The sequence below is a fragment of the Propionibacterium cyclohexanicum genome, from assembly GCF_900111365.1.
Taxonomy (GTDB): domain Bacteria; phylum Actinomycetota; class Actinomycetes; order Propionibacteriales; family Propionibacteriaceae; genus Propionibacterium; species Propionibacterium cyclohexanicum.
Genome location: NZ_FOGZ01000018.1, coordinates 1 through 57,671, shown reverse-complemented (window position 1 = coordinate 57,671; position 57,671 = coordinate 1). Strand labels below are relative to the sequence as shown.

At 68.0% G+C, this 57,671-nt stretch carries 45 protein-coding genes and 1 pseudogene (1 of these 46 running past the window's edge); 19 read left to right on the top strand and 27 right to left on the bottom strand.

The features are described 5' to 3' along the window. The 4 genes from argS to BMX93_RS09105 form a co-directional block, all read right to left on the bottom strand. Positions 1 to 471, bottom strand: the 5' end (the start) of a protein-coding gene (gene argS, locus BMX93_RS09120) for an arginine--tRNA ligase (protein WP_091970291.1). 1,206 nt of this gene lie to the left of the window's left edge; only the first 471 of its 1,677 coding nucleotides appear in the window; its start codon is at positions 469 to 471; its stop codon lies off the left edge, out of view. A gap of 68 nt (positions 472 to 539) precedes the next feature. Then, positions 540 to 1,322 carry a SanA/YdcF family protein gene (locus BMX93_RS09115; RefSeq protein ID WP_091970289.1) on the bottom strand — a complete coding sequence of 261 codons (783 nt, stop codon included), beginning with the start codon at positions 1,320 to 1,322 and terminating at the stop codon, positions 540 to 542. Beyond that, on the bottom strand, positions 1,319 to 3,094 hold the full coding sequence (locus BMX93_RS09110; protein WP_091970287.1) for a DEAD/DEAH box helicase: 1,776 nt from the start codon (positions 3,092 to 3,094) through the stop codon (positions 1,319 to 1,321). The genes BMX93_RS09115 and BMX93_RS09110 overlap by 4 nt, the downstream gene beginning before the upstream one ends. Next, complete coding sequence (locus BMX93_RS09105; RefSeq protein ID WP_091970285.1) at positions 3,091 to 3,534, bottom strand: hypothetical protein; 444 nt, start codon at positions 3,532 to 3,534, stop codon at positions 3,091 to 3,093. The genes BMX93_RS09110 and BMX93_RS09105 overlap by 4 nt, the downstream gene beginning before the upstream one ends. Positions 3,535 to 4,231: 697 nt before the next feature. On the opposite strand from BMX93_RS09105, the gene BMX93_RS09100 reads away from it, so the two are divergent. Beyond that, a complete protein-coding gene (locus tag BMX93_RS09100; protein ID WP_177170161.1) occupies positions 4,232 to 5,896 on the top strand; it encodes a S1C family serine protease in 1,665 nt (554 codons plus the stop codon). A 255-nt stretch (positions 5,897 to 6,151) separates the two neighbouring features. Then, entirely contained in the window at positions 6,152 to 9,547 is a 3,396-nt protein-coding gene (locus BMX93_RS09095) for a PPi-type phosphoenolpyruvate carboxykinase family protein (protein ID WP_091970315.1), read from the top strand. Positions 9,548 to 9,607: 60 nt separating this feature from the next. Here the strand turns inward: BMX93_RS09095 and BMX93_RS09090 are convergent, their stop codons facing one another. Then, positions 9,608 to 10,249, bottom strand: a complete 642-nt coding sequence (locus tag BMX93_RS09090; protein WP_091970281.1) for an aminodeoxychorismate/anthranilate synthase component II — start codon at positions 10,247 to 10,249, stop codon at positions 9,608 to 9,610. Positions 10,250 to 10,372: 123 nt separating this feature from the next. Between BMX93_RS09090 and BMX93_RS09085 the strand changes: the two genes are divergently transcribed. Further along, entirely contained in the window at positions 10,373 to 10,654 is a 282-nt protein-coding gene (locus BMX93_RS09085; RefSeq protein ID WP_091970279.1) for a cell division protein CrgA, read from the top strand. A 60-nt stretch (positions 10,655 to 10,714) separates the two neighbouring features. Here BMX93_RS09085 and BMX93_RS09080 read toward each other — a convergent pair whose 3' ends face one another. From BMX93_RS09080 to BMX93_RS09070, 3 genes are all read right to left on the bottom strand, one after another. Next, on the bottom strand, positions 10,715 to 11,953 hold the full coding sequence (locus BMX93_RS09080) for a dihydrolipoamide acetyltransferase family protein (protein WP_091970277.1): 1,239 nt from the start codon (positions 11,951 to 11,953) through the stop codon (positions 10,715 to 10,717). A gap of 66 nt (positions 11,954 to 12,019) precedes the next feature. Next, positions 12,020 to 12,994: an alpha-ketoacid dehydrogenase subunit beta gene (locus BMX93_RS09075; protein WP_091970275.1), complete on the bottom strand. Its 975-nt coding sequence runs from the start codon at positions 12,992 to 12,994 to the stop codon at positions 12,020 to 12,022. After that, complete coding sequence (locus BMX93_RS09070) at positions 12,991 to 14,103, bottom strand: thiamine pyrophosphate-dependent dehydrogenase E1 component subunit alpha (RefSeq protein ID WP_091970273.1); 1,113 nt, start codon at positions 14,101 to 14,103, stop codon at positions 12,991 to 12,993. Before BMX93_RS09070 ends, BMX93_RS09075 begins: the two co-directional genes overlap by 4 nt. Positions 14,104 to 14,368: 265 nt before the next feature. On the opposite strand from BMX93_RS09070, the gene BMX93_RS09065 reads away from it, so the two are divergent. Continuing rightward, positions 14,369 to 15,013 (top strand): SAM-dependent methyltransferase, encoded by a 645-nt coding sequence (locus tag BMX93_RS09065; RefSeq protein WP_091970271.1) that lies wholly within the window; start codon positions 14,369 to 14,371, stop codon positions 15,011 to 15,013. Between the two features lie 55 nt (positions 15,014 to 15,068). Here BMX93_RS09065 and lysS read toward each other — a convergent pair whose 3' ends face one another. Further along, positions 15,069 to 16,547 (bottom strand): lysine--tRNA ligase, encoded by a 1,479-nt coding sequence (gene lysS, locus BMX93_RS09060; protein WP_091970313.1) that lies wholly within the window; start codon positions 16,545 to 16,547, stop codon positions 15,069 to 15,071. A 265-nt stretch (positions 16,548 to 16,812) separates the two neighbouring features. On the opposite strand from lysS, the gene folP reads away from it, so the two are divergent. From folP to BMX93_RS09030, 6 genes are all read left to right on the top strand, one after another. Next, entirely contained in the window at positions 16,813 to 17,709 is an 897-nt protein-coding gene (gene folP, locus BMX93_RS09055) for a dihydropteroate synthase (protein WP_091970269.1), read from the top strand. A gap of 61 nt (positions 17,710 to 17,770) precedes the next feature. Continuing rightward, on the top strand, positions 17,771 to 18,679 hold the full coding sequence (locus BMX93_RS09050) for an alpha/beta hydrolase (protein ID WP_091970267.1): 909 nt from the start codon (positions 17,771 to 17,773) through the stop codon (positions 18,677 to 18,679). A gap of 491 nt (positions 18,680 to 19,170) precedes the next feature. After that, positions 19,171 to 19,770: a TetR/AcrR family transcriptional regulator gene (locus tag BMX93_RS09045; RefSeq protein ID WP_177170160.1), complete on the top strand. Its 600-nt coding sequence runs from the start codon at positions 19,171 to 19,173 to the stop codon at positions 19,768 to 19,770. After that, a complete protein-coding gene (locus BMX93_RS09040; protein ID WP_091970265.1) occupies positions 19,761 to 21,494 on the top strand; it encodes an ABC transporter ATP-binding protein in 1,734 nt (577 codons plus the stop codon). The genes BMX93_RS09045 and BMX93_RS09040 overlap by 10 nt, the downstream gene beginning before the upstream one ends. Continuing rightward, positions 21,491 to 23,476, top strand: coding sequence for an ABC transporter ATP-binding protein (locus BMX93_RS09035; protein WP_091970263.1), 1,986 nt, complete (start codon positions 21,491 to 21,493; stop codon positions 23,474 to 23,476). Before BMX93_RS09040 ends, BMX93_RS09035 begins: the two co-directional genes overlap by 4 nt. A 152-nt stretch (positions 23,477 to 23,628) precedes the next feature. After that, positions 23,629 to 24,075 carry a pyrimidine dimer DNA glycosylase/endonuclease V gene (locus BMX93_RS09030; RefSeq protein ID WP_091970261.1) on the top strand — a complete coding sequence of 149 codons (447 nt, stop codon included), beginning with the start codon at positions 23,629 to 23,631 and terminating at the stop codon, positions 24,073 to 24,075. On the opposite strand, the gene BMX93_RS09025 is transcribed toward BMX93_RS09030, so the two are convergent. The 10 genes and pseudogenes from BMX93_RS09025 to BMX93_RS08985 all read right to left on the bottom strand — a co-directional run bounded on the left by BMX93_RS09025 (position 24,072) and on the right by BMX93_RS08985 (position 39,251). After that, positions 24,072 to 24,845, bottom strand: a complete 774-nt coding sequence (locus BMX93_RS09025) for an SDR family oxidoreductase (protein ID WP_245725807.1) — start codon at positions 24,843 to 24,845, stop codon at positions 24,072 to 24,074. The two genes, BMX93_RS09030 and BMX93_RS09025, sit on opposite strands and share 4 nt — an antisense overlap. Before the next feature lie 86 nt (positions 24,846 to 24,931). Further along, the gene (locus tag BMX93_RS09020) at positions 24,932 to 25,981 is read right to left on the bottom strand and encodes a dihydroorotate dehydrogenase-like protein (RefSeq protein WP_245725811.1); all 1,050 of its coding nucleotides are present in this window, start codon (positions 25,979 to 25,981) and stop codon (positions 24,932 to 24,934) included. A 91-nt stretch (positions 25,982 to 26,072) separates the two neighbouring features. Beyond that, positions 26,073 to 29,663, bottom strand: coding sequence for a pyruvate:ferredoxin (flavodoxin) oxidoreductase (nifJ, locus tag BMX93_RS09015; RefSeq protein ID WP_091970306.1), 3,591 nt, complete (start codon positions 29,661 to 29,663; stop codon positions 26,073 to 26,075). A 131-nt stretch (positions 29,664 to 29,794) separates the two neighbouring features. After that, the gene (locus BMX93_RS09010) at positions 29,795 to 31,426 is read right to left on the bottom strand and encodes an NAD(P)-binding protein (RefSeq protein ID WP_091970257.1); all 1,632 of its coding nucleotides are present in this window, start codon (positions 31,424 to 31,426) and stop codon (positions 29,795 to 29,797) included. A gap of 287 nt (positions 31,427 to 31,713) precedes the next feature. Next, a complete protein-coding gene (locus tag BMX93_RS09005; RefSeq protein ID WP_091970255.1) occupies positions 31,714 to 32,034 on the bottom strand; it encodes a thiamine-binding protein in 321 nt (106 codons plus the stop codon). A gap of 174 nt (positions 32,035 to 32,208) precedes the next feature. Then, a complete protein-coding gene (gene cydC, locus BMX93_RS13110) occupies positions 32,209 to 33,867 on the bottom strand; it encodes a thiol reductant ABC exporter subunit CydC (protein WP_245725810.1) in 1,659 nt (552 codons plus the stop codon). A gap of 195 nt (positions 33,868 to 34,062) precedes the next feature. Continuing rightward, positions 34,063 to 35,619 (bottom strand): annotated as a pseudogene (gene cydD / locus BMX93_RS13325) (thiol reductant ABC exporter subunit CydD); the annotation flags it as partial. 83 nt (positions 35,620 to 35,702) lie between these two features. Then, complete coding sequence (gene cydB, locus BMX93_RS08995) at positions 35,703 to 36,842, bottom strand: cytochrome d ubiquinol oxidase subunit II (RefSeq protein WP_091970252.1); 1,140 nt, start codon at positions 36,840 to 36,842, stop codon at positions 35,703 to 35,705. Between the two features lie 14 nt (positions 36,843 to 36,856). Further along, the gene (locus tag BMX93_RS08990) at positions 36,857 to 38,356 is read right to left on the bottom strand and encodes a cytochrome ubiquinol oxidase subunit I (protein ID WP_091970250.1); all 1,500 of its coding nucleotides are present in this window, start codon (positions 38,354 to 38,356) and stop codon (positions 36,857 to 36,859) included. A 289-nt stretch (positions 38,357 to 38,645) separates the two neighbouring features. Next, positions 38,646 to 39,251, bottom strand: a complete 606-nt coding sequence (locus BMX93_RS08985; protein WP_177170159.1) for a 3'-5' exonuclease — start codon at positions 39,249 to 39,251, stop codon at positions 38,646 to 38,648. Between the two features lie 165 nt (positions 39,252 to 39,416). Between BMX93_RS08985 and BMX93_RS08980 the strand changes: the two genes are divergently transcribed. Together BMX93_RS08980 and BMX93_RS08975 are read left to right on the top strand one after the other, a co-directional pair. After that, positions 39,417 to 40,055 (top strand): nucleoside/nucleotide kinase family protein, encoded by a 639-nt coding sequence (locus tag BMX93_RS08980; protein ID WP_091970246.1) that lies wholly within the window; start codon positions 39,417 to 39,419, stop codon positions 40,053 to 40,055. 112 nt (positions 40,056 to 40,167) lie between these two features. After that, the gene (locus BMX93_RS08975) at positions 40,168 to 40,542 is read left to right on the top strand and encodes an FKBP-type peptidyl-prolyl cis-trans isomerase (RefSeq protein ID WP_091970244.1); all 375 of its coding nucleotides are present in this window, start codon (positions 40,168 to 40,170) and stop codon (positions 40,540 to 40,542) included. 88 nt (positions 40,543 to 40,630) lie between these two features. On the opposite strand, the gene BMX93_RS08970 is transcribed toward BMX93_RS08975, so the two are convergent. Together BMX93_RS08970 and BMX93_RS08965 are read right to left on the bottom strand one after the other, a co-directional pair. Next, positions 40,631 to 41,107: a VOC family protein gene (locus tag BMX93_RS08970; protein ID WP_091970242.1), complete on the bottom strand. Its 477-nt coding sequence runs from the start codon at positions 41,105 to 41,107 to the stop codon at positions 40,631 to 40,633. Next, positions 41,104 to 42,402, bottom strand: coding sequence for a WecB/TagA/CpsF family glycosyltransferase (locus tag BMX93_RS08965; protein ID WP_091970240.1), 1,299 nt, complete (start codon positions 42,400 to 42,402; stop codon positions 41,104 to 41,106). The genes BMX93_RS08970 and BMX93_RS08965 overlap by 4 nt, the downstream gene beginning before the upstream one ends. Before the next feature lie 761 nt (positions 42,403 to 43,163). Here BMX93_RS08965 and BMX93_RS08960 point away from each other — a divergent pair. Further along, positions 43,164 to 44,636, top strand: a complete 1,473-nt coding sequence (locus BMX93_RS08960) for an oligosaccharide flippase family protein (protein WP_177170158.1) — start codon at positions 43,164 to 43,166, stop codon at positions 44,634 to 44,636. A gap of 66 nt (positions 44,637 to 44,702) precedes the next feature. Here BMX93_RS08960 and BMX93_RS08955 read toward each other — a convergent pair whose 3' ends face one another. From BMX93_RS08955 to BMX93_RS12930, 3 genes are all read right to left on the bottom strand, one after another. Beyond that, on the bottom strand, positions 44,703 to 45,977 hold the full coding sequence (locus tag BMX93_RS08955; RefSeq protein ID WP_091970236.1) for an O-antigen ligase family protein: 1,275 nt from the start codon (positions 45,975 to 45,977) through the stop codon (positions 44,703 to 44,705). A gap of 74 nt (positions 45,978 to 46,051) precedes the next feature. After that, positions 46,052 to 46,696 carry a hypothetical protein gene (locus tag BMX93_RS08950; protein WP_091970234.1) on the bottom strand — a complete coding sequence of 215 codons (645 nt, stop codon included), beginning with the start codon at positions 46,694 to 46,696 and terminating at the stop codon, positions 46,052 to 46,054. Between the two features lies 1 nt (position 46,697). Further along, positions 46,698 to 47,405 (bottom strand): hypothetical protein, encoded by a 708-nt coding sequence (locus BMX93_RS12930; protein ID WP_177170156.1) that lies wholly within the window; start codon positions 47,403 to 47,405, stop codon positions 46,698 to 46,700. Positions 47,406 to 47,780: 375 nt separating this feature from the next. Here BMX93_RS12930 and BMX93_RS12925 point away from each other — a divergent pair, with 375 nt between their 5' ends. Genes BMX93_RS12925 through BMX93_RS08935 form a run of 3 tightly spaced genes read left to right on the top strand, consistent with a single transcriptional unit; the run spans position 47,781 to position 51,756 of the window. After that, complete coding sequence (locus tag BMX93_RS12925) at positions 47,781 to 49,607, top strand: glycosyltransferase family 2 protein (RefSeq protein ID WP_177170155.1); 1,827 nt, start codon at positions 47,781 to 47,783, stop codon at positions 49,605 to 49,607. Then, positions 49,604 to 50,494, top strand: a complete 891-nt coding sequence (locus BMX93_RS08940) for a DUF6492 family protein (protein WP_091970228.1) — start codon at positions 49,604 to 49,606, stop codon at positions 50,492 to 50,494. The genes BMX93_RS12925 and BMX93_RS08940 overlap by 4 nt, the downstream gene beginning before the upstream one ends. Continuing rightward, the gene (locus BMX93_RS08935; protein WP_143052866.1) at positions 50,491 to 51,756 is read left to right on the top strand and encodes a hypothetical protein; all 1,266 of its coding nucleotides are present in this window, start codon (positions 50,491 to 50,493) and stop codon (positions 51,754 to 51,756) included. The genes BMX93_RS08940 and BMX93_RS08935 overlap by 4 nt, the downstream gene beginning before the upstream one ends. Before the next feature lie 89 nt (positions 51,757 to 51,845). On the opposite strand, the gene BMX93_RS08930 is transcribed toward BMX93_RS08935, so the two are convergent. Then, positions 51,846 to 52,412, bottom strand: a complete 567-nt coding sequence (locus BMX93_RS08930) for a serine O-acetyltransferase (protein ID WP_091970304.1) — start codon at positions 52,410 to 52,412, stop codon at positions 51,846 to 51,848. Positions 52,413 to 52,590: 178 nt separating this feature from the next. Between BMX93_RS08930 and BMX93_RS08925 the strand changes: the two genes are divergently transcribed. Both BMX93_RS08925 and BMX93_RS08920 read left to right on the top strand, forming a co-directional pair. Then, positions 52,591 to 53,706: a glycosyltransferase family 4 protein gene (locus BMX93_RS08925; protein WP_177170154.1), complete on the top strand. Its 1,116-nt coding sequence runs from the start codon at positions 52,591 to 52,593 to the stop codon at positions 53,704 to 53,706. Further along, entirely contained in the window at positions 53,706 to 54,653 is a 948-nt protein-coding gene (locus BMX93_RS08920; protein ID WP_091970221.1) for an SGNH/GDSL hydrolase family protein, read from the top strand. Before BMX93_RS08925 ends, BMX93_RS08920 begins: the two co-directional genes overlap by 1 nt. Here BMX93_RS08920 and BMX93_RS08915 read toward each other — a convergent pair. Together BMX93_RS08915 and BMX93_RS08910 are read right to left on the bottom strand one after the other, a co-directional pair. After that, positions 54,642 to 55,493, bottom strand: a complete 852-nt coding sequence (locus tag BMX93_RS08915; protein ID WP_091970219.1) for a hypothetical protein — start codon at positions 55,491 to 55,493, stop codon at positions 54,642 to 54,644. The genes BMX93_RS08920 and BMX93_RS08915 overlap by 12 nt on opposite strands. Positions 55,494 to 55,506: 13 nt before the next feature. Beyond that, positions 55,507 to 57,213 carry a class I adenylate-forming enzyme family protein gene (locus BMX93_RS08910; RefSeq protein ID WP_091970216.1) on the bottom strand — a complete coding sequence of 569 codons (1,707 nt, stop codon included), beginning with the start codon at positions 57,211 to 57,213 and terminating at the stop codon, positions 55,507 to 55,509. A 161-nt stretch (positions 57,214 to 57,374) separates the two neighbouring features. Here BMX93_RS08910 and BMX93_RS08905 point away from each other — a divergent pair, with 161 nt between their 5' ends. Beyond that, positions 57,375 to 57,650 carry an acyl carrier protein gene (locus BMX93_RS08905; RefSeq protein ID WP_177170153.1) on the top strand — a complete coding sequence of 92 codons (276 nt, stop codon included), beginning with the start codon at positions 57,375 to 57,377 and terminating at the stop codon, positions 57,648 to 57,650. The last annotated feature ends 21 nt before the right edge of the window (positions 57,651 to 57,671 follow it).

Below are 57,671 nucleotides of genomic sequence, written 5' to 3'. Positions count from 1 at the left end.
CCAGTCGCCGATGTGGTTCTGGGCAATCACCCGGTGGCCCTGAGCCGACAGCACCCGATTGAAGCAGTCACCGATGATCGTTGACCGCAGGTGCCCTACGTGCATCTGCTTGGCGGCATTGGGGGCCGAGTAGTCGATGACGATCGTGCTCGGCGAGGTGGCCTGCGCGATCCCTGCGTGCGGATCGTGCAGCTGGGCGGTCACGGCAGCGGCGAGCACATCGGAACGCAGCCGGAAGTTGATGAATCCCGGCCCGGCGATCTCGGGGGTCTCGCACAGATCGGCGACATCCAGCGCCTCCACGATCGACGCCGCCACCTCCCGGGGCGGGCGACCCTGTGCCTTGGACAGTCGCAGGGCGACATTCGACTGGAAGTGGCCGAACTGGGGCTTGGTGGCCGGGCGCAGTTCCGGGTCCGCTCCGGTGACGGCCTGGATGCGTGCTGACAACTGGGAGGGCAGGGACGACATGGCGGACATTCTTCCACGGCCCGGCCGCTCGACACCGCGCCCAGGGCTGGCTGCGCGTGGCGCCGCGGTCAGCGGCCGTGCCGTGCCAGCGCCTCGCGCACCGAGGTCTCCTGGGAGCCCAGGATCGGCTGCCGGTCGGTCGCCAGGTCCCAGACGAGCTTGACGTTCGACCCGAGTTCGCGCACCTGCCCGCGCCGCCAGGTGCGCGAACTGTGCGACTGCTCGTTGCCCACTCCGACCGCGTCCATGCCGACCATCCGGCAGGTCGTCACCGCCCGGTCGATGTGGTAGCTCTGGCCGAGCACCGTCACCGATTCCACCCCGAAGATGTGCTTGGCCCGATAGCAGGAGTCGTAGGTGTCCAGCCCGGCATAGTCGGCCACGACATCGGCGGAGGGTACTCCCCGGGCCACCAGATAGCTCGCCATGGCGGCCGGTTCGGAGTACTCGATGGTGCGGTTGTCGCCGCTGACCAGGATGACGCTCACCGCACCTCGCGCGTAGAGGGCTCGCGCATCGTCCAGCCGCCCGCGCAGATAGGGCGAGGGGGTGCCGTCGGCATTGAGGCCGGCACCGAGCACAAGGGCGACATCGCGTCGAGGGGCATCCGCGCTGGTGAACACCTTGTCGTGCGCGACGGCGCGAACCCAGATCCAGGGTCCGCCGACCACCACGAGAGCCGCCACGAGCAACCCGCCCACGACAGTGGCGAGCCACCGGCGACGACGGCTAGTGCTGGCCCGGGCTGTCACGGCACCGATGGTACCGACGCCAGCTTTGCCGCCCCCGCGATCCGCGTCGGCGGCGAGGCCGCCGGCGCCCTTCCCAGACCACAGCTGCGTGCGGCTCATCTGGGCCCAGTCCCCGGATGCAGCAGCCAGCGACGCAGGGTCTCGGTGCGCTCGCGCACCTGGTCGGTGGTGCAGCCGGCCAGCGCTGGGCCGCCGCACTCGCGACGAACCGCGGCGTGTACATGGGAGTGCGGCATCCCAGCGGTGCGCGCATACTGCGAGACGAGGGAGTTGAGCTCCTTGCGGGCGGTCTCCAGGGCCCGGTGCAGACTCACCTCGGGGGAGACCTTGTCCTTGCGATCCTGGCGTTCCTGGCGGCTCAGTTGGCGGCGCTGCCGCTCGCGCAGCAGCGTGGCGACCTGTTCGGGCTCCAGCAGCCCGGGCAGACCGAGGTAGTCGGCCTCGTCGCGGCTGGTCGGCTCGGCAGGAAGCCCGTAGTCCTGGGCGTCGAAGAGCACATGGTCGAAGCTCGCCGAGGATGCGATCGCCTCGAACGAGCCGAGCAGGTCGTCACTGGCCTGCTCAGTGCGGTTCGCCTGCTCGATGAGCGCCTCTTCGGGAGCCCACAGCTCGTCCTCGGCGTGCTTGGGCTTGCCGATCACGTGGTCGCGCTCGCGTTCGAGCAGCGAGGCGTGAGACAGCAGGAGCGGCACGGTGGGAAGGAAGATGGTTGCCACCTCGCCGCGGCGTCGGGTGCGCACGAAACGCCCGACCGCCTGGGCGAAGAACAGTGCGGTGCTCGTGGCGGTGGCATAGACGCCGACCGACAGCCGCGGGACGTCGACGCCCTCGGAGACCATCCGCACTGCCACCATCCAGCGGGAGTCGCCCGCCGCGAACTCGTCGATCTTCTTGCTGGAGCCCGCATCGTCCGACAGGACGACGGTGGCTGCCTCGCCGGTGATCGAGTGCAGGATCTTCGCATAGGCACGGGCCAGCTGCCTGTCCGAGGCGATCACCAGTCCGCCGGCGTCGGGCGTGGCATTGCGCACCTGGCTGAGCCGGGTATTGGCGGCGGCGAGCACCGAGGGAATCCACGATCCCTTGGGGTCAAGCGCGGTACGCCAGGCGTTCGCCGTGAGGTCCTTGGTCATCGGCGCGGCCAGATCGGCCTCGACCTCGTCTCCGGCCCGGGTACGCCAGCGCATCTGGCCGCCATAGGTCATGAAGACCACGGGACGCACGACATGGTCGCGCAGCGCATCGGCATATCCATAGCTGTAGTCGGCGCACGAATGGAGGGCGCCGTCGTCGCCGCGCTCGTAGTGCACGAAGGGGATCGGGGTCTCGTCGCTGCGAAACGGCGTACCGGTCAGCGCGAGCCGCTTCACGGCCGGGGCGAAGGCCTCTGCAATGGCATCGCCCCAGCTCAGCGCGTCCCCAGCATGGTGGATCTCGTCGAAGATGACCAGCGTCTTGAAGTTCTCGGTGCGGGCCCGATGGTGGAAGACGCGGGCGGCGACACCGGCGTAGGTGACGACGACGCCGTCGTACTGCCGTGAGCGGCCCCCTCGCGAGGATCCCCCGAGGCCGGGGTCGAGCTGGATGCCCACCTTGGCGGCCGCTTCGGCCCACTGGGCCTTGAGATGCTCGGTGGGGCAGACCACGGTGATCCGCTGCACCCGCCTGGCGCTGAGCAATTCGGCGGCGACGCGCAGCGCGAAGGTCGTCTTGCCAGCACCGGGGGTTGCCACGGTGAGGAAGTCGGTGGATCCGGTGGCGCGGTAGAGCTCGAGCGCGGCCGACTGCCAGGCGCGCAGTCGCCCCGAGGTGCCCCATGGCGCGCGCCCCGGGAAAGCGGGCGAGATGTGTTCGAAGGCCGAACTGCTCATGCTGGCGGTAGCCGGCCCTCTCGTCCGCCCTCGACGATGTTGCGCTGACGATCGAGGAATTCGTGCAAGAGGGCATCCGCGTGGATGCGCAGCCGGGCGAGCTGGCGGCTGCGCTCCCGCCCGTGGTATCCCGTGGACACCAGATCGAGTGTGGCGTCCAGGGCATGGACGCGTCGGCGCCACGACTCCACGACCACACGGTCGTCCTCGCCGCCCACCTCGACCATGGCCAGCTGGGCCCTGAGCACGCCCAGCGTTGCTCGAATCCGCCCCTCGGGGGTGCGTGCGCGGGCTGCTTCGCTGAGCCTGTCGAACAGGTGATGGGCCTGCTCGGTGTTGTCGGGGCTCGTCAGCCGCGCGACGAGCTCGGCGGCAACTTTCGCGCCATAGGCCACCGTGAGATCCTTGAGCAGCCGCGCCAGCGGCGCCGGAATCTTCATTCTCGCTCCTCCGCTCGCCTGCTCCATGGGCCGCTTCGGCATCCGACCGCTTCGGCCCCGCCCAGATCAGCATCGTAGGCGATTGCCCGGACCGCCCGCTTGCTCCACACGACCTGGTGGATCGGCTTCTCCACACGACCTGGTGGATCGGTTGTGGACAAGGGGCAAGAATTGTGCACACAGCGGCCCGGGCTGTGCACAGCGGTGTGGAGTCGCGAAGTACTCGGATGTAATTCGCCGCGCCGCGGCGCGCCGTGGCGTTCCATGGCCTAGAACTGTGAGAACAAGATCGCCGCACCCCCGGGAGCGGCGTGGCTACAGCGACGCACCGCAGAGCAACCGCTCGGCAGGCCCGCACCACCGGCTCGGGGGCGGCGCTGCCACCACCGGAGAGGGTGGCACCTGGTGGGGTTGCCACTCTGCGCGGGCGCCAAGCCGGAATTGTCACCGCGCCTCTTCGGCTTGGGGGCCCCTGCCAAGGCAGGGGCCCTTCGCACGCCCGGGGTACTCGGCCTGCCCGTCATGGGCGCTGAGCGAAATCGGGGGCTATCCATGGGCAAATCGGCACCCCCGGGTTTGTTCGGCCACCGGTACGAGGCACGCTGGTTTCGGGACTGCAACACGCCGGCCGTTGCCCTCCAGTCATTGCTCACAGAAAGCCCACAGCAGGTGCTCAGGCACCAGACATCGCCGGGCAGTGAAGTATTGGTCACAAGGCATCACCGTGCTGGCCTCGCTTTTCGAGGCGGGCACGCATCCCGTCATGATGTGGAAGGGCAGTCAGATGGACGAGCGGCACGAGAACAACGACGCATGGTCGGGTGCGGCCGCGCCCAGTGAGCACGGTCAAGACACCCCAGCCACATCCGGCGGTTCCGGCGAGCAGGGCTATGGCGCCCCCACCGGCTGGTCGGCTCCCGAGGGTTACTGGGGTGCCTCCTCGGCGGCTCCCCAGCCGGGAGAGGCCCGGGCCTTTACCTCGCCAAGCGGCGATCGGGACTGGACCAGCCAGACCCTTCACGACGACGCCGCCCCCTCGGGCGAGCCCGGCCCCCGCTCGCAGGGCCAGTACCGGCCGGGCCCCTATCCGCAGGCTCCAGCCGGCTCCCAGTCCGACTGGGATGCCTGGTATTCCTCATTCTCTGGCGGATATCCCACCGACCCGAACGGTCCCCTCGGCCCGGCCAGCACTGGCGGGCGCCCGCCGAGGAGGGGCTGGGGCGCCCGGATCGCCGCGGTCATCGCAGGCCTGGCGTTGCTCATCGCCGCAGCGGCGTCGATCATCGTGCCGAATCTGCGCAGCAGCGGCCTCCTGCCGCTCGCCCCCTCGTCGAGCGCCTCCGGCTATCCCGGGCAGGGCGGCTCGGGTTCCTCGAGCGACGCCTCCGGCCCCAGTTCCAGCCAGATCGGCACCGGCCAGACCTCGGTGCAGACACAGACCGACGCTTCCGCCCAGCAGAGCAAGGGTGTCGTGCTCATCGATACCACCACGACCTCCGGCTCGGCGGCCGGCACCGGCATGGTGCTCAGCGCCGACGGCTATGTGCTGACGAACTACCACGTGGTGGAATCGAGCACGGCGATCAAGGCGACGCTCGCGAGCAATTCCAAGACCTACACGGCCACCGTCGTCGGCCACGATGCCACCAACGATGTGGCACTGCTCAAGCTGTCCGGGGCGAGCGGGCTCACCCCGGTCTCCCTCGACGATGACGGGGTGAAGATCGGTGACAAGGTGACCGCTGTCGGTAACTCTCAGGGCCAGGGCTTCCTCTCCGCCGCACCCGGCTCGATCACCTCCACCTCCGCAACGGTGACAGTGAGCAGCGAACTGTCGAGCACTGGCTCGGAAACCCTGAAGGACGTCTACCAGACCGATGCGCAGGCCGTTCCGGGCGACTCCGGAGGCCCCCTGTACGACAGCGAGAACGAGGTGGTGGGAATCACCACCGCCGGGGAGCAGTCGAACAGCGGCCCGCAGGGGCAGACCAGCACGGTGGCCAGTTGGGCGGTCCCGATCGCTCGCGCACTGTCGATCGTCGACCAGATCGAGTCCGGCAAGGAGTCCGCAACCGTGCGCATCGGCCCCAAGGCCTATCTGGGCGTCACCGTCCAGGCCTCCCCTGCCGGCGGGCTCGTCATCGCCCAGGTGGTCGCAGGCGGGCCGGCCGATCGAGCCGGACTGCAGGTCGGCGACTCGGTCACAGCGATCAACGGCACGCCGATCGCGAACCAGTCCGATCTCAGCGACGCGCTCGACGAGCTGGAGCCCGGTGAGAAGGCACGGCTGAGCGTGATCGACGGGAGTTCCGGAGCAGAGAACACCGTCACCCTCACCCTGGGGTCCTCGCCGATCAACTGATCTGCCTCACGGGGCATCACGATCCGCCCACCGGACCGCCCCACCTCGATCGGGCGGTCCGGAGTGCGACCGTGCCGCCCGATCTCTTCTCCACGGTCCGGTGGGACCACCTCACGGGGGCACCCGCAGCCCGCGGCGGCCGTCGTCCGAATGAGAATGTCAGCGCCCTGGCGCGTGGTCGCCGCGACTTCGGCGGGGACGATCCAAGGGGCGGGGCAGGGTCGCGGCGATCCTCGGACCGACCACAATGGAGCCATGCCATTGCATGACACAAGTCGGACAAATGCCGCCATCATCCTTCGTCTGAGCCTGCTGGGACTGCCGCTTCCGAGCGAGGCGGCGGGCAACAAGAACGTCGCTCTCGTCGCACCACTGCTGGCGCGTCAGCGGGAACAGAACCGACGGCTCCAGGAGCGGCTGTGCGCGCCCGACCTGCGCATCCAGAACTTCCTCGACGACTACCTGGCCGACACCCAGGTGCACCCGCAGCTGCCCAAGACCACCCTCGTCCTCGACGAGCCGGGCCTGGCCCGCGGCCTCTCGTTGCCTCTCGATGGTGACGAGTTCCACTCCCCGGTGGTCGACTCCTATCGCCTCGTCAACGGCGTCCTGCACAATCCGAAGAATGACCGGCGCACCACTGCCGGGGTCTTCCACATCGCCACCGGCGGCCTGCCGATCCCCCAGGAGAAGATCGAGGTCGACAAGGAAGTTTTCGCCAAGATCCTGACCCGCGCCTTCGAGGCCCCCGAGGAGGAGACCCTCCTGCCCTTCACCGCGAACCAGCCCAGCCCGGCACACACCTGGGTGTCGCTGCTCATGCGCCCGGTGGTGGTGCCTGCGGTGCCCGGACGCAGCAAGGAACGCAGCTATGAGGTGCGCTTCCTGGCACCCGCCGGCCTGGTCTCCAATCTCGACTTCGTGGAGGGCATCTTCGGCAACGGAGGGGATCCCTACCTGCCCGAGAACGACGCCTCGCTCGACCCGAGCACCTGGACGGGCCATACCGGCTGCGTCGTGCTGGCCCCCCACCTCACCACGATGACCAAGCAGAGCCTTGGCATGCCCAGTTGGGAGGACGCCACCGAACGCCAGCGCCGTGACGGGCAATGCTGGAAGAACCCCTACGAGCTGTACAACGACGGCAAGGCCTTCAAGGTCTGTGCCCGCGATGCCCGCGGGGTCATCGTCACCGTCGTCGCCGACAACTACTTCGGCTATTGCAAGAAGGAAGTCAAGACGCAGATCAGCTACTCGGCCAATCTGCTGGGCTGCGCCGAGGAGGAGCACTCCGGCGGAGCGGTCGTCTATCCGGCGTGGAACCTCAACACGGAGTTCGTGGACCGCACGCCCGAGGGCTACTCCATCGACGAGGTTCTGAAGAACAATCCCGGACGCTTCGAGGTGAAACCTCAGGGCCATGCGGTCGACCGCGAGCACCCCGACATCGTGCTCGTCCCCGAGGGTGCCCGCTACTCGATGCGTGAGCAGGAGATCAGCTGGCAGCGCGAGGGCGTCGAGCAGACCATCAAGCTGCTCACCGACAAGCAGTACCTCTCGCCCGACGGCTACCGGGTCTTCGGCAAGCACCGCGAGCTGGATGCCAGCCAGTGGCATCTGGTGGGTGTCTCGCCGGTACCGACCCAGTGCCACAAGCCCGCCACCGTCTCGGGCGGCGGCAAGAGCGAGATCAGCAAGTCGATCGCCGACGCCTTCGAGTTCGGCAACGCGTACACCGCCGATTTCGACTCCGACATGGACAAGGTCCAGGAACTGCTCGACCGCGACTACTCCCAGCGTTTCGCCGACCCCGCCGAGAACGGCGTGGACCACCGGCCGATCCTGTCCACCGAGCGTTCGCTCGGCTCGGTCATCAAGCTGCTCACCCGCTCGAGCCGGTTCACCGCCGAGCACAATGCCTTCCTCGATTCGATCCCCGCGACGGTCAAGGAACTGCTGTTCATCGTGAAGCGCTACTACGAGCCCGAGTGGGGTGAGGACTGGCGCTCGCACTTCACGGTGGGCATCATGAACGGCCGGCACGGCAACATGGTCCGGCTCGACGGGCAGAAGATCATCGTCAACATGTTGCGTGTCGGATTCCGGCCCGACGGCTCTTGGCGGCTGTTCAGCCTGCGTCCCGACTACTCCCCCGCGGTCAAGGTGCAAAGCGAGGACGACATCACCGCGAGCACCGTGAGCCCGCCGTGGGACGATCCCTCGGGCACGCCGCGCAAGTACGTGACCAATTGCGAGCACCTGCTCTTCCAGCGTCCCGACGACGCAAAGATCCGCGGCTACGACAAGCAGACGGAGCTGGACATGTCCAGCGGCACGGACACCTTCATCTCCAATTTCGAGCCGCTCACCCACGCCCAGGCGCGCGATCTGCTCACCGACGTGCAGGCGTTCAGCGAGTTCACTGCGCCGGTGCAGGAACTCATCCGCAGCGCAGCCCGGATGCCCGACGAGGAATCGCCCCGCTACTGGGTGTGCTCGGCTGACTCGCGGCATCTGCCCGACGGCACGAAGAGCAAGAACCCTCGCTATCTGCAGGTGCGTCCTACCGACGCCCATCCTGAGCTCACTGCGGTGGCCGAGGTGGCGAGCAAATTGCAGCGCAAGCTGCCGCTGGGCAAGCCGGCTCCCCAGCCGGTGGACATCGTGGCAGCCGGGCGCCGCAACAATCCGCCGGAGGGCAAGATCCCGGCGCTGTGCGCCTACAACCCCCTGCACTACATGGAGTTGCCCGAGCTGTTCATGGAGTTCATCAGCTCGATGACCGGCAAGTCGCCCAGCACCACGGGCGCCGGCTCGGAAGGCGCCCTGACCAAGGGGCCGTTCAATGCGCTGCCGGCGGCGATCGACCTCAACAATGCGCTGCTGAGCTATGTGCTCACCGGCTACGACGGCTGGCTGAGCTCAGCGGGCGTCATCGGCCCCAAGGTACGCGTGGATCACGACATCTCGATGCTGGTGCCCGAGGTGTTCAGCCATATGGGCCCCGAAGAGCGCGACGCCCGCACACTCATCCGCGAGGGCTACCTGGATCGGATCGAGGATTTCGAGTTCGACGGGCGTCCGGTGCTGGCGAGCCGGCTGGGCTACCGGATCAATGAGCGTTTCGTCACGCACTACTTCGGCCGTATCTTCTTGCACCCCGATGTGGTCTTCACCGAGGAGATGCTGCGGCCCGAGGTGCAGGACGAGCAGGTCTTCGTGGACTCGGTCGACGTCATCGTCAAGACCCATCAGCGGGTGGCCCAGATGTACTTCGACGACGGCACGATCTCGCTGGCCTGCCCCCCGCTCAAGGCGCTGCTGGAGATCATGGCCCACGGCCGGTCCGCCGAGGGCTGGACCTTGGGCAGTCCGCAGTTCCGGGAACTGTTCACCCGCGAATCGGTGCTCGCCTCGCCGTGGTACGCGGCGCGGCTGGACGCCAAGCAGGCCGAGGACATCCGCCAGGCCTCCGAGGGAGTGGAGCGGCTCAGGGAATACATCGAGCGCCCCGGTGACGCGGCGGTGTCCACTCGGCTGGCGCTGCGCGCGCGGCTCACCGAGCTGGAGGCCGAGCTGGAGGCCGACCGTTCCGAGAGCTACCGCCAGTCGCTGGTGGGCACGATCGGCCGCCAGGTGGCATTCGGCTGATGAACCAAGGGCCTGCCGAGGCGGATGCCCCGGCAGGCCCGGTGGTCGCCGCCCGCTGGATCAGCGGCCGGCGACTGCTGTCATGAGGGGGCTGAGCCCGGCGGCGCGACCGGGCGCGCCCGGATCACCGCAGTCGGCCAGCCAGTTCGCGAGCATCTGGTAGCCGCCCTGGGTCATCACCGATTCGGGGTGGAACTGGACAGCCTCCACCGGCAGGCTGCGATGGCGGACCGCCATGATGACCCCCTCGGCAGTGCGGGCCGACACCTCAAGCACCTCGGGAACGGTGTCCGGCTCCAGCACCAGGGAGTGATAGCGCGTTGCCACGAGCGGATTGGGCAGCGCGGCGAAGACACCGCGGCCGTCATGGGTCACCTCGCTGAGCTTGCCGTGGCGGATCTGCGGGGCCGGTCCGACCACTGCGCCGAAGGCCACGCCGATGGCCTGCAGACCCAGGCAGACACCGAAGACCGGCAGCTGCGGTCCGGCGGTTCGGGCAAGCTCGATGCAGGCTCCGGAGTCCTCGGGCGTGCCGGGGCCCGGCGACAGGAGCACGCCGTCGTAGCCGCTTCGCCATTCGCCGGACCGCAACCGCGGGTCGTCGTTGCGCCAGACCTCGACCTGGGCGCCGAGCTGGGCCAGGTACTGCACGAGGTTGTAGACGAACGAGTCGTAGTTGTCGACGACGAGGATCCGGCTCATGGCAGACAGGCTACCCGCGAGCGGCGCAGCCCGGACCGTCTAGTCTTGGAGGGACGGCCCCCGTCGCAGTCCAGCGCGTCAGCGGGCGCGCCCGCCACAGATCACACGAGGAGCACCAGCACCGTGCCGGAGTCAAAGGTTCGCAAGAAGGCCGCCGACAAGAAGACCGTCAAGCGCAAGGCTCACGAGAACGTCAAGCGCAAGAGGAATGTCTCCGTGCTCGCGGACCGTGGCTGGGTTCCCTATGTTTTCGTACCGCTGGGCCTGCTCGGGGTCGTCTGGCTGGTGGTCTTCTACATCGCCGGGAATGATCTTGCACTGATGTCCGCACTCGGCAACTGGAATTTCCTCATCGGGCTGGGCCTCATCGCGGCGAGCTTCTTCGTCGCGACCCTGTGGAAGTAGCCGGAGCAGGCGGCGCACCGGGAACCGCCCGATGCACCGGGCACGCCCTCGCCATATCGCTCAGTAGGCCATGGCCAGGGCCGGGTCACTCACCAGTGCAGCCAGATCCACGAGGAACCGCGAGGCCACCGCACCGTCGATGAGGCGGTGGTCGAAGGCTAGTGACATGGTGGTCACCCAGCGTGGCACGATCGTCTCGTCGTCCCCGCTCCCCACCACCCAGGGACGTCGCGCAATGGCCCCCATGGCGAGGATTGCCGACTCGGGCCCGTTGATGATCGGAGTACCCGCCTCCAGGCCCAGACCGCCCACATTGGTGATGGTGAAGGTGCCGTTGCGATAGTCGCTCGGCTGCAGGGTGCCGCTCTTGGCCACATCGACCAGCCGGGTCAGCTCCTCGGCCATGCTCACCAGATCCCGGTCCTGGGCCTGCTGGAGCACCGGCACCATGAGTCCGCGGGGGGTGTCGGCGGCGATCCCGATGTTCACATCGTGGTGGAGCACGATCCGGTCGGCGTCGGGGGCCCACGAGGCGTTGAGCATCGGATTGTGGCGCATCGCCAGGCACACCGCCTTGCACCAGATGAGCAGCGGGGTGACATGGAGGCCTTGGAACTCCCGGCGGGCGCGCAGCCTGGTGACCAGTGCCTTCGTCTCGCTGACATCGCAGGTGATGAAGGTCGTGGTGTGCACCTTCGCGCGCCGGGAGGCCACCACATTGCGGGCTGTGACGCGACGCACGGTGTCCACCGCAATGTACTCGTCGCCGCGGGGCTGCCCCGGAGCGCTGCGCCTGCTCACGTCATGGCTGCGGCGACGGCGCGGCGTGGCACCCCCCACCAGCTTCTCATCGGCGGCCCCGTAGCCGACGAGCAGCGGGCGCACGCTCTCCTGGTCGTCGCGGGCGGTGGGCTCGGGCAGTTCCGGCGACACGAGGGTCTCCCCCACCATGCCGCCGGCCAGGGCCTCGGCAAGCTCGGGGGGGATCTGGCCGGCATCATCGTCCAGCTGTCTATCCGGGACACCTGCTGCGGGGGCTGCTTGCGGCGCGACGGCGGCTTCGGTGCCGTCGTCGATGAAGACGATCGGCCTGCCCACCTGCACTGTGGTGCCCGGGGCCACGTGAATCGCGGTGACGACTCCCTCGAAGGGGGAGGGCAGCTCTACGACGGACTTCGCCGTCTCGACATCGAGCAGCGGATCGTTGACCTTGACGTGATCGCCGAGACCGACATGCCATTCGACGACATCGGCCTCGGTGAGACCCTCACCGGCATCGGGCATCAGGTATTCGGGCATCGGGGCTCCTCAAAGGACGGCAGTACGCGGGGGCAAGGGTGCAGGACCGGCATGGGCGGCTGTTGATCAGTAGGAGAAGGAGGCATCGACGGCATCGAGAACGCGCTCCACGGTAGGCAGATAGTGCATCTCGCTGCGGGCCGGCGGATAGACGGTGTCCCAGCCCGCGACGCGCAGCACGGGTGCCGCGAGCTCCGCGAAGAACTCCTCGTCGAGCCGGGCGGCCAGCTCGGCGCCAGGCCCCAGGGTGCGGTGCGCCTCGTGCACGACGATTGCCCGGTGGGTGCGGTGCACGGAGCGGCGGATGGTCGCCATGTCGAAGGGCGCCAGGCTTCGCAGATCGATGACCTCGAGCTCGCGTCCCTCTGCGGCGGCCGACTTGGCGGCGTCCAGGCAGGTCTGGACCATCGGCCCGTAGCACAGCACGGTGAGATCATCGCCCCGGCGCACCGTGCGGGCCTCCTGCATCGCCAGGTCGGGTGCGGCAAGGTCCACATCGCCCTTCGCGTAGTAGCGGCGCTTGGGCTCGAAGAAGATGACCGGGTCCAGACAGGCGATCGCCTGGCGGATCAGCCAGTAGGCATCATGGGGGGTGGCGCAGGAGACCACCTGGAGCCCCGGGGTGTGGACGAAATAGCTCTCCGGCGACTCGGAGTGGTGCTCGGCGGCTCCGATGCCACCACCGAACGGAATCCTGATCACCACTGGCAGGCTCACCCGCCCGTGGGTGCGGGAGCGATAGCGGGCGAGCTGATTGACGATCTGGTCGAAGGCGGGGAAGACGAATCCGTCGAACTGGATCTCCACCACGGGGCGATAGCCGCGCAGCGCAAGCCCGATGGCGGCCCCGACGATCCCGGCCTCAGCGAGCGGCGTGTCGATGACGCGGTCCGGCCCGAAGTCCTCGCGCAGCCCCTCGGTGATCCGGAAGACCCCGCCCAGCGCGCCGATGTCCTCGCCCATGAGCACCACCTTCGGATCGTCGTCCATGGACGCGCGCAGGCCGGCATTGAGGGCCTTGGCAAGGGTGAGGGTGGTCATGCCCGGTCTCCTTCGCTCGGGGGGGTGGCGATCCAGCCGAGGGTTTCGGCACGCTGCTCGAGCAGGTCGAGGCCGGGGTGGGCCACGACATTGTCGAAGACCTCCTCGACGGGGGTGTCAGGCAGTTCGTGGCAGGTCGTGCGGATCTGGGCGCCGAAGTCGTCGAGCTCGGCATCCATCACATCCAGCCAGCCCTGGTCGATGATCTGGCGGCGCAGGAGGAGTTTCTGCAGGCGGTCGATGGGATCCTTGGCCCGCCACTGCTCGGTGAGCTCGGCCGGGCGGTACTTCGTCGGATCGTCGCTCGTGGTGTGCGGACCCATCCGGTAGGTGAGCGCCTCGACGAGCACCGGACCCTTCCCGGACCGAGCGTGCTCGAAGGCCCAGCCGAGCACCGCCTGGCTGGCCAATGGGTCGTTGCCGTCGACCCTGATGCCAGGAATGCCGAAGCCGAATGCCCGCTGGTAGAGCGGGATGGGGGCCTGTACGGCCGTCGGCTCGCTGATTGCCCACTGGTTGTTGACGCAGCAGAAGACCACCGGTGCCCGGTAGGCCGCCGCGAAGACCAGCGCCTCACTCGTGTCGCCCTGACTGGACGCGCCGTCTCCGTAGCAGACGAACGAGACGGCGTCGTTCGCCCTGTCGTCGGGATGATGTGCCTTGTCGTAGGCGATTCCCATGGCATATCCGACGGCATGGAGGGGATGGGAACCGATGATGAGCGAGTAGGGCGCCAGCTGGAGCGTGGCGCTGTCCCAGCGTGACAGTCCCGAGCCGCGCCACAGCGCGAGGAGTTCGGGCAGGCCGACCCCTCTGGCCAGGGCCAGCAGTTGGTCGCGATAGGTGGCGAAGACCATGTCCTGCGGTGTCAAGACTGCTGCAGCGCCGGCTTGGTAGCCCTCCTGGCCCATCATCGGCGGCCACAGCCCCAGCTCGCCATGGCGCTGCAGCGCGGCTCCCTCGATGTCGAGACGGCGTCCCCGGCGCATCTGGCGCAGCATCGTGACGAGTTGCTCGTCGCTGCCCTCCCAGCGGAATTGCGGATGCTCGACGAGCCGGCCATCCGGGGTGAGCAGCTGGATGGGCTGCGTCGGATCATCGGAGTCCATGGGGATCCTTCGTACGATGAAGAGCCAAGTTACCGAATAGTAAGTTACCCGACCGTAGCCTTCACTCGCAATCAGTTCTTCCCGAACCCTGCCCGAGATCGGGCAAGCCCTCCGACCGGGCCGAAGGCCTGCGCCGGGGCCCCTCCGGGTGGGCCCCGAACCCGTCTGGTCTGCGCCCGAGCCCAGCGCGATTCGGGGCAGTCCTTGCCTGGCTGCCCCGAACGCCACACACTGGCCCCATGAGCGCGCCGAACAGGACCATCGCATGACAGCCAGTCCAGCACCCGAACAGCTCCCCGAGCCAGCACAGTTCTGGGAGCACGCCTATTCCGATTCCACGAGGGTGTGGAGCGGTCGGCCGAACGAGTCCTTGGTCTTCGCGGCCTCGCCGCTGCGCCCGGGACGGGCGCTCGACCTGGCCTGCGGCGAAGGGGCCGACGCGATCTGGCTGGCCCGGCGCGGCTGGACGGTGACCGGCGTGGACATCTCGCCTTCTGCCACGCGGCGGGCGCGCAAGGGCGCCGAGGATGCGGGATTGACACCGGCTCAGTGCCGCTTCATCACCGCTGACCTCTCCCAGTGGTCCGGCGATGGGACCTTCGACCTGGTCAGCTCCTGTTTCATGCATTCCCCGGTGGCGCTGGACCGCACCTCGATCCTGCGCCGGATGGCCCAGCTGGTGGCCCCTGCGGGTCATCTGCTCGTCATCTCGCACGGCGCGATGCCACCGTGGGCGCCGATCGTGCACGGCCATCGCCCGTTCATCCCAGAAGACCAGGTGGCCGAGCTGGCTCTCGACCCGCAGCTGTGGGCGATCACCCTCGACACCAGGCGTCCGCGTCAGGTCACGACGCCAGAGGGCCAGGACTTCATCCTCGAGGACGCGGTGACGGTCTTCCAGCGTCTGTGAACCGCCCCTGGGGCTCACCCCCGCCCTGTGCGGCGGGCCGGGGGGAGGGCGATGCTCAGCCAAGCGGGCGCAGCAGGGGGAAGAGGATCGTCTCGCGGATCCCGGCTCCGGTGAACAGCATGAGGAGCCGGTCGATGCCCAGCCCCAGTCCACCCATCGGGGGGCAGCCCTGCTCCAGTGCGGTGAGGAAGTCCTCGTCGAGCTGCATGGCCTCCGGATCGCCGGCGGCTGCGGCGAGCGACTGCTCGGTGAGGATCTCACGCTGGATCACCGGGTCGACGAGCTCGCTGAAGCCCGTACCGCGCTCCACTCCCCCGATGATGAGATCCCAGGCCTCGATACAGCCGGGCTTGCTCCGGTGGCGCCGGGCCAGCGGCTGGGCGATCTCGGGGAAGTCGCAGACGAAGGTGGGTGCCACCAGCTTCTTCTCGACGAGCGCCTCGAACAGCTCCATGACGAGCTTCTGGTCGATCCAGCCCTCGTCGTAGCCGATGTGGTGGGCGTCGGCGATCGCGCGCAGCCGGGCAAGCGGGGTGACGGGGGTGATCTCCTCGCCCAGCTCCTGGGACAGGCCGTCGTAGACCGGCAGCCAGGTCCACTCGCCGTCCAGGTCTATGCCGCCGTGCTCGGTCTCGATCTGATGGCGGCCCAGCGCGTCGGCCACCGCCATGATGATCGACTTGAGGGTATCGGCGATGGTGAACTGGTCGCCCCAGCTCTGATAGGCCTCGAGCATGGTGAACTCGGGGGAGTGCGAGGAGTCGACGCCCTCATTGCGGAAGACCCGGCCGATCTCGTAGACCCGGTCGGCCCCGCCGACCATGACGCGCTTGAGGTGCAGTTCCAGCGCGATGCGCAGGTACATGTCGATGTCGAAGGCATTGAGGTGGGTCGTGAAAGGTCGCGCTGCCGCGCCGCCGTGCTGGGATTGCAGGATGGGCGTCTCGACCTCGAGATAGCCCTGCTCGCCGAGGCTGCGACGGATGGTGGCGGTGATCTCGGCGCGCTCGCGCACGATCTCGCGAGCCTGGGGACGCACGATGAGGTCGCTGTAGCGCTGACGGACCCGCGATTCCTCGGAGAGCTCCCTGTGGAGGGTCGGCAGCGGGCGCAGCGCCTTGCTGGCCAGCCGCCACTGCTGGGCCAGCACCGACAGCTCGCCCCGCTTGGACGCGATGACACGCCCGCGCACCCACACGAAGTCGCCCAGATCGATGTCGTTCTTCCAGGCCGCCAGCGCGTCCTCGCCGATCTCGGCACGGCTCAGCATGATCTGCAATCGTTCCGCGTCGTGATCGGGGCTGAAGCCGTCCTGGAGGGTCGCAAAGCACAGCCGACCTGAGTTGCGGATGAACATCACCCGCCCGCCGATCGTCACGACATCCTGGGTCTCCTCGCCTGCTGCCAGATCTGGCCACCCGGCCCGCACCTGGGACAGCGTGTGGTCACGCCGCAGGTCGACCGGATAGGCCTGCTTGCCCTCGTCCAGATAGCGTGCCCGCTTCTCCGAACGGATTCGGAACTGCTCGGGCAGGTCCTGCTCTGCGCTGGAGGGCTGCCTGGGGGACTGCTGGGGATGGCGCTGGCTCACCCGCCGATCCTATCGTGGGCCCGCCACGGGGCAGTCCGCTGCGCTGTCGAGCCGGCAGGCCATCACCTGCTCGCCGGCCTCGGCGCACCGACGAGGGACATCCTCGCGAACCAGACCGGGCGAAACCAGGGCGGGTGCCGATCCGACGTCCCTGGTTCCCGGGCTGGCCAGGCCGATCGGTGGAGCAGAATGAGCACGGAGGTGCGAAATGATCACCGTGGACGCCACCACGCCATTGCGACTGCGCGGCACACGATTCAGCCCTGCCCGGCCAGCGGTCATGGCCATCGTCAACCGGACCCCCGACAGCTTCTACTCCCCGGCCCGCTTCGCCTGCGTGGACGAGGCCTTGTCGCGCATCGACGCGGTGGTGGCCGAGGGTGCCGACATCATCGACATCGGCGGGGTGCGGGCCGGTCAGCAGGGCCCCTCGGTGAGCACGGACGAGGAGATCGCCCGGGTCCGCCCGGTGCTCGCCCAGGCCCGGCTGCGCCATCCCCGGATGCTGTTCAGCCTCGACACCTGGCGCCACGAGGTGGCCGAGGCCTGCGAGGGCCTCATCGACCTGGTCAACGACACCTGGCAGGGCGCCGATCCCCAGCTCGTGCACACCGCAGCCCGCCAAGGCGCCGGCTATGTCGTCTCGCACACCGGCGGGCTGGCGCCGCGCACCGATCCGGTGCACGTGCACTACGGGGACGACTCCGATCAGGCGGTGCTGGCCGCCGTGCGCGAGAGTCTGCGCCACGACGCCCAGCGAGCCATGGATGCCGGGCTGGATCCCGAACAGATCCTGCTCGACCCGACCCTGGATTTCGGCAAGAACACCGAGCACTCGCTGTGCCTGGTGCGCCAGGCAGGCCAGCTCAGCACGCTCGGTTTTCCCCTCATGATGGCCATGAGCCGCAAGGATTTCATCGGCGAGACCCTCGACCTGCCCGCCTCTGAGCGTCTCGAGGGCGGCCTGGCCGCCACCGCGATCGCGGCCTGGCTGGGCACGGCCCTGTTCCGCACGCACGACGTCGTGGCCACCCGGCGGGTGGTGGACATGGTGGCGTCCATCCGTGGGGACCGCTCGCCCCTGGTGCGCCGACGGGGCGTGTAAGCCTCCCGGCTGCCACCCGCACCCTGTGCGGCCCGCTTGCGCAGGCGCTACGGTCACCGCCATGGCTTCCTTCGACCCGCTGGATCTGGCCGGTGTCAGAGAACGCGCCTGCGCCGCAAAACATGCCCTAGGGCCCGGGCCACGGCTGCCCATCGTCGCCGAGGGCCTCGTGCCCGGTGGGCGCCCGGTGCGGCTGCGGCTGCTGAGCGCCAGCTCCCACCCGCGCGGCCTGCTCGTCTACCTCCACGGCGGCGGATGGGTGATGTACTCCATCGACGAGTACGACCGGCTGGCGCGTCACCTGGCCGATGTCAGCGGCTGGGCAGTGGTCATGGTGGACTATCCCCTCGCCCCCGAGCAGCGCTACCCGGCAGCACTGGAGCGTTGCTGGGCCGCGCTGCGCTTCCTCGGTAGCCGCGAGGCGATTGCCTGGTTCGACACGAGCGGAATCACTGCTCCACCCCGCATCGTGGTGGCCGGGGACTCGGCGGGCGGGAACCTGGCGGCAGCCTGCGCGCTGCGCGCCCGCGACGCCGGCGCTCCGCCGCTGGTGGGACAGCTGCTCGTCTACCCGGTGCTCGACCACGATCTGAACCGCCCCAGCTACTTCCGGGCCACCCACCCCGAGGACATCTCCCGCGAGGAGCTGAGGGTCTGCTGGGATCTCTACTGCCCCGACCCGCGCCGGCGGCTGGAGACCGGCGCCTCACCGCTGCGCGCCGCCACCCTGGCCGGACTGCCGCCGACGCGGCTCATCACCGCCGACGGCGACGTGCTCAACGATGAGATCGCCGAGTACGGGCGTCGGCTGCGCGCGACCGGAATCGCGGTGAGCACCGCCCATGTGCACGGCCTCGGCCATGGCTGCCTCAGCGCATGGAAGGAGAGCCCCGAGGTGGAGTCAGTGGTCACCGACACCGTCGCCTGGTTGGAGCAGCTGGCACGCACTGCAGCTGACCGCCCACGATGAACCGGGCCAGCCGACCACTGCTCGGCCGGAGAAGATAACGATCCGGTGACAACGCTGGATGTCGGCACATCGGAGGTGCCAGGATGAACTCACAACCCACTCGCATGAGCGGTGATGAGCTTTCCTCCACCGGATCGTCCCGGCACAATGCGCACACATCGGGATGACCGAGAACAGCCCCGCGCGGAGGTCGTCACAGCGAGGTGACGGCCACCCGGCGCGGGGCTGTTGCATGCCGGTCGGCCCAACGGCATCTGCATGCCGGTCGGCCCAGCGGGGATCGCGAGGACCCGACCGATCCCGATGGCTTGCGGGCCCGACGAGTGGCAGGTCCGGTGGCTCGCGGGCCTCGCGAATGGCGGGCCCGATGGGCTCGCGGGCCGAGAATCCACCGGCCAGGGACTCGCGCCGCGTGAGCATGTGGTGGCACGATGGCGAATAGGCGTCGCCAACTTGAATGAGTGAGCGCTCACTCAGTACGCTTGTCACTCGTGACACGCGCAGCACCTCTGCCCGCCGATGAACGGCGGAGAACCATCATCGACGCCACCCGGCCCCTGCTGGTGGCGCACGGCGCCGGTTTCACCACCAGACAGGTGGCCGAGGCAGCCGGAATCGCCGAAGGGACCATCTTCCGCGTCTTCGACTCCAAGCAGGATCTGCTGGACGCCGTCATCGACGACGTCCTCGATCCCATGCCCATGGTGCACGCGATCCGGCAGTTCCCCCCGGACCCCGATCTGGAGTCGCGGGTCATCCGGATCCTCACCCTGCTCCATACCAACATCGCTGGAGTCGCCGCCCTCTTCGCGGCCCTCCACGCCATGCCCTCCCCCGACATCGTCCCTCACCGGCACGGTCCCAAGGGACCGATGCCCGCTCGGCTCACTGCCCTGCAGTCCGCCGTTGAGGACGCCCTGGCCCCTTGGTCCGCGCACCTGAGGACCGAGGTGCGGACCGCCGCGGCCTTCATCCGCTCGGTCGCGATGGCCACCTATCACCCCATGTTCAGCGACCACATCACCATCGAACCCGAGGGTGTCGCGACATTGCTCGTCCATGGTCTCGAGAAAGAAGAGTCATGCTGTTGAAACTCCTGGGCCGCTACATTGGGCCCTACCGATGGCACCTCGTGGCGGTGGTGCTGGTGCAGATCGTCGCCTCGCTGGCCTCGCTCGCGCTGCCCACCTACAACGCCAAGATCATCGATCAAGGTGTCGCCCAGGGCGACACGAACTACATCTGGCGCACCGGCGGGCTCATGCTCGTCATCGCGCTTGCCCAAGTGCTCGCCCAGATCGTTGCCGCCTATCTCGGCGCCCGGACGGCGATGGGCATCGGCCGCGATGTCCGCGCGTCGCTCTTCGACACCGTGCTCGGCTACTCGAGCCAGGAGGTCAACAAGTTCGGCGCCCCGAGCCTCATCACCCGCAATACCAATGACGTCCAGCAGGTGCAGCAATTGCTGCTCATGACCTGCATCTTCATCCTCGGTGCGCCCATCACCATGGCCGGTGCCATTGTCATGGCCCTGCGCGAGGACGCCGGGCTTGCCTGGCTCATCGTCGCCGCCATGGTCGCGCTGGGGCTCGGGGTCGGCTTCATCGCCACCCGGATGAGCCCGCTGTTCGCGCAGAACCAGACCCGGATCGACACGATCAATCGCGTCTTGCGCGAGCAGATCACCGGAATCCGGGTGATCCGCGCCTTCGTCCGCGAGGACAGCGAGCGCAAGCGCTTCAACATCGCCAACCTCGACCTCACCCGGCTCGGCATCAAGATCGGCACCCTCTTCGCGCTGTTGTTCCCCCTCGTCATGCTCATCATGAACGTCTCCACTGCCGGTGTGTGGTGGTTCGGAGGGCTGCGCGTCGACAACGGCAACATCCAGGTGGGCCAGCTGACCGCCTTCATGACCTACCTCACCCAGGTGCTCATGAGCGTCATGATGGCCACCATGATGGCGCTTCTCGTGCCGCGCGCCGAGATCTGCGCCGGGCGCATCATGGACGTGCTCACGACGAAGTCCACGGTGGGACCGGTCGACGACCCGGTCGGCGCCCTGCCGCCCGGCGGGCTGCTTCGCCTCGACAGCGTGGAATTCAGCTACCCCGGGGCCGAGGAACCGGTGCTGCACGACATCTCGCTGGAGCTGACCCCCGGGACGACCACGGCCGTGATCGGTGCCACCGGCTCGGGCAAGACGACTCTGGTCAACCTCATCCCGCGGCTGTTCGACGTGACCGGCGGGCGGATCACCCTCAACGGCACAGACATCCGCCAGCTCGACATGGACCTGCTGTGGAGCAAGGTCGGGCTGGTCCCCCAGAAGCCCTATCTGTTCAGCGGCACCGTCGCGTCCAATCTGCGCTACGGCAAGCCGGACGCCACCGACGAGCAGCTGTGGGAGGCCCTGCGGACCGCACAGGCCGCCGACTTCGTCGAGAAGATGGACGGCCAGCTCGAGGCGCCTATCTCCCAGGGCGGCACCAACGTCTCGGGGGGCCAGCGCCAGCGGCTGTCCATCGCGCGTGCCCTCGTGAAGAAACCCCAGGTCTACGTCTTCGACGACGCATTCAGCGCGCTCGACGTGGCCACCGATGCGCGACTGCGCAGCGCGCTGGCCAAAGAGACCGGTGACTCGGCAGTGCTCATCGTCGCCCAGCGTGTCTCGACGATCCGCAATGCCGACCAGATCATCGTGCTCGACGCCGGCCGCATCGTCGGACGCGGCACCCATTCCGAACTGCTGGAAAGTTGCGAGACCTACCGCGAAATCGTGGACTCCCAGATGACCGCACAGGAGGCGGCATGAGCACCCAGACGGGCCAGAAGGCCAAGGCGTCCAACGAGCGCCCCGAGTATTCCGCCTCGGTGACCAAGCAGCATGGCCCCGGGATGGGCAACAGTGCCACCGAGAAGGCCGTGAACTTCGGCCCCTCGCTGCGCCGGCTGCTCGCAGAGCTCGGCCCCAACAAGGTCCTGCTCGGCGTCGTCGTGGTCATGGGCGTCGCCAGCGTGGCACTGAGCGTCTACCTGCCCAGGCTGCTCGGCAAGGCTGCGAACGTGGTCTTCGCCGGGTTCATCAGCAAGCACCTGCCCGCCGGGACGACGATCGACCAGGTCATTGCCGGGCTGCGGGCCCAGGGCAAGAGCGACCAGGCGTCGATGTTGTCGGGAATGAGCCTCATCCCCGGTCAAGGCATCGATTTCTCCCGACTGGGAGGCATCCTGAGCTGGGCCGTCGGCCTGGCTGTGCTCTCCGCGCTGCTCAGCTTCCTCCAGGCATATCTGCTCAACAAGGTGGTGCAGTGGGCGATCTACCGGCTGCGCGAGAAGGTCAGCATCAAGATCGACTCCCTGCCGCTGAGCTATTTCGACAGCCAGCCGCGCGGTGAGCTTCTCAGCCGCGTCACCAACGACATCGACAACATCTCCCAGACCCTCCAGCAGACTCTCTCGCAGATGCTGAACTCGGCCCTCCAGCTGGTCGGCGTCCTCATCATGATGTTCACCGTGAGCCCGCTGCTGGGGGGCGTCACCCTGCTCATTGTGCCGTTCTCGCTGGCAGTCTCGCTCATCATCGGCAAGCAGGCCCAGAAGCGGTTCGTGGACATGTGGACGGCCACCGGCGAGCTCAATGGTCAGGTCGAAGAGGCCTTCAGCGGGCATGCCCTCGTCAAGGTGTTCGGGCGCCGGCGCGAGGTGGAGGCCGAGTTCAAGAGGACCAACGACAAGCTGCTCCGCTCCTCCTTCGGAGCTCAGGCGATCAGCGCCCTCATCATGCCGGTGAACTTCTTCATCGGGAACCTCAACTATGTGGCCGTCGCAGTCATCGGCGGGCTGCGGGTGGCCAGCGGGCAGATGCAGATCGGCGACGTCACCGCGTTCATCCAGTACTCCCGGATGTTCACCCAGCCGATCACCCAGCTGGCCTCCATGACCAATCTTCTCCAGTCCGGGGTGGCGAGTGCCGAGCGGGTCTTCGAGGTGCTCGACGCCACGGAGCAGACCCCGGAGGCCACCGGCACCCTCGATCTACCCGTCAAGGGACATGTGCGCTTCGAGAAGGTGGGCTTCAGCTACTCCCCCGACGAGCCGCTCATCGAGGACCTCTCGATCGAGGCCAGGCCCGGTCAGCAGATCGCCATCGTCGGGCCGACCGGTGCCGGGAAGACCACCCTGGTCAATCTGCTCGAACGCTTCTACGACGTCCAGGACGGCCGGATCACCGTCGACGGCGTCGACGTGGCGGGCGTCCCGCGCGGCGCGCTTCGCAGCCAGCTGGGCATGGTGCTCCAGGACACCTGGCTGTTCGGGGGAACCATCCACGACAACATCGCCTACGGCAAGGCCGACGCCACCGAGGAGGAGGTGCACGCCGCGGCGAAGGCGGCCTATGTGGATCGCTTCGTGCGCATGCTGCCCCAGGGTTACCAGACGGTGATCGACGACGAGGGCTCGAACGTCTCGGCCGGCGAAAAGCAGTTGCTCACCATCGCCAGGGCGTTCATCGCCGATCCGGCGATCCTCATCCTCGACGAGGCCACCAGCTCGGTCGACACCCGCACCGAGGTGCTCGTCCAGCAGGCGATGAACCGGCTTCGGGTGGGGCGGACGAGCTTCGTCATCGCGCACCGGCTGTCCACCATCCGCAACGCGGATCTCATCCTCGTGATGGAGCACGGCGCGATCGTCGAGCAGGGCACCCACGAGGAGCTCATCGCCGCCCGGGGCGCCTACTGGCGGCTCTACCAGGCACAGTTCAAGGCCGGCCGGGAGGAGGCGGTGGCCTGAGCTGGCGTCTTCTCGGCCCCGGACCTGGCGGGCGTCACCATGCTCGGTGACGCCCGCCAGGTCTTTCGCCCTCCGCAGAGTCCCCGACCGAAGCGAGCCGATCCCAGCATCGCGGATCGACGCCCGGGCGCGCCGATGGGCACGATGAGCTCATGAGAATGTGGTCGCTCCACCCGCAGTATCTGGATCGTCAGGGCCTGCTCGGCTGCTGGCGCGAATCCCTGCTGGCGCAGGCAGTGCTGGCCGGCCGCACGAAGGGCTACCGCGCTCACCCGCAGCTCCAGCGCTTCTCGGCCCAGGCAGAGCCGCTGGTTGCCCTCGCGGCCTATCTCGCCGGCCTGGCCGACGAGGGGGACCGCCGGGGATACCATCTCGATCGCACCCGCATCATCGAGTCACCGCCTGGCTCGGTCGGGTTCATGACCGTCACGCGCGAACAGCTGCTCTTCGAGGCAGGCCACCTGCGGGCCAAGCTCATCGAGCGCAGCCCCGGCGCGGCAGCCGCATTCGCGGGGCTCGACGAACACCAGATCGAGCCTCATCCATCGTTCCGGATCGTCGAGGGGCCGATCGCCCCCTGGGAGCGCGCCGCCGGCTAGAACGTGACGGACATCCCGCCGTCCACGTCGATGGTCTGCCCGGTGATGAACGAGCCGGCATCGGAGGCCAGTGCCACGACGACCCCAGCCAGTTCCTCGGGACGCCCCCAGCGTCCCAGCATCGTGCGCCGGACCAGCCAGTCGCGCCACTTCGGGTCCTCCACCAGCTCGCGATTGGCCGGCGTGGCGATGCATCCGGGCGCGATCGCATTGACGGTGATGCCGTGCGGTCCCAGATCGGCCGCCATCGCCCGGGTCAGCCCCTCCAGCCCAGACTTCGCGGCGCTGTAGGCAACATCACCGCGCTTTCCCAGATGCCCGACCACCGAGGAGATGTTGATGATCCGGCCCTGGCATCCGCGGGCCACCATCTGCCGGGAGACGGCGGCACTGATGCCGTAGATGCTCACCAGATCGAGCTCGACGACCACCCGAAACTCATTGGTGGCCATCTCGCCGGTGCCCCGGCGGTCCCGTGCGCCGATCGTGTTCACCAAGATGTCGGTTCGCTCGCCGACCGCGGAGAGCATCTGTTCACTGACACCCGGCTGTGCCATGTCGGCCACGAAGGGGTCGGCATCGATGCCCTCGTCCTGCAACTTCTCCACGGCCACCGCCACAGTCTCGGCGTGACGTCCGTTGAGGATGACACTCGCGCCCGCCCGGCCGAGAGCCTGCGCCACCACCAGGCCGATGCCGCGCACCGAGCCTGTCACCAGCGCCGTGCGGCCTGCCAGTGAGAAAAGATCCCGTCCGTCCCCTGTCACCACGATCGCCTGCCTCTCCCGAGATACCGCGGCCCGACGCCGCTCACCGGAGCAGCAGCGCCGGACGCCATGCCGGATCTGGCTGCTGGTCAGACCCCGTAGCGCCGCTTGGCCTTCTCCAGGGCTGACACATAGCCAGAACGCTCGTAGTCGGTCACCGATGCCGTCTTCGGCACGGCCAGCATGCCACGGGCAGCCGTCAAGGTGAGTTGCTCACGGTTGAGATAGCTGCGCAGTCCCTTGATGAGCTCGGCGGCATAGGACGCGCCGTGGCGCACCAGCGCCGAGGTGGTCATCACCACATCGGCGCCGGCCAGGATGCCCTTCACGACGTCTCGGTAGCCCTCGACACCACCCGAGGCCGCCAGCGATGCGCTCACGCGGCCGTTCAGCGCAGCGATCCAGGTGCGCGGCAGGCGTCCCTCCTCGGGATTCGACAGCTCGAAGCCCGAGACCACCTCCTGCCGGTTGATGTCGATGTCGGGCTGCAGGAAGCGATTGAACAGCACGAGGCCGTCGGCCCCGGCAAGGTCGAGGCGAGTGGCGAACGCGCCGAAGTTGCTGAAATAGGGCGAGAGCTTGATCGACACCGGAATGCTCACGACACTCTTCACGGCAGCCAGCAGATCGAGATGGCGCTGCTCGATCTGGGCCCCGCTGAGGGTGAAATCACCGGGCAGCAGATAGGTGTTCAGCTCGATCGCCGACGCCCCGGCGTCCTGCAGGCTTCGGGCGGTCTCGGTCCAGTTCCCCAGCCGGGTACCGTTCAGGCTCGCGATGAGCGGGATCTCCAGGGACTTCGCGCACTTCTCCAGGAGATCGAGGTACTGGCTGGTCTCGCTGTTGGCCGTGCTCGGCTCGGTGGGGAAATAGCTCAGCGCTTCGGCGAAGCTGTTCGCATGTGCCTCGACGACACGGACCCGCTGTTCCTGGTCGTAGCGCACCTGCTCCTCGAACAGCGAGTACATCACCACGGCGCCGACACCGGCGTCCTCCAGCCGCTTCACGGATTCGACGGACTGGCTCAGTGGCCCGGCCGAGGCCACGAGCGGGGTACGCAGGGTGAGCCCCAGATAGCTGGTGGTGAGGTCGACCCCGACCGAGGTGTCCACCTGGGCATTCACCTGGTTGGGTGCCATGAGCAGGTCGGTGGCGTTGTTGCCTGCCACTGACTTCGCGGCGGCAGAGGCGGCCGCCGCCATGAGGGCCTCGTTGTCGATGATGGGCATCTCAGGCCTCCTTGCGGGCGTCGGCGGCGAACATCTCGGCAGGCCTGGAGGCCATCTCCTCGTAATCGGCCCAGCGCCGGTTCACCTGCTCCTGGCCCAGCTGGATGAGACGTTCGGCCTCCTGCGGGTCCTTCGCGGCGAGCATCTTGAAGCGGAGCTCTGTCTTGCGGTATTCGCCCAGCGGGAGCCGGGGACGCTGCGAGTCGAGCAGGAAGGGGTTCCCGCCGGCGTTGCGCACCTCGGGGTTGTAGCGCATGAGCGGCCAGTGTCCCGAGGCCACCGCCTTGTACTGCTGGTCCAGGCCCTTGCGCAGGTTGTAGCCGTGACTGATGCAGTGGCTGTAGGCGATGATGATGCTCGGCCCGTCGTAGGCCTCCGCCTCGCGGAATGCCTTGAGCGTCTGCTCCGGATCGGCTCCGAAGGCCACCTGCGCAACGTAGACGTTTCCGTAGGAGACGGCCTGCATGGCCAGGTCCTTCGATCCGGTGGTCTTGCCGGCGGTGGCGAACTTCGCGACTGCACCCATCGGGGTGGCCTTGGAACTCTGGCCGCCGGTGTTCGAGTACACCTCGGTGTCGAGCACGAGCACGTTGATATTGCGCCCGGTGGACAGCACATGGTCCAGGCCACCCGAGCCGATGTCGTAGGCCCATCCGTCGCCGCCGACAATCCACACCGAGCGGCGCAGCAGGTTGTCCACCACCGAGCTCAGATCCTCAAGTTTCGCCCGCAGCCCGCCCTCCAGCGCGGGCTGCGCAATCAGCTCGGCGATCCGGGCGCGCAGCTCGTCGACGCGCACTGCCTGGGCGTGCAGCTCGGATTCCTGTGCCTGGGGAGCATTGAGCAGCGCCTCCACAAGCTGGGGGCGATCGATGAGCTCCTCCAGCTCGGTGAGGCGCTGGCGGGCCAGCGCAAGGTGAAGATCGGCAGCCAGGCGCATGCCCAAGCCGAATTCGGCATTGTCCTCGAACAGCGAGTTGCTCCACGCAGGACCGCGTCCCTCGGCATTCTTCGCCCAGGGAGTGGTGGGCAGATTGCCGCCGTAGATGGACGAGCAGCCGGTGGCATTGGCGACCTGCGCACGCTCGCCGAACAGCTGCGTGAGCAGCTTGAGATAGGGCGTCTCGCCGCAGCCCGGGCAGGCTCCGCTGAACTCGAACAGCGGTTCGAGGAACTGCGTGCCGCGCACCGAACCGTAGTTCACGCGGGTGCGGTCCGGATGCGGCAGCGAGGTGAAGAACTCGACGTTGGCGCGCTCCTTGCTGCGGTCGAGCACGCTGTCGAGGTTGATCGCCTTGCGTTGCGGCTGACCGATGGGATGCACCGGGCACGCCTCGACGCACAGCCCGCAGCCGGTGCAGTCCTCGGCGAAGACCTGCAGCGTGTAGCGCTCGTTGGGCAGTCCGGCGGCGTTGAGCGGCACCGACTCGAAACTGTCCGGGGCTCCCTCGAGTGCCTCGGGCTTGTAGTACTTGGCGCGCAGCACGCCATGCGGGCAGACGAACGAGCAGTTGCCGCACTGGATGCAGGCCTCGGCGTCCCAGACCGCGATGATCTCGGAGATATTGCGCTTCTCGAACTTCGTCGTGCCCGAGGGGAAGGAGCCATCGGCGGGGATCTTGCTCACCGGCAGGGACTCGCCCTGCTCGGTCATCATGGCGGCGGTGACGTCCTTGACGAAGTCGGGCGCCCACTCGGGTACAGGCTGGGAGTAGCCACGCTGGGAGGTGACCGCAGCCGGCACCTCGATGCGGTGCAGGTGCTCCAGGGCCGCATCGACGGCCGCATGATTCTTACGGACGATCTCCATGGACTTCTTGGCATAGGTCGTCGTGATCGACTCCTTGATCCGGTCGATCGCCCGGTCCTCGGGCAGCACGCCGCTGATCGTGAAGTAGCAGGTCTGCAAGACGGTATTGGTCCGGTTCCCGAGGCCGACCTCACGCGCCACAGAGCCGGCGTCGATGGCATACAACGCCAGATCGAGGTCGATCACCTTGCGCTGCATCGGAGCGGGCAACCTGTCCCAGACCTCGTCGGCGGGATAGGGGGAGTTGATGAGCACCGTCGTGCCGCGCCGGGCGAAGGCCAAGACATCGATGCGCTCCAGATCGGCCCAGTGGTGGACACCGATGAAGCCGGCCTGGCTCACCAGATAGGGCGCCTTGATCGGATCGGGCCCGAAGCGCAGGTGGGAGGTGGTGAGGCCGCCGGACTTCTTCGAGTCGTAGACGAAGTAGCCCTGCGCGAAGATGCCCGGCTCGTGACCGAGGATCTTGATGGTGTTCTTGTTCGCGCCCACCGTGCCGTCGGAGCCGATGCCGTAGAAGACGGCCCGCTGCGTGGCGGGGTCCTCCAGGTCGATGCTCGGGTCATAGCTCAGCGAGAGATTCGTCACATCGTCGTTGATGCCCACGGTGAAGCGCCGCTTGGGCCGCTCCCGGGTCAGCTCGTCATAGACGGCGACGCACATGCCGGGCGTGAACTCCTTGCTCGACAAGCCGTACCGTCCGCCGATGATGGTGGGCAGGGTGTCGCGGGCCCCGGTGCTGTAGGCCTCGGACAGCGTGGACATGACATCGAGGAACAGCGGCTCGCCGTTCGAACCCGGCTCCTTGGTGCGGTCCAGGACCGCGATCTTGCGCACGCTGGCCGGGATGGCGGCCAGCAGCTGCTCGGCCGGGAAGGGCCGATAGAGGCGTACGACGACGAGCCCGACCTTCTGGCCCTCGGCGTTGAGCGCCGCGACCGTCTGCTGGGCGGTCTCGGCGCCCGAGCCCATGATCACGACCACCCGCTCGGCGTCCGGGGCACCGTGATAGTCCACGAGGTGGTACTGACGTCCGGTCATCTGGGCGAACTCGTCCATGGTGGACTGCACGATGGCAGGGACCGCCTCGTAGTACTTGTTGCCCGCCTCGCGGCCCTGGAAGTAGACGTCGGGGTTCTGCGCGGTGCCGCGGATGAAGGGATGCTCGGGGCTCAGTGCCCGCTCGCGGTGTTCGCGGACCAGCTCGTCGGGAACCATCTGGCGAAGCTCGTCATCGGTGAGCTGGATGCAGGTGTTGAGTTCGTGGCTCGTGCGGAAGCCGTCGAAGAAGTGCATGAAGGGCACCCGGGCCCGCAGGGTGGCCACCTGGGCGATGAGCGCATTGTCATGGCACTGCTGGACGCCGGTGGAGCACAGCATCGCGAACCCGGTCTGGCGGCAGGCCATCACGTCCTGGTGGTCGCCGAAGATCGACAGGCCCTGGGTGGCCAGCGAGCGTGCCGCGACGTGCATGACGGTGCTCGTGAGCTCGCCGGCGATCTTGTACATATTCGGGATCATGAGGAGCAGGCCCTGCGAGGCAGTGAAGGTGGTGGACAGCGCGCCGCCCTGCAGTGCACCGTGCAGGGCACCGGCAGCACCGGCCTCGGACTGCATCTCGATCACATGGGGTACCTGGCCCCAGATATTGGGCCGGGCCTTGGCGCTCCACTCGTCGGCGAGTTCGGCCATCGGCGAGCTGGGGGTGATCGGGTAGATCGAGCACAGCTCGTTGATCCGGAAGGCGACGTCGGAGGCGGCGGTGTTGCCGTCGCAGATCATCTGATGGGCCAGGTCGGCCTCCCGGCGAGCAGAGGCCTGCGCGGGGGCATCGTCGTGGACGGCCCCGGCCTCGCGAGTTCCGGTCTGCGATCCGCGAAGGGACCCAGCTGTTGCAGTGGTGGTCATTGTCTTCACTTCTCCGGAATCATCTCGATGGCATGGGCGGGGCACTGCTCGTAACAGGTGCCGCATCCGGTGCACTTCTCGTAGTCGATGCGGTAGCGGTGGCCTTTGCCGAGCTTGACGATGGCGTCCTCGGGACAGGCCCCGAAGCAGCCATCGCACTCGAAGCAGTTGCCGCAGCTCAGGCAACGGTTGGCCTCGAAGACGGCTTCCTGCTCGGTCAGCCCCTTAACGACCTCGTCGAAGTCGACGACTCGCTCGGCGGGGTCGAGCTCGGGTTCCACCTCGCGAGGGTGGTCGCCGAAGTACCACAGGTGGAGGTCGTCGAAGTGCACGACGGGATGCTTGACGCGCGGTACCGGACGCTGGTGGTTGAGCCAGATGTCGATCTGCTTGGCAGCCCGCTTGCCGTGGCCAACGCCGACCGTGACGGTGCGCTCCGAGGGCACCGCGTCGCCGCCCGCGAAGACTCCGGGAACATCGGTCATGAGGGTCTGGGGATCGACCTTGACGACATCGTCGTCGAACTGCATGCCGGGCACCCCGTGCAGGAAGCCGGTGTCGGCGACCTGGCCGACGGCCATGATGACGGTATCGGCGGCGAGCTTCTCGAAACGACCGGTGCCATGCGGCTTGCCGTCCTCGTCGAGCTCCATGATCTCGACCTCGATGTCTGGGCCGTGCATCTCGTTGATGGTGCGCAGCCAGTGCACCTGGACGCCCTCGCGCTCGGCCTCTTCGAGTTCCTCCTTGTGCGCTGGCATCTGGGCCTCGGTGCGACGGTAGATGATGACCGCATCCTCGGCACCCAGCCGCCGCGCTGTGCGCGCTGCGTCCATCGCAGTGTTGCCGGCACCGTAGACGGCGACCCGGCGCCCGATCACCGGCTTCTCGCCGCTGGCCACGCCGCGCAGGAAATCGACCGCATCGACCATATGGCTCGCGTCGGAACTGGGGATCTCGACGCGACGCGACAGATGCGCGCCCACTGCGACGAAGACGGCGTCGAACTCGCCCTCGCGTTGCTCGTCCATGAGGTCCTTGACGGGATGGTTGAGCACGATCTTGACGCCCAGCGCCTCGATCCGGGCGATCTCCGCATCGACGACTGCGCGGGGCAGCCGGTACTCGGGGATCCCGTAGCGCATCATCCCGCCGGCCAGCTGCCCGGCATCGTGGATCTCCACCTCATGGCCCAGCCTGGCCAGGTGATAGGCGGCGGACAGCCCCGCGGGGCCGGCGCCGATGACGAGCACCCGGCGTCCGGTCTGTGTCGCCGGGCGGTCGAACTGCCAGCCCCGCTCGATCGCCAGATCTCCCAGATAGCGCTCGACGGAGTGGATCGAGACCGGCTGGTCGAGGTCCTTGCGGTTGCAGGCGCTCTCACAGGGGTGATAGCAGACACGCCCGTGGATGGCGGGGAAGGGGTTGTCGCGCACGAGCTGGCGCCAGGCGGCCTCCTGGCCGTTCACCTTGACCAGCCGCAGCCATTCCTGGCAGTTCTCCCCGGCGGGGCATGCGTTGTTGCAGGGCGGGAGCAGATCGACGTAGACCGGCATGCGAGTACGTACCGGGCCCACCCGGCCGACTGCTGTCGCCAGGTCGGGGAGCGCTGTGATGTCGTGGCGTTCGGGAGTCATCGAAGGTTTTCCTCTACCTCATCTGTGTCACTGTGCAAGTCGAAGGATCCGGTGGGTCAACCTGGCTGCTGTGCCCGGTTCGACTGGCCGATGGCTCCTTGGCAGGTTCCCGACGGTGGGCTCGCTCCAAGAGGTCACGCCCTCGATGCTAGCTGGTTGGTCCTACCAATTGGTAGCTGGGTGGGCCGCAATGTGAGCGCGCACACTGGTGCCTGCGCGCCACAGCCGCCCAGCGTGTGGCCGCCAACCCATGGCCTTCGCCCGACGTGCGGCTCGGGGCCGGCAGGCTAGGCGCCGGGGGTCGCGAGCTTGTCGAGCGCCACCTCGAGACGGTCGAGCTTGGCCTTCATCTCCCCGCTGCGCCCGGGGCGGATGTCGGCCTTGAGAACCAGCGAGACGCGCGGCGCCACCGCGGCGACCGCCGCGCAGGCGTCGTGGATGACCGCCATGCACTCGTCCCAGCTGCCCTCGATGTTCGTGAACATGCTGTTGGTCTCATTGGGCAGGCCCGACTCGCGGACCACCTTGACCGCGGCGGCCACCGCGTCGTGGACGGAACCGTCCGGGTTGTCGTTCCCCATGGGGCTGATCGTGAATGCAACGAGCATGACCCCAGACTAGAGCCGGGCGATCCCGCTGGCACCCCCGTGGGTGCACCATCTCAGGGCACCCCCTGCGCGCCCCTCAGGGTGCAGCCTTGGGTGCGTGTGCGCCCCTCAGGGCACAGCCTTGGGTGCGTGTGCGCCCTCTCAGGACGGCGGCCTCGGGTACGTGCGCCCCTCTCAGGGCGCAGCCGGCACAGCGGAGGGCACCGCCCGGTGCTCATCGAGGTCGAGGACTTCGGGGCAGACCTCGATGAGTTCGGCATCGTGGGTGATGACAAGCACGGATGCGCCGCCGACGGCGGCCCATAGGTCGGTCATGACGGCCTTGGCCGTCTCGTGGTCGAGGTGCTCGGTGGGCTCGTCGAGGATGATGAGCTGCTCGGGGGACTGCGAGACGAGCACCCGCGCCAGGGCGAGCCGGCGGGCCTCTCCCCCCGACAGCGTGGCACCCTCCTCGCCGACCTCGCGGTGGGGATCCATCGCGCCGAGCCCGGCCAGATCCAGGGCCTCACGCACTGTCTCGTCACTGGCGTCCTTGTTGCCGATCCGCACGTTCTCGGCCACCGAGGTGGCGAAGATGTGGGCGTCCTGGGCGAGATAGCCGATCGCACCGGGGGCCCGTACGGTGCCCGCCTTGGGGTCGATGAGCCCCATGATCGTGGCGGCGAGGGTGGTCTTGCCCACCCCCGAGGTGCCGATGAGCGCGAGGCGCTCCCCCGGCCCGAGGCGAAGGCTCACATCCGTGACGACCGCCGGCCCCCCGGGCCAGCCGGCGTCCACATGCTCCAGCTGAAGCTCACGTCCTGTGGTCTCGGGGCCTAGCACCCGGTCACCGTGACCGACCGGAGGCTCGGCGAGCAGCGCTATCACCCGGTCGAGCGCGACGCGGGCCCGGGTGAAGGTCTGGGCGGACTGGCCCAGATCGCCGAAACTCTCGTGAAGCGCCAGCGGAGTGAGAACCACTACTGCCAGCGCCCGGCCGAGCAGCGCGCCGGAAGCCACCTCGGGTCCGGCGAGGAGCAGCGCGCCGACCACTGACAGGCCGCAGGCGAGCATCTGCCCGGCGCTGGCGATGCCCCGCGTCCAGGCTCCCCTCGCTTCGGCGGCGCTCAACCGCGCGTCGGTGTCACGCAGCGCCGTGAGCGCACCGGCCTGGCCTGCGTAGGCAACGAGTTCGGGTGCACAGCGCGCCACCTCGCGCACCTGCTGCGCCAGTTCGCCGCGCAGCGGAACGGCAGCCTCATCGGCACGCTGGCTGAGCCGGGCGCCGAGCCACGGCATGACGAGCCCGGCGAGCAGGCTCGAGGCGAGGACGACGATCGCCGCCGAGGGCGAGAAGATCGCGAGCATCGCGGCTGTGGCAAGGATCACAAACACTGAACTGACGAAGGGCACGACAACGCGCACCACGACGTCCATCACGGCATCGACGTCGGCGGTGGCCCGCACCAGCAGGTCGCCACGGCGCCGGCCCAGCAGGGTCGTTCCGGTGAGCTTGCCGTAGACCGTCTCGCGCAGCGAACCCTCCATGCGCAGCGCGAGATCATGACCGACCAAGCGCTCGAGATAGCGCCACACGGCGCGTCCGATACCGAAGAAGCGCACTCCGACGCTGGCCGCCAGGAGGTAGAGCACCGGCGGGTGCTCTGCCGCGCGGCTCAGCAACCAGCCCGAGACACTCATGAGCCCCACCGAGGAGGCGGTGGCGGCGAATGCCAGCGCGATGGCCACCACCAGCCGCCAGCGGCCCTTCGGCACCGCATCGAGCAGATGCCCCACAAGCCGGGAGACCCGCCGGGCGGTGGATGCCGAGGGGTCGAGTGCGAGACCTGAGATGTCGGCCGGCCCGGGCTCGGGTTCCGGCGCGCGCACGACGAGCGAGTGCGGGTGCTCGTCGGTGCCGAAAGCGAACTGGGTGCTCGTGGAGCGCCACTGCAGATCCTTGGGCTCGTGCCTGGTGGTATCTCGCGGCGGCGAGACTGGGGTCTGGGTGCCGAGCGGGTGGTCGTCCAGGGGCGCCACCGGGGCGACGACGTCGACGACGGCGTCCGCCTCCTCGATCATGGCCTCGCGATGGGAGACGACGAGCGCAGAGGCGCCGGTGGCGCGCACGGCAGCGATGGCCTGGGCCTCGGTCGTCTGGTCGAGTCCGGCCGTCGGCTCGTCGAGGACGAGCAGCCGGGCACCGCCCAGTTCGATCCGCAGCAGTGCCCGGGCCAATGCCACCCGGCGACGCTCCCCGGAGGACAGGCCCTCGGCCTCGTCGGCCACCTGGTGGTCAAGACCCAGCCGGGCACCGCCCGCCCTGTCCAGGGCATCACGCATCTGGGCCCGGCTGGCGCCGGGATGCCCCAGGACGAGATTGTCGGCAATGGTGCCGTTGAGCATTCCGGGGTCCTGTCCGACCCAGGCCAGCCGCGCCCGCCAACTGTCCATGTCGAGGCTGGCCAGATCGGCCTCGCCGACGAGCACGCGGCCGGCGCTGGGCGCCTGGAAGCCCAGGAGCACCGACAGGGCGGTGGACTTGCCGCCGCCCGAGCGGCCGCGCAGCACGACCACCTGACCGGGCTCAACCCGGCAGCTGAAGTGCGTCAGCGCCGGGGCTGCGGCACCCGGATAGCGCACCTGGAGATCCTCGAAGACGACCGGGACCCGTCCCGGATCGGGAGCCGGCGTGCTGGCGCCCACGATCTCGCGTTCACCGGCCTCGATGATCTCGAAGGCCTTCTCGGCAGCTGCCGTGCCGTCGGCGGAGTCGTGGAAGTGCACCCCCACCTGGCGAATCGGCAGGTAGACCTCGGGGGTGAGGATGAGGACGAACAGTGAGGTGCGCAGGTCGAAGGCCCCGTTGACGACGCGAAATCCCATGCTGACCGCCACGAGCGCCACTGAAATGGTGGACAGCAGCTCCAGGACGAAGGAGGACATGAAGGCCAGTCGCAGGGTCTTCATCGTCTCCGTGCGGTGGGCTCGTTCGGTGCTCCGCAGGCCCTTGAGCTGAGCCCTCGCCCGCCCGAAGACCTGCAGCGTGGGCAGGCCCGAGACCAGATCGGCGAAGTGATTGGCCAGCTTGGTCTGCACCGCGAAGCGGCGGCGCACCTGCTCCTGAGTGGCCAGCCCGATGAGGGCCATGAAGATGGGGATGAGCGGGATGGTGACGGCGATGATGAGGGTGCTCTCGAGGTCCTGGGTGAGAATCGCGACGCCGATGATGAGGGGCACGCTCGCCGCCATCATGAGTTGCGGCAGGTATTTCGAGTAGTAGCCGTCCAGGGCATCCAGGCCCTGCGTGACGAGGGTGATGAGGGTGCCGCTGGGATTGGAGGCATCGGTGGGATGCGCCAGCCGGGCCGTCATGATGTCGGTACGTAGCTGCGATTTCACCGCAGCGCAGGCCCGGTGGGCCAGCAGCTGGTTGAGCCAGTTGAGCCCCGCCCGGGCCCCGAAGACCGGCAGGAGAAGCAGGGCCGGGCCGAGAAGTCCGGCGGTGGAGTGGGTGTCGAAGACGCCGGCCACGGCATCGGAGATGAGCCGTGCCTGGATGAGCACGAGGAATGCCGTTGCGACGCCGACAAGGGCGACAGCCACCAGGAAGCCCCTGGTGGCTGTCGCCCTCTTGATGAGTCGCGGGTCGAGCGGTGCAGCCACTCAGAGCCCCCGGAGTGTGACGATCATGCCTGCACCTCGACGACATTCTCCTCGATGGGCTGCTGGGGCAGGTCCTTGACGCTGAGCCGCTTGCGCAGCACCCAGTAGCTCCAGACCTGATATGCGAGGACGATGGGGACCATGATGACGGCGAAGACCGTCATGAGCTGCAATGTCATGGGCGAGCTCGACGCCGTCACCATATTGAGCGGCCGGTTCGGGTCTGCCGAGACGAAGCCGAGCGTGCCGTAGATCTTCACGAAGATCATCGCGACCATGGCGATGACCGACAGCCCGGTCCCGCTGAAGGCCAGCACATTGCGCCCCCGCAGTTGGGCGAGCACGCCGAATGCCACCGCGGCGATGGCGAGCAGTCCGGTGAGCCACATGAGCACGGACGCAAGGGTGCCGGCGTATGGGTTCTCGCTGGCCGGGTAGACGATATTGCCCAGCAGCACGAAGGCCGCCACGACGACGACCGTGACCGGACCCAGCTTCTTGAGCAGGGACATCGCATCGTCGTGGACCTCACCGTAGGTCTTGATGCCCAGGAACATCGCGCCGTGCGTGATGAACAGCAGCACGAAGGTAACTCCGCCGAGCAGCCCGTAGAAGTTGAACAGGCTCCAGAATCCCCCGGTGAACAGGTTCGGATCGCCGTATGCCGCGCTCGTGTCAGGGGCGACCGGCAGCCCCCGGACGAAGTTCGCGAAACCGATGCCGAGCACGAGCGTGACGATGAACGAGCCGACTGTGCCGATCGTGTCGAAGGTGTCACGCCAGCGCGTGCTGGGGTGCTTGGCGCGGTACTCGAAGGAGATGCCGCGCAGGATCAGGCCCACCAGGACGAGGAAGAGAGGCAGGTAGAGCGCACTGAACAATGTGGAATACCAGCCGGGGAAGGCAGCGAACATGGCACCACCAGCGGTGATGAGCCACACCTCGTTGCCATCCCAGGTGGCCCCGATGCTGTTGATGAGGACTCGGCGGCGCTTGGGATCGCGTCCGAGGACCGGGTAGAGCATGGCCACGCCGAAGTCGAAGCCCTCGAGGAAGAAGAACCCGCACCACAGCACGGCGATGAGCAGGAACCAGACGACCTGCAGCGGGGTGGCACCAAGAGTGGCGGTTTGCAGGCTTGTCAGAGCGATATCAGTGAACATTGTGGTCTCCAGCCTCAGTACGCGAAGGATACGGGGGCGTCGGAGTCGTCATCGCTCGGTTCCACCGTCACGACTTCGGGCAGGCCCTCCTTGACGGTCTTGTTGAACAGGAAGAGCACGACGACTGCGATCACGCCATACAGGAGTGTGTAGAGCACCATCGTGGCCAGCACGACACCGGCGCTATTACCCGGGGAGGCCGCGGTCCAGGTGGGGAGCACACCGTAGACGATCCATGGTTGGCGTCCCATCTCGGCGAGGATCCACCCGGCGCTGTTGCCCAGCAGCGGCAGGAACGGCAGCCCCACCAGGGCCACCCGCCACAGCCTCGTGTCCCTCGGCACCCGTTCACCGCGAGTGGACACGAGGACGAGCAGGCCGATGAGGAAGGCCAGCACCCCCAGGCCCATCATCACCCGGAAGCTGTAGAACGAGACCCAGACATTGGGCACCGGTTCCACGGGCAGGGCGCGCAGCTGCTGAGCGAAGGATTTCTGCAGCTCGTTGACCGAGCCGTCGGGATTGATGTAGCCCTTCTCCAGGTACACATCGCGCAGGTCCTGGATGCCGTAGACCGTGGCATTGGGATCGTTGTGCGCCAGGATGCTGAGCACATAGGGAACGTCGAGGCTCCACACCTTCTTCGTGCCGTCGCTGGTGAAGACAGCCACGATGGAGAACGGCGCGCCAGAGGTGGTCTCGTACAGGCCCTCGGATGCGGCGAGCTTCATCGGCTGGTACTTGGCCTCGATCTGGCCCTGCCAGTGGCCGGATCCGAAAGTCGCCAGCGATGCGGCGATGAGCACCCAGGCGCCCAGCCGGGTGGCCCTGCGCCAGGTCTTGACGTCCTTGCTGTCGGCAGCCTCGAAGGCCTCGCTCGTGGGGCGGTGATGGCTCTTGATGAGCCACCAGCCCGCCACACCGCACAGCAGGCCTCCGCCGGTCATGAACGAGGCCGCGATGACGTGGGACGCGGTGCCCAGGAAGAAGGGATTGGTAGGCAAGGCCATGAAGTCGGTGAGCTCGGCGCGACCATTGCGGTAGACGGCGCCGACCGGATTCTGCATCCAGCTGTTGGCGGCGAGGATCCACAGCGCGGAGATGACCGTCCCGGCAGCGACCAGCCAGATGGTGGCCAGGTGAAGACCCTTCGACAGGCGGCCCCAACCGAAGATCCACAGGCCGATGAAGGTCGACTCGAGGAAGAAGGCGATGAGGGCCTCAAGGGCCAGCGGGGCCCCGAAGATGTCGCCGACGAACCGGGAGTACTCCGACCAGTTCATGCCGAACTGGAACTCCTGCACGATCCCGGTCACGAGCCCGGCGGCGAAGTTGATGAGGAAGAGCTTCATGAAGAACTTCGTGAGCCTCAACCACTCGGCGTTGTTCGTCCGCACCCAGACGGTCTGCATGATCGCGACCAGGAAGGACAGCCCGATCGTCACGGGCACGAAGAAGAAGTGGTAGACGGTGGTGATGCCGAACTGCCACCGCGCCAGTACCTGTGCGTCCATGTGTGCAAGGTAGCGCCTTGCCGGGCACCATGGGAGGGAATGAGCGAGGAGTTGGTCAGACCTTTTGTTCCGTCACCACGCAACTCACCTTCTGCTTCACCCGCCCGAGTAGCCCCCGCGGCATCCCCGAGCCGGGCTCCGGGGCTTATCGGGGGCGTCGTGCGACGTCAGTGCCAGTCCGGGCGTGCCCGGGCATGACGCCGGACAGGGCTGGGCGATGCCTGCGGCCCGGGTGCTCATCGGCGGGGCGTGTCGTGGGTCGTGCTACGAGCGCCCGGCAGGTGGGTGCTCATCGGCGGGGCAGCAGGTGGGCTGCGCCGCCCGCGGACAGCTCGGGCCACCGGTAGGAGGGCGCGCGGTTCAGCTCCGCCTGCCAGGGCGGGCAGGCCACCTTGCTGTTCATGTAGTGGACGAGCAGCTGGGCGGCGGCCCGAGCATCGCCCAAGGCGCTGTGGGCATCGACCAATCGGATTCCGGCGGCACGGCAGCAGTCCTCGAGCCGGCGGCTGGCCGGCTCGAGGAAATAATGGGACAACCGCATGGTGCACAGCTGCGGCATCCGCTCGCCAGGCAGCGGCACTCCCGCCCGGGTGAGCTCGGCGACGAGGAAGGGCACGTCGAAGGCGCAGTTGTGCGCCACCACGATGCGGCCGCGCAGCTGTTCGACGAGCTGGGGCGCGAGCTCGCCCATTGTCGGCGCGTCGGCCACATCGCTGGTGGTGATGTGGTGCACCCTCGTCGCCCCTACCATGCGCTGGGGATTGACCAGGGTCGTCCACTCCCCCTCCGGCTCGCCGCCCGCGCCGAGGGCCACGATGCCGATCTCGACGATCCGATCGCCCCTGGCCCAGGAGAATCCGGTGGTTTCGAGATCGAGCACTGCGTATCCGGGCATGGGCCGATTCTTCCACCGGGCACCGACACATCCCCCGTCATGACCCGGCGCCAACCCGGGCACAGCCCCAGCGAAGCCTCGTACGGGCTCGGTCCCTTCGGGGATCCGCCGGCGCTTTCCTGGGCCATCCCGCGCCGCGTCGACCCGACGGCATACTGTGCCGCCATGCCCCTGCGCCATAGCGAACCGATCGGCGTCGAATCAACCCTTGCCGCAGCTCGGCGGATGGCCACGGATGGCCGGCGTCGGCTCCTCGGCCTGACCGGCGCACCGGGATGCGGCAAGTCAACCCTCGCCGGGCAGCTCGCATCCCAGCTTCCCGGCCGCAGCGTCGTCGTGCCCATGGATGGCTTCCACCTGGCTGCGTCCGAACTCGATCGGCTGGGCCGGGCGGCACGCAAGGGCGCCCCGGACACCTTCGATGCCTGGGGCTTTCTGGCGCTCGTGCACCGCCTTTCGGGCAACACCGAGCCGGTCGTCTACGCTGCGCAGTACCGCCGCGATCTGCACAATGCGGTGGCCGGCGCGATTCCCGTGCCACGCGAGACCCCCCTCGTGATTCTCGAGGGCAACTATCTGCTCCTCGAGGAGCAGCCCTGGGCTCAGCTGCGGCCGCTGTTCAGCGAGCTGTGGTTCGTCGAGGTGGACGAGCGGACCCGGCTGGAGCGTCTCATCGCCCGTCACATCGCCACCGGCAAGACCGAACAGGACGCCAGAGCCTGGGCACTGGGGCCCGATGAGGCGAACGCCGCGCTCGTGCGCGCTACCCGAGCCAGGGCCGACGTGGTCGTGTGGCGGGACTGACCACCAGCGCCTGCGCCGGTGCTGGGCTGCGGGCGACCCGCTGGGCGGTGAAAACTCGCTGTGCCATCGCCGACGGGACGGTTGCCCGGCTCATTGCCTCTAGGCTGTCCCCATGACCAACCCGAGCAAACCCGAGGTGTCGCTGCCCGAATCCGCTCCCGATGACCTCGTCATCGAGGACATCCTCGAGGGCGAGGGGCCCGAAGCCGCCGCCGGCAATCTCGTCGAGGTGCATTACGTGGGCGTGGCACTGAGCACCGGCAAGGAGTTCGACTCCAGCTATGGACGCGGCGAGCCGCTCATCTTCCAGCTCGGCGTGGGCCAGGTGATCAGCGGCTGGGACAACGGGGTCCAGGGCATGAGAGTCGGCGGGCGCCGCAGGCTCGTCATCCCTCCCGCGCTCGGCTACGGGGCGCGCGGCGCCGGGGGAGTCATCGGGCCCGACGAGACACTGGTCTTCGTCTGCGATCTGGTCGGGGTGCACTGACCGCCCGGGGCTGACCGCGCCGCGCCGCGCTCAGGGCCCTTCGGGGTGCACTGCCGCGCTCAGGGCCCCTCGGGGTGCGCTGCCGTGCTCAGGGTTCCTCGGGGCGCGCTGCCGCGCGCGGATCACCCGGCAGCCTGGCGCGCCACTCGTCGGTGGTCACCAGCTCGACATTGATGCCGGCCGCGTAGACGAAGGCAATGAGTTCGTCGTCGAACATCTCCCCGGGCGCCGGGGCGGCCAGCACTCGCGCACCCGCTACGGAGAGCTCCTGCAGGCTCGCCTCGACGTCCGAGGTGATGAAGGCCAGATGGTGCAGGCCAAAGTGCCCCCCACTCCCGGGATCCAGCGGAGTCACGAGTTTGATCGGCAGGCAACCGGGCTTGGTGAGGAAGAGCCCGCGAATCCCCTGCCGCGAGTTGACGACCGGCTCGGTGGCTCTGCGGTAGCCGAGGAGACGTTCGAAGGCCGATGCCGCCTGCTCCAGATCGCGCACCCGCACACCGACGTGGTCGAGCCGCAGCTCGCGAGGTACACCCGCCTCGCCGCCGGGCCGCTCGGCGCTCATTCCAGCACCCTTGCCGAGGTCATCGGCCGGATCACCTTGAGATAGGTGGGGATGCCTTCGACGAAGTAGCGCCGCCACAGTCGCCTGGGCTCCTGGAGGAAGCGGAAGAACCACTCCAGACCAAGCGCTTGCACCCACCGGGGGGCTCGCACGCGCGCTCCGACCACGAATGCCACCGAGGCGCCGATTCCGATGACCACACCGGTGTAGCCGGCGCCGATCAGCTCCTGACCGAGCAGATCCCCAGCCGGCTGGGTCACGGCAACGAGTGCGAGATCCGCTTCGGCCCGATGCAGGCGGCCCACCAGCTCCCGGGGATCCCAGTCGCGCTTGTCGCCATGCTCACGCATCACGAGATGCCCCTTGGCCTGCTCGACCAGCCGCTGGAAGGCATCGCCCGAGTCCTCGCTGTCGCCGATGAGCCCCAGGCGCAGCCCTGCGAGCTCGGGGCTGGTGAGCAGCGCCCGCAGGAAGTCCGATCCCGTGGTGCGTTCCAGCCGCGCACCGCCGCTGTTGAGCAGCTGCACGGCGGGCCAGCCATCCGCCGTGATGCCGTGCGAGGTGGCGATGGCCTCACGGAAGATGGCACTCTTCTGCGCCATGTACAGATGCTGGAGATTGAGCGTCTGGATACGGAAGGGCCCCTCACCGCGGGTGCACACGTCCATGAGGGCGGTCATGGTCGGCAGCGAGGCGTCGACGGCCCGCCGCATCGTCGTTGTGAAGCTCTCCTCGTAGTGCGGACCCGGCACGATGGCTCCCAGCCAGATCCCCAGCTGCTGTTCGTCGACGACCCCGGTCGCAAACCCCTGCCCGGCGGTGGGCGAGGCGCCGGCATCGAGGAGCACGGGTGAGCGACCCCAGGCGCGGATTGCCCGCAGATCGTCGACGGACAGCACCAGGATCCTTCGAGCCCGATTGAGCAGGGCGATCTTGTGGCGCTGCTCGGCGGCGCCGCGGCGCGGTGGCCGGCTGCCGATCCGCCCGGCCACCAGATGCGCGTCGAGGCTTGTCACGACGTGCAAATCGGACAGCGCGTCGTTGCGCTCCAAGGCCTGCAGAGCCGGCCAGCCGACCGTGACGAGCATGTCGGAGACGCTCAACAGGCTCGGCAGGTCATGGGAGGCCGCCTCCCAGCCGAGCCGAAGACGCGACCATGGCTGGGTGCCCGAGCCTTCCCGCACCCCGGGCAGCGGCACACTCCGGGCGATGTGGCTGACAACATCGCCGATCCTCGCGGTATGGACGAGCCAGACCCTCGAGCGCGTATCGGTGCCAACCATGAGGATGCTCATCGGACCTCGGCCCTCCCCGGTCCGGGCGAGAGCCCGTCAGCCGGCACGACGCGGTGCTCCGCGCGGCTTCGCTCGCGCTCCCAGCGGCGGCCCCGGGCCAAGAGCGCACAGCGGCTGAGGGCTCGCGGTGCGCGGTCCACCGGCCCCCTGCCGAGGCTCAGCGAGCGCACCCTGGGGCAGGGATCGCAGCTGAGCTGGACACGTGAGCAAGGGCCGCCACGCCGGGCAGCGTGAAAAGAACCTGAGAAATACACCTCACGGCGGCATTCAGCGGACAATCCGTGCACAATCCCACCCCCCAATAATTCACGCTGATCGGGAACGCTCGCGTGCCAACCCGTTCTCCAGATTCTACAATTGATCTATCAACAATGTGCGCCATCTCCAGCAACCCGCAGAACAGGCGCCGGCTGGCGCCGCCGATCCCCGGCCCCTGGCATCGCGATGCTGCTTTTTCCCACGCCGCTTCCCGGACTCGGGCACAATGACCACATCGGGGGCCGCCGGCGTCCCCCGAGCCACCAGCTGGCTTAGGGACAGGTCTTTCCCCCAGGCGACCGGCGAATCGCCTCGGCACACATCGAACGGAGAAACCGGTCAGCAGTGCAATGGCCCTCCAGCAATGCAATGGCCCTGATTCAGAAGGGAAATCCAGTGACTCCCCTCCATCGCCATTCTGGGCCGCTCCACCAGTGCGGCCAGCGCGAGTGCCGCCTTTCGGGCATGCCATGACGGGCGCCGATTCGCGACCGGAGCCCAGCATGGCCGAGGAGCCACATTCCGGCAGCGACATTGCCAGGCAGGCAGCGACCGGGGTGATGTGGATGACCGCCCAGACCTGGCTCGCCAGGGCGGGCAGCCTCGTCACCATCGCCATCCTCAGCCGCATCCTGGCGCCCGAGGCCTTCGGTCTCGTGGCCGTCGCCACCGCGCTGCTCACCCTCACCTATGTGCTGTCCGATCTGGGACTGTCCACCTATGTCGTCCAAGCGCCGCGCGTGGACGAGGCCACGCTCACCACGGCATTCTGGGTGTCCGTGGCCGGAGGGGTGATCCTGTCCCTTGCAGTACTGGCCGGTGCGGCCCCTCTGGCGGATCTGCTGCGCGTGCCCGAGGCCGCCCCGATCATCCGCTCCATGGTGGCGATCATCGTTCTCATCACCCTCACCTCGGTGCCGCTGGCCCTGCTGCGGCGCCGGATGGCCTTCCGGCTGCTCGCCCTCCAGTCCTCGGCAGGAGCCCTTCTCGCCCAAATCTCCGCGATCCTCGCCGCTGTGGCCGGGCTCGGGGTGTGGGCATTGGTGATCCAGCTGCTGGTCGGTCAGATCGTCACCTCGGCAGGTTCGTGGATCTCAGCGCGCTGGCGTCCCCGCGTCGAGTTCTCGCGTGCCGATTTCGGTGTCATGGTCCGCTACGGCGCGAATGTCGTGGGAACCGGCCTGGTCTCGGTCGCTCGCAGCTGGGCAGAGACCGGCATCATCACAGCCGGGCTCGGGATACGTGAACTCGGCTACTGGAGCATCGCCCAGCGCCTGGTGCAGACCGGCACCGAGCTGAGCGGCTCGGCCGTCCTGCCGGTGTCCACAGTGGCATTCGCGAAGGTCAATTCCTCGAAGCGACGGCTCACCGCAGCCCATGGGAAGGCAACGGCAGTCGCGCAGACAGTCGTGACCCCGCTCATGGTCTTCATAGCGGTGTCGGCCGCGGTGCTCGTCCCCTTCGTCTTCGGCACCGAGTGGTTCACCAGCGCGGCACTGGCGCCTGCCCTGGCACTTGCCGCTGTGCTGTCCTTCGGCAACTTCGTCGACCGGGGGCTGCTCGACGGCGCCGGCGCGCCCGGGCGATGGTTCGTCTTCTCGCTGCTCGTCGCCGGGCTCTCGATCCTTCTCACAGCCCTCTCGGCCCGCCACGCAGTGATACTCGTCGCCTATGCCGCGCTCGTCACCGCCACCGTGGAGATGGCGGGCAGATGGGTCCTGATAGGCCGCTTCCTCGGCACCGGCTGGCTGCACATCGCCCGGCCGTTCATCATGGTGCTGCCGGCCGCCAGCTGCTCGGCCGCCGCAGGGATGCTGGCCATGCACCTGCTGCGCGGCGCACCGCCGCTTGTCGCCCTGGCGGTCACGGGACTGGCCATGGTCGGTGTCCATGTGCTGGTCACGCGGCTCATCAGCCCCCAGGTCTGGTCCGAGATGGTCGCCCTGCTGCCCCGCCGGCGGCCTCACGACAGCTGATCGCACGGCGAGGGCCTGCCTGGGCGCACAGGGCATTCCCGCCTGGGCGCAGGGCATGGGCTGGCCTCATGGCGAGGCGATCCGGCGGGCGGCCCCGCACAATCCGAGCACGAGAAAGACCATGCCAGCCGCCTGGGGAAAGGCCATCCCGTCGAAGAAGGCGAAGACGACGGCGACGGTGGCCACCGATGCTGCCAGTGTCCGCGCCGTGATGGTCAGGGGTGCCCGGGGAGCGGAATCGGCCGGGGTGACGCCGACAGTCCGCCGCTCGGCAGGAGCCACCTGCAGGGCGCTGTGGACGGCGCTTGCGAGCAGGACGGCGAAAGCAGAGAATCCGAGCACCCCCAATTCGACGAGCATGAGCGCCCAGGCATTGTCGAAGATGTAGTACTGGGGCAGAAAACTTCCGAAACCTGAGCCGTACACCGGTGAAGGTGCCATGAACTCCGCAAGCCGCGCCAGGGCCCCGGTGCGCGATTGGGTGCTGGCGTCGCCGCTGGGATTGAACAGGCCCAAGAAGGTCCCCAGGAGCCCAGGCACTGCGGCGATGACGAGCATCACGCCGATCACACCGACGATCATGACAACGGGCCGCACTCGCTTCGGCAGCGACGGGATGGTCAGTACCACGGCAACACCCAGGCCCACGATGGCAGAGCGCGAGACAGACAGTACCGCCCCCAGGGCAATCGCCATCGCCGGAAGCCAGGCCAGCCAGCGCGCGAACCAGCGCTTGCGCGCGGTGCCGACGTACAGCGCCACCGAGACCGCCAGCGGAAGTGCCGCGCACAGCACCGTGGCGTGCTCCAGCGGGTGGATCGCCGTTCCCGAAGGCCGGGTGAAGGCTCCCCGCTCGGTGACCCCTCCGGTCTCGCTCTCCAGCCCGGGGATGGCGGTGAACCGGTCGACGAGCACCCGGCCGGTGGCGAACTGCACGAGCCCCAGCACCGCCAGCGCGGCGGCACCCAGCGAGATCCTGCGGACGAGCCGGAAGACCTCGGCGCGCACGGTGAGGCCGTCCATGATGACGAGCATCACCCCCGCCCACGACAGCGGACGCAGGACCGAGCCGATGAGGGTGACGGCCTGGCCGGGCGGCTGGCCCCGCAGCAGGGCCGCCGCGAGGCTCACCATGACCACGGCGAACCAGCCCCAGAACGCCAGCCGGATGGGCTGGAGAACAGTGGGCAGTTCGTTGGCACGGGCCTGGATACGCCAGATGAGCCAGACCACGAACAGCGCGAGTCCCCACAGGAAGGACGGGCGGCCCAGCGAGCCGAGCACGCCGATGCGGACGTTGGAGGGAATGGCGAAGAGCAGCACGAGATAGCCGGTGACCATGGCCACGGCATGCGAGCGCCCGGCCCCCGGACGCCGGGGAAACAGAGGCCTACCGCCCCGGCCCCGCACGGATCTCATGTCCGGTCCGGCGGCTCGTGCGCCGACGAGTCCTCGCTCTCGTCCGTCCGCCGTCGGGACAGCCCGTCGACGAGTGCTGCGGCGATGAGCGCCATGAGCATCGTGAGGCCACCGACACCCGCCGTGGCGACCATCTGGTTGCGTCGCTTGACGACACCCTGCTGATCCTGGGAGATGACCGTGACCGTGATCTGGTTCTCCGGCGCCACCTCGTCGGCCTCCTGCAGGCGTTTGAGCTCAACTGCCGTGGTGTCGAGCAGGCGCTGCAGCACCCGCGAAGCCACCTCATCGCTGCGCGCGTCGACGGTGATGAGGATCACCGGCCCAGCCGTCGTCGGATCGCGGCTCACCTCGAAGCTCGCGGCGGGAAACTCGGCGGCGATCCCGCGGCGGACATTGTCCGAGCCGACCGCCAGGACGATGACATCGGCCGCCTGGGCGAGTCCACCGAGATAGAAATAGGGGTTGTTGTCCGCCGGAACCGTGCCCGGTCCCGGCAACAGCACCTGACTCGATCTGCGCTCATAGGTCAGCGGAAACGATGCCCACGTGAGTGCCGCGAGCCCCGCCCCCACGAGCACGCCGACGACGAGCACATACCAGCGGCGGCGCAATCGGGCGAACAACACACCGATGTCCATCTCAGGCCTTCCCCTCGGATCCACCGGACTTCACTGTTCCTGGGGTCTGCCCTGGCACCACCGCGCCACGCCGGGCCCGCCGGTCCAACAGCACAGCGGCCCAGCCGCCGCAGATGAGAGCTGCCCCAAGGATCGCACCCGCCGCTACGACGAGGTCGAGCCTGGCGGGGGTGATGTGGTCGATGGAATCGGTGAGCGGTGCGACCAGGGGCGTGATCCGCTGGTCCGGGTCGGCCCAGGCCGCGCCCTGCGCCGACCGGCACAGCTCGACGATCCTGCTGAGGATCTGCTGCTGCTGCGCCGCCACCCATGCGCGGCCAGGGCCGACGATCTGCACCTCGATCTCGGCGCGCGGAAAACTGCTCCACCACTGGCCACCCGAATTGCTCTGCGTGACCCGCACTCCTTGGCGCAGGCCCACCCCGTACAGGGGGGCGTCCTCGCTGGCATAGCGCACCCCCGGGCGCCCGCGATTCACCTCATTGACGATCGTGCCCGCAAAACTCACCAGCGTCTCGTCGGTGCTCCCCACCGAAGGCCAGGCACCTTGGGGATTGGAGTTGTGATGGATCAGATAGACGATCGTCCGGGTGGAGTAGACCCCACTCGTGCGGTACTGGATTGTGGCGAAGAGCGCGGCACACAGCAGGGCGACAAGAAGGACATACCACCTCCTGCGGATGAGCCGGAGGAATTCGGACAATGTCACGACGGCGCGCTCCTCATAGCAATTCACCACCACGTTGATCCTGCCCGGAGCCTATCCGAACACGGGGAATCACGCGCCTGTTCGGTCAAGTCGGTGAGCCGTTCCGGAAAGCGGGGATTCTCTGAGAATGGTATGAGAGATCTCATGCGGCCCGATAGCCCACCATGCGGCCCGATAGCCCACATGGGTCGGCTACAATTCTGCGGAAAGTATTCAACCCTGTCACGACCAGCAATGCTCACGACCAGCAGTGCCCACGACCAGCAGTGCCCACGACCAGCAATGACGCAGCCCTGCACAGGCCGGGCGATCGCGGAGCCTGCCGGCCACATGCTCGACTCTCAGACATCTCACCGGCGAGGAGATCGGGGATCGATGACCACCGACGCACCGGAAACCGAGGCCACCTTCGCAGCGTCTGGCACACGTGCGCAGGTGACAGCCATCGTCGTGACCTATTGCAGCGCCCCGGTCATCGGCCCGCTGCTCGCCTCGCTTCGGGGCCAGCTCGGCGGGCTGAGCGTGCGCGTGATCGTCGCCGACAACGACTCACCCGACGACACCGTGCACCTGGTGCGCCGCAATAGCGACGTCATCCTCGTCGAAACGGGAGGGAACCTCGGCTATGCGGCAGCGATCAATGCCGCCATTGCCGCCGCTGGCGAGACCGACACCTTCCTGGTGCTCAACCCCGACATCACGCTGCAGCCCGGCGCGCTCCGGGCGATGCACAACCGGTTGATCGCCGAACGGGCCGGGGTGGTCGTCCCGGCGATCGAGGAACCCGATGGAACCACCTATCCCTCGCTGCGCCGCGAGCCCTCACTGACCAGGGCGCTGGGCGATGCGCTGCTGGGGCGCCATCTCGGGCCCAGGCCCGCTGCCCTCAGCGAGATGGTGCGCGCCGCGGCGGACTACGAGTATCCCCACCGTGTCGAGTGGGCCACCGGCGCAGCCATGCTCATCGATGCCCGCACCGCCCGGGCTGTCGGGCGCTGGGACGAGCGCTATTTCCTCTATTCCGAGGAGACCGACTACCTGCGCCGGGTACGCAGCGCAGGCTCAGCCGTGTGGTTCGAGCCCGCCGCGCGGGTGGCCCACGCGCAGGGAGCCTCAGGGTCATCGCCGCAGTTGGACGCCCTCATGGCTGTCAATCGTGTCATCTATTACCGGGCGCACCACAGCCGCCTCGCGGCAGCGGCCATGCGCGGGATCGTCATCGCGCATGAGGCGCTGCGCAGCCGCGACCCTCGACACCGGGTGGCCCTGAGATTCGTGCTCGACGAGGCGTCGTGGATCAGGCTCCCCCATGCCAGCACACCCGCCCCCCGCGGCGAGCCCTCCTGCGGTGTCGGGCATCAAGACGCAGCAGTAACCGGCTCGGTCATCGTTCCCGCGCACAACGAGGTCGCCGTGATCGGCGAAACGGTGAGGCCGCTGGGCGCCCTGGTCGGCACCGCGGATGTGGAGGTCGTCGTAGCCGCCAACGGATGCACCGACCGGACGGCTGCCCGCGCCCGGGAGATTCCCGGCATCACGGTGCTCGAACTCCACCGCGCGTCCAAGAGCGCTGCGCTCAACGCGGCCGAGGACATTCTCGGACGCTGGCCGCGCATCTATCTGGACGCCGATGTCCGCGCCAGCGAGCAGACCATCCGCGACACGCTCGCGGCGATGGGCCAGCCAGGGGCGCTCGCGGGACGCCCGCCCTTCCGCTGGGACCTGGCCCATGCCACGGCGCCGGTGAGGGCCTACTACCGCGCGCGGGGCCGCCTCCGCTCGGTCACCGAGGGCCTGTGGGGCGCAGGGGTCTACGCGCTGAGCCAGGCCGGACGGGCACGCTTCGGGCGCTTCCCGGACCTCATCGCCGACGACCTGTTCGTCGACCAGCAGTTCTCGCCCGGGGACAAGGTCATCGTGGACACCGAACCGGTGATCGTCAGCACCCCTCGCGACGCGCGCTCCCTGCTCGCTGTGCTGCGCCGCCAGGCACGCGGATCGGGCCAGCTGGACTCGCGCACCGCCCGCAGCACACTGCGCGAGTTGGCAGGCACCGTGCGCAGCCCTGCGTCGGCCGCCGATGCGCTGTGCTATGCGGTTTTGGCACTCGCCTCCAGGATCCCCGTACGGCGCACCACCGGCTGGGAGCGCGACAACTCAAGCAGGAATCCGATCGGCGCCGACCCGCAGGAGCATCGATGAGCCTGGCCATCGTCACCCCCAGCTATCGTCCCGATCTGCAGCGCTTCGGGCGCCTGCACCGCTCCGTGCTGCGCCACACCGGCCCCGATGTCCACCACTTCGTGCTTGTCCCCGGACCCGATGTGCGTCATTTCCGTGCGCTGGAGTCACGACGGCTCACCGTCTTGTGCCAGACCGATGTCATTCCCGGCCACTTCTTTTCCACTGCCTGGTTCAGCCGCATTCCCCATCTGCCACGGGGATACCGAATCACCTCGGTGAACCTGGCCCGGCCCTGGCCGCCGATCCGTGGCTGGATCCAGCAGCAGCTCGTGAAGATCGCCTTCGTCGCCGCACTGGAGACCGACGTCGCCCTCATGGTCGACTCCGATGTGGTGCTCGTACGCTCCGTCGAGGAGGCCACCTTCCGCCGCGCAGAGCAGGTGCGCCACTATCGGCTTCCACACGGCGTCTCCCCGGCGATGCACCGCCATCTCGGCTGGCGAACGACGTCCGCGAGGCTGCTGGGCCTGGGCGCCCCGAGCCCGGACTTCGCCGACTACAACGCGGGACTGATCAGCTGGTCTCCCCGGCTGGTCCGCGCCCTCATCGACCGTATCGAGCAGCAGAACGACGGGCCCTGGGCGAGGGTGCTCGGCTCGCAGCTCGATCTGTCGGAGTACTTCCTCTACGGCGAGTACCTGGCTTCGCAGCTCGTTGGCGAGGAGCACTACTACTGCAGCACCCGCAGCCTGTGCCACAGCTATTGGAACGAGCTCACCCCCGGGTCCGTGAAGTCCTTCGTCGGCTCTCTGGCCGCCGATGACGTGGCACTTCTCGTCCAGTCGAACTCCGGGACGAGCGAGGCCGTACTCGACCAGCTGATCGAGACCTTGGAGAGGCCATGAGGGCCTCCGCGCGCCGCCGCGCTGCGGCCATGGCCGCAGCCGGGCTGCTGTTCTGCTCGATGGCCGGGTGCGGCGCGCCGCCGGCTCCTGCCGCGACGCCCGCACCAGAGCCGAGCGCACATCTCGATCTGCCGGCCAAGGCCTGGTGGGGCGGGCCGGCGTACTACGCGCAGTTCCGCAAGGCCGCCGACTCCGGGTGGTCCTCCCCATCGTTCTTCCCCCTCGCCGTGTTCGCAGGCAAGCCCGACCAGGCGCGCGCGCTGAAGCAGATCGGTATCACCACCTATCTGGGTGTGGAGCACGACGGCTCGCCGATCTCCTCGGTCACCTCCACGGGTATGACCGTGCTGGCGCAGCTTGCGGAGTGGAGCCCTGCAGAGATCGGAGACGATGCCCGGGTGGTTGGCTGGAATCTCAGTGACGAATGCGAGATGGGCTATTCGGGTTGCGGGGACGACGAGCAGACCCAGCTGGCCACCCAGCGCAGCTATGCCGCCCAGGCCCGCAGCCGCGAGGACGGGCGACTGCTGCAGGCCAACTTCGGCAATGGTGTGCTCGGCAGCTACTGGTCAACGACGACCATGGCAGATCATCTCTCGCTCGTCGACCTGTCCAGTGTGGACAAGTACGCCTATACGAGCCCCCATGTCGGTGAGTTGATCATGGACAGTCCGGCCTGGCCGGCGGGGAAGAACCCCGCCAGCTCATTTGCCTATGGGTGGGTGCAACGCCAGATGGACGGCTTCAGTTCTGTGGCCGGGTCGAAACCGAATTGGGTGCTCGTGGAGACCGGCAAGCCCTATCTCAGCGAGGCCGGCTCCTCGAGCATTTCACCGCAGGAGCTCCGTGGTGCCGTGTGGAATGCGATCATCAGCGGCGCCTCGGGTATCGCCTATTTCCAGCACAGCAATGACCCCAGCTGCGGGAACTACTCACTGGTCGACTGCGCACAGACTCGGGACGCGGTGGCCCAGCTCAACCGTCAGATCACCGATCTGGCGCCGGTCCTCAACAGCCCGCCCGTGCAATGGACCGTCGGCGAGGGGCTGCAGGCCACGGTGCGCTCACAGGGCGGCTATGTCTATGTGATGGCCATGACCGACGGGGGCACCGGGCAGCGCACCCTCAGCCTGCCTGCCGGGCTGAGGGGAAACACGGTCGAGGTCATGGGCGAGAATCGCACCCTCGAGGTCCACGACGCGCACTTCAGCGACAGCTTCGACAACGAGTACAGCTACCACATCTACCGGATCGTCATCTGAGCACCTGGCAGATGTGGCTCCGCGCGCACCGATGGCAGGACCCGGATTGGCCGACCGCACAGGGCCTCTCGCCGCCGTGGTGGTCGGCCTCACATGCCCTCGCGATCGTAATCGCGCACGAGCACCCGGCCAGGGTTGCCGCCGACCAGGCAGCCTGCCGGAACATCGCGGGAGATCACGGCCCCGGCCGAGATCGTGGCCCCGTCGCCGATCGTCACGGCACCGGCGATGATCACCCCCGGGCCGATCCACACCTCGTCACCGACCCGGCCCACGCCGGCGTCGCCCTTCGCCACCCCCTGGCCGATCGTCAGGCCATGGTGAATCGTGCAATTGCGCCCGATCAGCACAGGGGCGATGTGAATCCCGTTGCGGTGCATGATGACCAGACCCGGCCCGATGCGCGCCCCCGAGCTGATCTCGCAATGGTCGATACGGGTGATGAAGCGATTCCAGATCCGATGGACGAGCACGAGCAGCGATCCGCTGACGCGGTGGATTCGCCTCCTGCGGACCGCGAATTGACCGAATCGGTAGCAGGCGATGCAGCTCAATTCGGAGTTGGTGAGCGCCGCATGGATCCGGGGGACGATTCCACGCCGGCCAGGATACATGACAGCCATGAATCTGCTCAGATCGGCCGAGAAATCACCCATTGTTCCTCCTTCCGCGAACAATTCGGGACAGGCTGACCCAAAAGAATTGGCAGTGCCACCGGCCCCGGCAGCGCTGCGGGGCACCCATGGAAGAAACCATAGTCGGGCAAATCACCCGGCACGGGTCAATAGACTTGATTCTGCGACCGCCGCGCGAATCGATGGAGAGGAACGCCAGATGGCCGACAACCACCCCATCCGGATCCACATCGTTCTCCCCGGCTACTCCGCTCAGCCGGCCGGAGGCCATCGGATCCTGTACCAGTACGCGAACCACCTGGTTCGCCATCATCCCGACGAGTTCACAGTAACGATCCACGAATCCCACCGGCTGGTGCTCAGCCCCACACCACGACCGGACCGTGTCCAGCAGCTGCTGCTCCTCTACCGGGCGCTACGAGCCCGGCGCATGGTGGCCCGGCCGGGCAGGTGGTTCCCGCTCGATCCGCGGATCGCTGAGACCCAGTGGCTGGGACTCCCCCGGATCCGTGCCGCGGCCGGTGATGTGCTGGTGGCCACCGGATGCCAAACCGTCCCCTATGTGCGGCGCCTCGCGCACCGCACCCGCGCCTCGACGCTGTACTTCATCCAGGGCTACGAATCCTGGCTGGCCGACGAGTCCTTCGTCCGGAGCACATGGCGAGCAGGTCTTGGCAATGTCGTCGTCTCACCGTGGCTCGCGGCCAAGGGTGCAGAACTGGGAGTGAGCACGACGCTGCTGCCCAATGCGGTCGATGCGGACGACTTCCCACCGGGGCCGCCGCTTGCGCAGCGCGAGCCCTCCGTACTCGCCCTCGTCTCGCCCGTGCCACTCAAGCGAAGCGATCTGGTACTCGCCGCATTCGAGCGCATCCACGCCCGCGATCCCCGCATCGGCCTGTGCACCTTCGGTACGATTCCCAAGCCGGCGGGCTGGCCCGGGTACATCGAGCACACGCACAGCCCGAGCCATGACGAACTCGTGCACCTGTACCAGAACGCCCAGGTCTACCTGGCGACATCCGACTCCGAGGGCTTCGGGCTGCCCCCGGCAGAGGCCCTGCTGTGCGGCGCGGCCGTGGTGTCGACGGACAACGGCGGGGTGCGTGCCTATGCCGACGGGGTCGCGCTCTTCTCGCCGATCGGTGACGCCGAATCCCTGGCCGACAATGCGATGCGCATCTGCCGCAATCCGGCAGCCGCGCAGCCACGTGTCGACGAGGGCCGCCGCCGGCTGCGTGCCCACAGCCCCTACGACGCCGGGGAACAGTTCGCCGAACTGTGCCGGACTGCGGCAGGAAGGAGCCGATCATAATGCGCAAGATCAGCAAGGGCCCGTGGACGCGTCGCCCGGGAACCGCCGTATTGCTTGTCACCGCAGTGGTGCTCATCGCCGTCATCGTCTCGTTCGTCATCTGGATGCAGCGCACGACCTCGCCAGCCCAGGACGGTGCCACGCCCACCCGGACCGCGACGCCAACCCCGCCGCCGCAGGCATCCGCCGGACAGCCGACCCGCGAAGGCCTGGACGCGATCACGGATACCCGCGTGGTCTTCGGCCATCAGTCGATCGGCATGAACATCCTCTCGGCGATGCCGGCGGTGTTCTCGACATTCGGATTGCAGGCGCCCCAGGTCGCCAGCGTCGACTGGCCGGCGGCCCGCGACACCGACAGTCCCGTGTTCGCCGAGATCTGGGTGGGCACGAACGGCGATCCGCTGGGCAAGATCAGCGACTTCGCAGCCAAGATCGACGCCGCGACCCACCCCTACGCGATCGCATTCATGAAGATCGGTCCCCTCGACATCACGGCAAGCACCGATGTCTCGGCCGTCTTCGAGAGCTACACCTCCACGATGGACGCCCTGGCGCAGAAACATCCGCAGACCACCTTCGTGTACACCACTGTCGGTCTCATGACCGAGGAGGCCGGGTGGAGCGGCGTGGCAGCCTCCCAGGTGGGTGTTCCTGCCACGGCTGGCGGCTCCGACAATGCCCGTCGCGAGCAGTACAACGCGCTGATCCGTGAGCGCTTCGCCGCAAGCGGGCGGCTGTTCGATGTGGCGCAGCTGCAGTCCGAGCTGCCGGACGGAAGGATCGCGACCAAGCCGGTGGACGGTGTCGCTGTCCGCGTCATGAACCCGGCATTCAGCGACGACAGCCTTCACCTCAATGCCGCCGGCTCCCAGCACCTGGCTGCCGGGATGCTCGCGGTGATCGGCCGGGTGGCCACCGAGAGGGCCTCGAGCTCACCGCGTTGAGGAGGCCCGGGCCGCGCTGGCGAGCAGCTCGCTGGCGGCGCGCTGTGAGCCGGTGACGTTGAGGTGCCCCTCGTCCAGGGCGTATCCCGAGTACAGGGCGTAGTGCACCCGGCCGTTGTAGCTGCGGCTCACCCGGGTGCCCTCGGGCGTGGTGGACTGCGCGCCCGCCAGGTCGAACAGGAGCCCGGAATCGGCGTACTCGGCGCGGACCATGGCGTTGAACTCCTCGCGCACCGCATTGTCGGGGGTACGGCCCAGCAGATTCTTGGCGGCTTGCTTGGCACCGTCCTCGGTTGTCAGGGCCGCGGTGGCAGGGACGAAGACGATATCGGGGAACTGCTTGGCGAGTTCAGACAGTGTCGAGCGATAGCGATCGAACAGCCCCTGGACATCGGTTTCCGCGTTGAAGTCGACATAGCAGAACTTGAGCACTGCGACGTCGATCTGATCGCCGAGCCCGCCCCGCAGCGCCTCCGCGAAGGCAGTGATCTTGCCCTGCGGATCGCCGTTGACCCCGATATGGGTGTGTACGAGCGCGCCGCGCGGCAGGTCATCGGGCAGCCGTGCGGAGCTCAGCTCGACGAGCGGCATCTCGTCCACGCCGGCTCGGGCATAGACCTCGGGCAGCTCGCCGAGGATATTGTCGCCCACCGATTGGTGGGCGAAGAAGATGCGGGTGTTGCTCAGTGACCTCAGCTGATCGGGTGTCACGGACCTGTCGTCGCGGGCCTGCGGCGCAACGCCCTTGGCATCGCGCGGCCAGCTCGTGCCCAGCGCGATCCCCAGCCCGAGGGCAGCTGCGGCACCGAGAGCTACGAGCACTTTCACGAGTGTTCTCATCTGTGTCGGCCCTTCATGTCGTGGTTTCCATGGGCATGGGCGCACCGTCCGGTTCCGTCGCACGCTGGCGCAACGAAGCCTTCGAGACCTTGCCATTGACGTTCATCGGCAAGGCAGGTACCCAGTGTATTCGGCGAGGCAGCATGTATTTGGGCAGCCGCTCCCGCAGGAAGCCCTGTACCTGTGCGTCTGTGAGGGGTCCCGCGGGACCCCGACCCCGGGCCTCTGTGAGGGGTCCCGCGGGACCAGGGACGAGGAACAGCTCGATCGCCTCGCCGGCGGCGTCATCGGGCACCCCGATGGCCGCCGCTTCGAGAATCCCGGGCATCTGCAGTGCACAATTCTCGATCTCCAGGCTGGACACCCGACGCCCCCAGCTCTTGATGAAATCGTCACGCCGGTCGACGATGTAGATGAAACCCTCCTCGTCCATGCGGGCCAGGTCGCCGGTGCGCAGCCGGCCGCCAGGGAACTTGTCGGCACTGGCCACAGGATCGTCGAGATAACCGGGCGAGACATTGGCACCACTCGCATAGATCTCGCCGACCACTGCGGGGCCGACCCTGCGGCCGCGCTCGTCGAGGATCTCCAGATCGACCCCGGGGATACCTCGACCGATGGATCCGAGCTTGTCGGCGAGTCGTTCGGGAGGCAACACGGACAGCCGGGCGGTGGCCTCCGTCTGGCCATACATGACGAAGAGCTGGGACTGCGGCTGGGCGCGCATGAGCTCCCTGAGCTGCGCCTCGGGCAGCCGGCCACCGGCTTGCTGGATCTTGCGAAGGCTTGGCAGCTGGTGCGCCGCGAAGTCGCTGGCGCGCAAGAGCAGCTGGAAGCTCGATGGCACACCGGCGAGTGCAGTGCACTGCCGGGCCTCGATGAGGTTCACGGCCGTCTGGGGAAAGGCAAAGCTAGTGCACAGCACGAGGCTCGCCCCGGCCCGAAGATGGGTGTGCAGCAGGGAGGCGCCGAAGCAGTAGTGGAAAGGCAGTACGACGAGCATCCGGTCGTCGCGGCGGATCTGCAGGCAGGCGACGATGGACCTGGTGTTGGCCCACAGATTGCGATGGGTGATCCGCACGGCTTTCGGCCGTGCCGTGGTTCCCGAGGTGAACACCACGACGGCGTCGCGGTCACGATCAGCGGTCCAGGCCGTGAGCCCGGCGCCCGTGCATTCGGCGCCCGTGAACTTGGCGCCGGCGCGCCCGGGGTCCGCCACGGCTTCGGCGAGGTCCTGCTCTGTCACGATGACGATCCCGCTCAGCGCATCGGCGTGGCTGGCGCGGTGCCGGGCGTCGACGCACAGCGCCCGGCAGCCCGCGAAGTGGATCTGGTCCCGGGTCTGCCCCGGGGTCATTCTCTCGGCGAGCGGAACGGCCACCCAGCGCGTCATGGCGGCCAGATAGCAGCTCACCCAGAAGGCGGAGTTCGAGCCCAGCACACCGACCCGGGCGCCATCGGGCAGGCCGGCCGCGCGCAGCCGGCCTGCCATGGCGGCCACCATGGCACGCAGCTTCCGATAGCTCACCGGCCCGGCCGGCTCGACGAGTGCGATGTCGTCATCTGCCCCTGCGGACAGCAGCCACCGGGTGATCGAGCCGGGCAGCGGGGCTGTGGGCTGGCGCGCCGCGCGCGACACCCGATCCCCAGAAGGGTCCTCGCCGGGCCCATCGATGCCGGTCCGAGCGATATGGCTTCGGCGGAATGCGGCTGATTCCATCTGATCCTCCCGAACGCGGCCTGCACGCTGTAGATTTTCGCCAGCTACCGATAACCGCAGTCAGCATCGACTGCCCCTCACACCAGTATCGGTGCAGCCGGAAAAACAGACAACACTCGTGGAATACTGAGAGCTCATCCGTGAATCACCAGGAGGCAACCGTGGGAGCCGGCGAACGTGCGACGATTCGTGATTTCATCGTATCCAATTTCCTGTTCGGCGACGCCTCGCGCATGCCGGCAGACGACCAGGACCTCCTTCTCGCCGGTATCATCGACTCGACTGGGATTCTGGAGCTGATCGAATTCTTGGAATCCTCATTCAACATTCAGGTGCTGGACACCGAGACAGTTCCCGGAAACCGGCTCTTCCCAGATGAGGGTGTAGGCGACGCAGCAGCCGTGGTGGGAGGGCGCGGCGCGTCGGTGCCCGGATAGTGGCCGAGGCCTTCCGAGGAT

Bases quoted from the DNA above. Each gene is read 5' to 3' on its own strand.
- BMX93_RS09115 (WP_091970289.1), bottom strand. From the start codon at position 1,322: ATGAGCCGCACGCAGCTGTGGTCTGGGAAGGGCGCCGGCGGCCTCGCC.
- BMX93_RS09110 (WP_091970287.1), bottom strand. From the start codon at position 3,094: ATGAGCAGTTCGGCCTTCGAACACATCTCGCCCGCTTTCCCGGGGCGC.
- BMX93_RS09105 (WP_091970285.1), bottom strand. From the start codon at position 3,534: ATGAAGATTCCGGCGCCGCTGGCGCGGCTGCTCAAGGATCTCACGGTG.
- BMX93_RS09095 (WP_091970315.1), top strand. From the start codon at position 6,152: ATGCCATTGCATGACACAAGTCGGACAAATGCCGCCATCATCCTTCGT.
- BMX93_RS09090 (WP_091970281.1), bottom strand. From the start codon at position 10,249: ATGAGCCGGATCCTCGTCGTCGACAACTACGACTCGTTCGTCTACAAC.
- BMX93_RS09080 (WP_091970277.1), bottom strand. From the start codon at position 11,953: ATGCCCGAATACCTGATGCCCGATGCCGGTGAGGGTCTCACCGAGGCC.
- BMX93_RS09075 (WP_091970275.1), bottom strand. From the start codon at position 12,994: ATGACCACCCTCACCCTTGCCAAGGCCCTCAATGCCGGCCTGCGCGCG.
- BMX93_RS09070 (WP_091970273.1), bottom strand. From the start codon at position 14,103: ATGGACTCCGATGATCCGACGCAGCCCATCCAGCTGCTCACCCCGGAT.
- BMX93_RS09065 (WP_091970271.1), top strand. From the start codon at position 14,369: ATGACAGCCAGTCCAGCACCCGAACAGCTCCCCGAGCCAGCACAGTTC.
- folP (WP_091970269.1), top strand. From the start codon at position 16,813: ATGATCACCGTGGACGCCACCACGCCATTGCGACTGCGCGGCACACGA.
- BMX93_RS09050 (WP_091970267.1), top strand. From the start codon at position 17,771: ATGGCTTCCTTCGACCCGCTGGATCTGGCCGGTGTCAGAGAACGCGCC.
- BMX93_RS09040 (WP_091970265.1), top strand. From the start codon at position 19,761: ATGCTGTTGAAACTCCTGGGCCGCTACATTGGGCCCTACCGATGGCAC.
- BMX93_RS09035 (WP_091970263.1), top strand. From the start codon at position 21,491: ATGAGCACCCAGACGGGCCAGAAGGCCAAGGCGTCCAACGAGCGCCCC.
- BMX93_RS09030 (WP_091970261.1), top strand. From the start codon at position 23,629: ATGAGAATGTGGTCGCTCCACCCGCAGTATCTGGATCGTCAGGGCCTG.
- BMX93_RS09020 (WP_245725811.1), bottom strand. From the start codon at position 25,981: ATGGCACCCAACCAGGTGAATGCCCAGGTGGACACCTCGGTCGGGGTC.
- nifJ (WP_091970306.1), bottom strand. From the start codon at position 29,663: ATGATCTGCGACGGCAACACCGCCGCCTCCGACGTCGCCTTCCGGATC.
- BMX93_RS09010 (WP_091970257.1), bottom strand. From the start codon at position 31,426: ATGACTCCCGAACGCCACGACATCACAGCGCTCCCCGACCTGGCGACA.
- BMX93_RS09005 (WP_091970255.1), bottom strand. From the start codon at position 32,034: ATGCTCGTTGCATTCACGATCAGCCCCATGGGGAACGACAACCCGGAC.
- cydB (WP_091970252.1), bottom strand. From the start codon at position 36,842: ATGTTCACTGATATCGCTCTGACAAGCCTGCAAACCGCCACTCTTGGT.
- BMX93_RS08990 (WP_091970250.1), bottom strand. From the start codon at position 38,356: ATGGACGCACAGGTACTGGCGCGGTGGCAGTTCGGCATCACCACCGTC.
- BMX93_RS08985 (WP_177170159.1), bottom strand. From the start codon at position 39,251: ATGCCCGGATACGCAGTGCTCGATCTCGAAACCACCGGATTCTCCTGG.
- BMX93_RS08980 (WP_091970246.1), top strand. From the start codon at position 39,417: ATGCCCCTGCGCCATAGCGAACCGATCGGCGTCGAATCAACCCTTGCC.
- BMX93_RS08975 (WP_091970244.1), top strand. From the start codon at position 40,168: ATGACCAACCCGAGCAAACCCGAGGTGTCGCTGCCCGAATCCGCTCCC.
- BMX93_RS08970 (WP_091970242.1), bottom strand. From the start codon at position 41,107: ATGAGCGCCGAGCGGCCCGGCGGCGAGGCGGGTGTACCTCGCGAGCTG.
- BMX93_RS08965 (WP_091970240.1), bottom strand. From the start codon at position 42,402: ATGAGCATCCTCATGGTTGGCACCGATACGCGCTCGAGGGTCTGGCTC.
- BMX93_RS08960 (WP_177170158.1), top strand. From the start codon at position 43,164: ATGGCCGAGGAGCCACATTCCGGCAGCGACATTGCCAGGCAGGCAGCG.
- BMX93_RS08955 (WP_091970236.1), bottom strand. From the start codon at position 45,977: ATGGTCACCGGCTATCTCGTGCTGCTCTTCGCCATTCCCTCCAACGTC.
- BMX93_RS08950 (WP_091970234.1), bottom strand. From the start codon at position 46,696: ATGGACATCGGTGTGTTGTTCGCCCGATTGCGCCGCCGCTGGTATGTG.
- BMX93_RS12925 (WP_177170155.1), top strand. From the start codon at position 47,781: ATGACCACCGACGCACCGGAAACCGAGGCCACCTTCGCAGCGTCTGGC.
- BMX93_RS08940 (WP_091970228.1), top strand. From the start codon at position 49,604: ATGAGCCTGGCCATCGTCACCCCCAGCTATCGTCCCGATCTGCAGCGC.
- BMX93_RS08935 (WP_143052866.1), top strand. From the start codon at position 50,491: ATGAGGGCCTCCGCGCGCCGCCGCGCTGCGGCCATGGCCGCAGCCGGG.
- BMX93_RS08930 (WP_091970304.1), bottom strand. From the start codon at position 52,412: ATGGGTGATTTCTCGGCCGATCTGAGCAGATTCATGGCTGTCATGTAT.
- BMX93_RS08925 (WP_177170154.1), top strand. From the start codon at position 52,591: ATGGCCGACAACCACCCCATCCGGATCCACATCGTTCTCCCCGGCTAC.
- BMX93_RS08920 (WP_091970221.1), top strand. From the start codon at position 53,706: ATGCGCAAGATCAGCAAGGGCCCGTGGACGCGTCGCCCGGGAACCGCC.
- BMX93_RS08915 (WP_091970219.1), bottom strand. From the start codon at position 55,493: ATGAGAACACTCGTGAAAGTGCTCGTAGCTCTCGGTGCCGCAGCTGCC.
- BMX93_RS08910 (WP_091970216.1), bottom strand. From the start codon at position 57,213: ATGGAATCAGCCGCATTCCGCCGAAGCCATATCGCTCGGACCGGCATC.